Origin of the sequence: Acinetobacter sp. YH01010 (assembly GCF_013420775.1) — a bacterium.
GTDB classification, from domain to species: Bacteria; Pseudomonadota; Gammaproteobacteria; order Pseudomonadales; family Moraxellaceae; genus Acinetobacter; species Acinetobacter amyesii.
Window position 1 is genome coordinate 57672 of record NZ_VOYF01000006.1, and the last position, 56780, is coordinate 114451.

60 protein-coding genes (2 of these 60 cut by a window edge) are annotated in these 56780 nt (G+C 42.1%); 33 read left to right on the plus strand and 27 right to left on the minus strand.

Going from position 1 to position 56780, the window contains the following annotated elements; translation table 11 throughout:
- The 7 genes from FTT77_RS07065 to rplS all read left to right on the plus strand — a co-directional run.
- On the plus strand, positions 1-439 hold the end of the coding sequence (locus tag FTT77_RS07065; protein ID WP_180026093.1) for a PilC/PilY family type IV pilus protein. Its footprint begins 3503 nt before the window's first position; only the last 439 of its 3942 coding nucleotides appear in the window; its start codon lies beyond the left edge, outside the window; its stop codon occupies positions 437-439.
- Positions 417-971: a prepilin-type N-terminal cleavage/methylation domain-containing protein gene (locus tag FTT77_RS07070; RefSeq protein WP_180026092.1), complete on the plus strand. Its 555-nt coding sequence runs from the start codon at positions 417-419 to the stop codon at positions 969-971. Before FTT77_RS07065 ends, FTT77_RS07070 begins: the two co-directional genes overlap by 23 nt.
- A gap of 7 nt (positions 972-978) precedes the next feature.
- The gene (locus FTT77_RS07075; RefSeq protein WP_180026091.1) at positions 979-1389 is read left to right on the plus strand and encodes a type IV pilin protein; all 411 of its coding nucleotides are present in this window, start codon (positions 979-981) and stop codon (positions 1387-1389) included.
- 144 nt (positions 1390-1533) lie between these two features.
- Entirely contained in the window at positions 1534-1791 is a 258-nt protein-coding gene (rpsP, locus tag FTT77_RS07080) for a 30S ribosomal protein S16 (RefSeq protein ID WP_078189354.1), read from the plus strand.
- Positions 1792-1808: 17 nt separating this feature from the next.
- Positions 1809-2357, plus strand: a complete 549-nt coding sequence (gene rimM / locus FTT77_RS07085) for a ribosome maturation factor RimM (protein ID WP_180026090.1) — start codon at positions 1809-1811, stop codon at positions 2355-2357.
- 42 nt (positions 2358-2399) lie between these two features.
- Complete coding sequence (gene trmD / locus FTT77_RS07090) at positions 2400-3140, plus strand: tRNA (guanosine(37)-N1)-methyltransferase TrmD (RefSeq protein WP_180026089.1); 741 nt, start codon at positions 2400-2402, stop codon at positions 3138-3140.
- Between the two features lie 138 nt (positions 3141-3278).
- Positions 3279-3650 carry a 50S ribosomal protein L19 gene (rplS, locus tag FTT77_RS07095; protein ID WP_078189351.1) on the plus strand — a complete coding sequence of 124 codons (372 nt, stop codon included), beginning with the start codon at positions 3279-3281 and terminating at the stop codon, positions 3648-3650.
- Between the two features lie 61 nt (positions 3651-3711).
- Here the strand turns inward: rplS and FTT77_RS07100 are convergent, their stop codons facing one another.
- The 4 genes from FTT77_RS07100 to FTT77_RS07115 form a co-directional block, all read right to left on the minus strand.
- Entirely contained in the window at positions 3712-4677 is a 966-nt protein-coding gene (locus FTT77_RS07100) for a triacylglycerol lipase (RefSeq protein ID WP_180026088.1), read from the minus strand.
- A gap of 202 nt (positions 4678-4879) precedes the next feature.
- Positions 4880-5890, minus strand: a complete 1011-nt coding sequence (locus tag FTT77_RS07105) for a triacylglycerol lipase (protein ID WP_180026087.1) — start codon at positions 5888-5890, stop codon at positions 4880-4882.
- Between the two features lie 367 nt (positions 5891-6257).
- Entirely contained in the window at positions 6258-7235 is a 978-nt protein-coding gene (locus FTT77_RS07110; protein ID WP_257223986.1) for a triacylglycerol lipase, read from the minus strand.
- Between the two features lie 45 nt (positions 7236-7280).
- Positions 7281-8309, minus strand: a complete 1029-nt coding sequence (locus FTT77_RS07115; protein WP_180026085.1) for a lipase secretion chaperone — start codon at positions 8307-8309, stop codon at positions 7281-7283.
- 153 nt (positions 8310-8462) lie between these two features.
- Here FTT77_RS07115 and truB point away from each other — a divergent pair, with 153 nt between their 5' ends.
- From truB to FTT77_RS07130, 3 genes are all read left to right on the plus strand, one after another.
- Positions 8463-9371, plus strand: a complete 909-nt coding sequence (truB, locus tag FTT77_RS07120) for a tRNA pseudouridine(55) synthase TruB (RefSeq protein ID WP_180026126.1) — start codon at positions 8463-8465, stop codon at positions 9369-9371.
- Between the two features lie 24 nt (positions 9372-9395).
- Positions 9396-10169 (plus strand): TSUP family transporter, encoded by a 774-nt coding sequence (locus FTT77_RS07125; RefSeq protein WP_180026084.1) that lies wholly within the window; start codon positions 9396-9398, stop codon positions 10167-10169.
- A 135-nt stretch (positions 10170-10304) separates the two neighbouring features.
- Positions 10305-10766, plus strand: coding sequence for a hemerythrin domain-containing protein (locus tag FTT77_RS07130; RefSeq protein WP_180026083.1), 462 nt, complete (start codon positions 10305-10307; stop codon positions 10764-10766).
- Positions 10767-10894: 128 nt separating this feature from the next.
- Here FTT77_RS07130 and FTT77_RS07135 read toward each other — a convergent pair whose 3' ends face one another.
- From FTT77_RS07135 to serA, 3 genes are all read right to left on the minus strand, one after another.
- Entirely contained in the window at positions 10895-11764 is an 870-nt protein-coding gene (locus FTT77_RS07135; RefSeq protein ID WP_180026082.1) for a DMT family transporter, read from the minus strand.
- A 242-nt stretch (positions 11765-12006) separates the two neighbouring features.
- Positions 12007-12876 (minus strand): EamA family transporter, encoded by an 870-nt coding sequence (locus tag FTT77_RS07140; RefSeq protein WP_180026081.1) that lies wholly within the window; start codon positions 12874-12876, stop codon positions 12007-12009.
- 117 nt (positions 12877-12993) lie between these two features.
- Positions 12994-14226 carry a phosphoglycerate dehydrogenase gene (gene serA, locus FTT77_RS07145; protein ID WP_078192852.1) on the minus strand — a complete coding sequence of 411 codons (1233 nt, stop codon included), beginning with the start codon at positions 14224-14226 and terminating at the stop codon, positions 12994-12996.
- A 373-nt stretch (positions 14227-14599) separates the two neighbouring features.
- Here serA and FTT77_RS07150 point away from each other — a divergent pair, with 373 nt between their 5' ends.
- The 4 genes from FTT77_RS07150 to FTT77_RS07165 all read left to right on the plus strand — a co-directional run bounded on the left by FTT77_RS07150 (position 14600) and on the right by FTT77_RS07165 (position 19279).
- A complete protein-coding gene (locus FTT77_RS07150) occupies positions 14600-16009 on the plus strand; it encodes an FAD-binding oxidoreductase (protein ID WP_180026080.1) in 1410 nt (469 codons plus the stop codon).
- Positions 16010-16201: 192 nt separating this feature from the next.
- On the plus strand, positions 16202-16573 hold the full coding sequence (locus FTT77_RS07155; protein WP_078192499.1) for a hypothetical protein: 372 nt from the start codon (positions 16202-16204) through the stop codon (positions 16571-16573).
- Between the two features lie 344 nt (positions 16574-16917).
- Complete coding sequence (locus FTT77_RS07160; protein WP_180026125.1) at positions 16918-17799, plus strand: pirin family protein; 882 nt, start codon at positions 16918-16920, stop codon at positions 17797-17799.
- Between the two features lie 250 nt (positions 17800-18049).
- Entirely contained in the window at positions 18050-19279 is a 1230-nt protein-coding gene (locus FTT77_RS07165; protein ID WP_180026079.1) for an MFS transporter, read from the plus strand.
- Positions 19280-19358: 79 nt separating this feature from the next.
- On the opposite strand, the gene FTT77_RS07170 is transcribed toward FTT77_RS07165, so the two are convergent.
- The 6 genes from FTT77_RS07170 to FTT77_RS07195 form a co-directional block, all read right to left on the minus strand.
- Positions 19359-19658 carry a DUF3817 domain-containing protein gene (locus tag FTT77_RS07170; protein WP_078189335.1) on the minus strand — a complete coding sequence of 100 codons (300 nt, stop codon included), beginning with the start codon at positions 19656-19658 and terminating at the stop codon, positions 19359-19361.
- A 142-nt stretch (positions 19659-19800) separates the two neighbouring features.
- A complete protein-coding gene (locus FTT77_RS07175; RefSeq protein ID WP_180026078.1) occupies positions 19801-20370 on the minus strand; it encodes a hypothetical protein in 570 nt (189 codons plus the stop codon).
- Positions 20371-20385: 15 nt separating this feature from the next.
- Positions 20386-22536, minus strand: a complete 2151-nt coding sequence (gene yccS, locus FTT77_RS07180) for a YccS family putative transporter (protein ID WP_373685435.1) — start codon at positions 22534-22536, stop codon at positions 20386-20388.
- Between the two features lie 124 nt (positions 22537-22660).
- Positions 22661-23209, minus strand: coding sequence for a superoxide dismutase family protein (gene sodC / locus FTT77_RS07185; protein ID WP_180026077.1), 549 nt, complete (start codon positions 23207-23209; stop codon positions 22661-22663).
- Positions 23210-23325: 116 nt separating this feature from the next.
- Positions 23326-24447, minus strand: coding sequence for an AI-2E family transporter (locus FTT77_RS07190; RefSeq protein ID WP_180026123.1), 1122 nt, complete (start codon positions 24445-24447; stop codon positions 23326-23328).
- Between the two features lie 150 nt (positions 24448-24597).
- Positions 24598-25242, minus strand: a complete 645-nt coding sequence (locus FTT77_RS07195) for a ParA family protein (RefSeq protein WP_078192493.1) — start codon at positions 25240-25242, stop codon at positions 24598-24600.
- Positions 25243-25374: 132 nt separating this feature from the next.
- Between FTT77_RS07195 and FTT77_RS07200 the strand changes: the two genes are divergently transcribed.
- Together FTT77_RS07200 and FTT77_RS07205 are read left to right on the plus strand one after the other, a co-directional pair.
- Positions 25375-25845 (plus strand): Holliday junction resolvase-like protein, encoded by a 471-nt coding sequence (locus FTT77_RS07200; RefSeq protein WP_078192492.1) that lies wholly within the window; start codon positions 25375-25377, stop codon positions 25843-25845.
- 55 nt (positions 25846-25900) lie between these two features.
- Positions 25901-26494 carry a hypothetical protein gene (locus tag FTT77_RS07205; RefSeq protein WP_180010496.1) on the plus strand — a complete coding sequence of 198 codons (594 nt, stop codon included), beginning with the start codon at positions 25901-25903 and terminating at the stop codon, positions 26492-26494.
- A gap of 47 nt (positions 26495-26541) precedes the next feature.
- On the opposite strand, the gene FTT77_RS07210 is transcribed toward FTT77_RS07205, so the two are convergent.
- The gene (locus FTT77_RS07210) at positions 26542-27168 is read right to left on the minus strand and encodes a class I SAM-dependent methyltransferase (protein ID WP_180049231.1); all 627 of its coding nucleotides are present in this window, start codon (positions 27166-27168) and stop codon (positions 26542-26544) included.
- Between the two features lie 304 nt (positions 27169-27472).
- Between FTT77_RS07210 and FTT77_RS07215 the strand changes: the two genes are divergently transcribed.
- Together FTT77_RS07215 and FTT77_RS07220 are read left to right on the plus strand one after the other, a co-directional pair.
- On the plus strand, positions 27473-28033 hold the full coding sequence (locus tag FTT77_RS07215; protein ID WP_078189325.1) for a hypothetical protein: 561 nt from the start codon (positions 27473-27475) through the stop codon (positions 28031-28033).
- Positions 28034-28106: 73 nt separating this feature from the next.
- Positions 28107-28538 carry a protease inhibitor I42 family protein gene (locus tag FTT77_RS07220; RefSeq protein ID WP_257223984.1) on the plus strand — a complete coding sequence of 144 codons (432 nt, stop codon included), beginning with the start codon at positions 28107-28109 and terminating at the stop codon, positions 28536-28538.
- Positions 28539-28627: 89 nt separating this feature from the next.
- Here FTT77_RS07220 and FTT77_RS07225 read toward each other — a convergent pair whose 3' ends face one another.
- Positions 28628-28960 (minus strand): HopJ type III effector protein, encoded by a 333-nt coding sequence (locus tag FTT77_RS07225; protein WP_078189323.1) that lies wholly within the window; start codon positions 28958-28960, stop codon positions 28628-28630.
- Between the two features lie 168 nt (positions 28961-29128).
- Between FTT77_RS07225 and crcB the strand changes: the two genes are divergently transcribed.
- Positions 29129-29512 carry a fluoride efflux transporter CrcB gene (gene crcB, locus FTT77_RS07230; RefSeq protein ID WP_078189322.1) on the plus strand — a complete coding sequence of 128 codons (384 nt, stop codon included), beginning with the start codon at positions 29129-29131 and terminating at the stop codon, positions 29510-29512.
- Positions 29513-29633: 121 nt separating this feature from the next.
- On the opposite strand, the gene FTT77_RS07235 is transcribed toward crcB, so the two are convergent.
- A complete protein-coding gene (locus tag FTT77_RS07235; protein ID WP_078189321.1) occupies positions 29634-29888 on the minus strand; it encodes a type B 50S ribosomal protein L31 in 255 nt (84 codons plus the stop codon).
- A gap of 104 nt (positions 29889-29992) precedes the next feature.
- Positions 29993-31291 carry an AarF/ABC1/UbiB kinase family protein gene (locus tag FTT77_RS07240; RefSeq protein WP_111884186.1) on the minus strand — a complete coding sequence of 433 codons (1299 nt, stop codon included), beginning with the start codon at positions 31289-31291 and terminating at the stop codon, positions 29993-29995.
- Positions 31292-31492: 201 nt separating this feature from the next.
- Between FTT77_RS07240 and FTT77_RS07245 the strand changes: the two genes are divergently transcribed.
- Positions 31493-31705, plus strand: coding sequence for a DUF1737 domain-containing protein (locus FTT77_RS07245; RefSeq protein WP_078189319.1), 213 nt, complete (start codon positions 31493-31495; stop codon positions 31703-31705).
- Here FTT77_RS07245 and FTT77_RS07250 read toward each other — a convergent pair.
- The 3 genes from FTT77_RS07250 to FTT77_RS07260 form a co-directional block, all read right to left on the minus strand.
- Positions 31702-32133 carry a hypothetical protein gene (locus FTT77_RS07250; protein WP_180026075.1) on the minus strand — a complete coding sequence of 144 codons (432 nt, stop codon included), beginning with the start codon at positions 32131-32133 and terminating at the stop codon, positions 31702-31704. The two genes, FTT77_RS07245 and FTT77_RS07250, sit on opposite strands and share 4 nt — an antisense overlap.
- A 123-nt stretch (positions 32134-32256) precedes the next feature.
- Positions 32257-33615: an MATE family efflux transporter gene (locus FTT77_RS07255; protein WP_306674443.1), complete on the minus strand. Its 1359-nt coding sequence runs from the start codon at positions 33613-33615 to the stop codon at positions 32257-32259.
- A gap of 41 nt (positions 33616-33656) precedes the next feature.
- On the minus strand, positions 33657-34115 hold the full coding sequence (locus FTT77_RS07260) for a DMT family transporter (RefSeq protein ID WP_180003411.1): 459 nt from the start codon (positions 34113-34115) through the stop codon (positions 33657-33659).
- A gap of 125 nt (positions 34116-34240) precedes the next feature.
- Between FTT77_RS07260 and hemW the strand changes: the two genes are divergently transcribed.
- Both hemW and FTT77_RS07270 read left to right on the plus strand, forming a co-directional pair.
- Complete coding sequence (gene hemW / locus FTT77_RS07265) at positions 34241-35395, plus strand: radical SAM family heme chaperone HemW (RefSeq protein WP_180026074.1); 1155 nt, start codon at positions 34241-34243, stop codon at positions 35393-35395.
- A 133-nt stretch (positions 35396-35528) separates the two neighbouring features.
- Positions 35529-35936 (plus strand): hypothetical protein, encoded by a 408-nt coding sequence (locus FTT77_RS07270; protein ID WP_180026073.1) that lies wholly within the window; start codon positions 35529-35531, stop codon positions 35934-35936.
- A gap of 42 nt (positions 35937-35978) precedes the next feature.
- Here the strand turns inward: FTT77_RS07270 and FTT77_RS07275 are convergent, their stop codons facing one another.
- Both FTT77_RS07275 and FTT77_RS07280 read right to left on the minus strand, forming a co-directional pair.
- On the minus strand, positions 35979-36281 hold the full coding sequence (locus tag FTT77_RS07275; RefSeq protein ID WP_180026072.1) for a hypothetical protein: 303 nt from the start codon (positions 36279-36281) through the stop codon (positions 35979-35981).
- Between the two features lie 341 nt (positions 36282-36622).
- Positions 36623-38446, minus strand: coding sequence for an acyl-CoA dehydrogenase C-terminal domain-containing protein (locus tag FTT77_RS07280; protein ID WP_180003419.1), 1824 nt, complete (start codon positions 38444-38446; stop codon positions 36623-36625).
- A 230-nt stretch (positions 38447-38676) separates the two neighbouring features.
- On the opposite strand from FTT77_RS07280, the gene FTT77_RS07285 reads away from it, so the two are divergent.
- Positions 38677-41187 (plus strand): hypothetical protein, encoded by a 2511-nt coding sequence (locus FTT77_RS07285; RefSeq protein WP_180026071.1) that lies wholly within the window; start codon positions 38677-38679, stop codon positions 41185-41187.
- Positions 41188-41273: 86 nt separating this feature from the next.
- On the opposite strand, the gene aroE is transcribed toward FTT77_RS07285, so the two are convergent.
- The 3 genes from aroE to hemF form a co-directional block, all read right to left on the minus strand.
- A complete protein-coding gene (aroE, locus tag FTT77_RS07290; RefSeq protein WP_180026070.1) occupies positions 41274-42062 on the minus strand; it encodes a shikimate dehydrogenase in 789 nt (262 codons plus the stop codon).
- Positions 42063-42164: 102 nt separating this feature from the next.
- Positions 42165-42386: a hypothetical protein gene (locus FTT77_RS07295; RefSeq protein WP_078189308.1), complete on the minus strand. Its 222-nt coding sequence runs from the start codon at positions 42384-42386 to the stop codon at positions 42165-42167.
- A gap of 230 nt (positions 42387-42616) precedes the next feature.
- Positions 42617-43558, minus strand: a complete 942-nt coding sequence (gene hemF / locus FTT77_RS07300; RefSeq protein WP_180026069.1) for an oxygen-dependent coproporphyrinogen oxidase — start codon at positions 43556-43558, stop codon at positions 42617-42619.
- Positions 43559-43834: 276 nt separating this feature from the next.
- Between hemF and hemN the strand changes: the two genes are divergently transcribed.
- A complete protein-coding gene (gene hemN, locus FTT77_RS07305; RefSeq protein ID WP_180026068.1) occupies positions 43835-45208 on the plus strand; it encodes an oxygen-independent coproporphyrinogen III oxidase in 1374 nt (457 codons plus the stop codon).
- A 94-nt stretch (positions 45209-45302) separates the two neighbouring features.
- On the opposite strand, the gene ribA is transcribed toward hemN, so the two are convergent.
- Complete coding sequence (gene ribA, locus FTT77_RS07310; protein ID WP_180026067.1) at positions 45303-45905, minus strand: GTP cyclohydrolase II; 603 nt, start codon at positions 45903-45905, stop codon at positions 45303-45305.
- Positions 45906-46216: 311 nt separating this feature from the next.
- On the opposite strand from ribA, the gene dxs reads away from it, so the two are divergent.
- From dxs to FTT77_RS07350, 8 genes are all read left to right on the plus strand, one after another.
- Positions 46217-48127 (plus strand): 1-deoxy-D-xylulose-5-phosphate synthase, encoded by a 1911-nt coding sequence (gene dxs, locus FTT77_RS07315; protein WP_180026066.1) that lies wholly within the window; start codon positions 46217-46219, stop codon positions 48125-48127.
- Positions 48128-48239: 112 nt separating this feature from the next.
- Complete coding sequence (locus FTT77_RS07320) at positions 48240-49070, plus strand: inositol monophosphatase family protein (RefSeq protein WP_078189303.1); 831 nt, start codon at positions 48240-48242, stop codon at positions 49068-49070.
- A gap of 457 nt (positions 49071-49527) precedes the next feature.
- A complete protein-coding gene (locus FTT77_RS07325) occupies positions 49528-51339 on the plus strand; it encodes a DEAD/DEAH box helicase (RefSeq protein WP_078189302.1) in 1812 nt (603 codons plus the stop codon).
- A 407-nt stretch (positions 51340-51746) separates the two neighbouring features.
- A complete protein-coding gene (locus tag FTT77_RS07330; protein WP_218945413.1) occupies positions 51747-52565 on the plus strand; it encodes an ABC transporter ATP-binding protein in 819 nt (272 codons plus the stop codon).
- The gene (gene mlaE / locus FTT77_RS07335) at positions 52562-53341 is read left to right on the plus strand and encodes a lipid asymmetry maintenance ABC transporter permease subunit MlaE (protein WP_078189301.1); all 780 of its coding nucleotides are present in this window, start codon (positions 52562-52564) and stop codon (positions 53339-53341) included. The genes FTT77_RS07330 and mlaE overlap by 4 nt, the downstream gene beginning before the upstream one ends.
- Positions 53341-54021: an outer membrane lipid asymmetry maintenance protein MlaD gene (locus FTT77_RS07340; RefSeq protein ID WP_078189300.1), complete on the plus strand. Its 681-nt coding sequence runs from the start codon at positions 53341-53343 to the stop codon at positions 54019-54021. Before mlaE ends, FTT77_RS07340 begins: the two co-directional genes overlap by 1 nt.
- Positions 54022-54038: 17 nt before the next feature.
- Positions 54039-54674 carry a phospholipid-binding protein MlaC gene (locus FTT77_RS07345; RefSeq protein ID WP_078189299.1) on the plus strand — a complete coding sequence of 212 codons (636 nt, stop codon included), beginning with the start codon at positions 54039-54041 and terminating at the stop codon, positions 54672-54674.
- Between the two features lie 39 nt (positions 54675-54713).
- A complete protein-coding gene (locus FTT77_RS07350) occupies positions 54714-54974 on the plus strand; it encodes a lipid asymmetry maintenance protein MlaB (RefSeq protein WP_218945760.1) in 261 nt (86 codons plus the stop codon).
- 78 nt (positions 54975-55052) lie between these two features.
- Here FTT77_RS07350 and FTT77_RS07355 read toward each other — a convergent pair whose 3' ends face one another.
- Positions 55053-56066: a CorA family divalent cation transporter gene (locus FTT77_RS07355; protein ID WP_078189297.1), complete on the minus strand. Its 1014-nt coding sequence runs from the start codon at positions 56064-56066 to the stop codon at positions 55053-55055.
- Positions 56067-56221: 155 nt separating this feature from the next.
- Here FTT77_RS07355 and FTT77_RS07360 point away from each other — a divergent pair, with 155 nt between their 5' ends.
- Positions 56222-56780: the 5' portion of a TIGR00730 family Rossman fold protein gene (locus FTT77_RS07360; RefSeq protein WP_180026064.1), read on the plus strand. It continues 47 nt past the right edge of the window; only the first 559 of its 606 coding nucleotides appear in the window; its start codon is at positions 56222-56224; its stop codon lies off the right edge, out of view.

A 56780-nucleotide genomic window follows, 5' to 3' on the forward strand; every position in this document is an offset into this window, starting at 1 on the left:
TGGTGGTTTAAAAGCCTTTGAGGAAGAACCAGCTGCAATTACAGGGCGTTTAATGGTTCCAGTATATGACCCGCAAGGAACAGGTATTGTTGATAGAAGTAATCCATGTCAACCTAGGGTGGTTGGGGAAACACATGTCCAGCAATTTTGTCTACCTTATGGGGCATGCTTGAACAGCACGGGAAATGTTGATACAACCAAGGATAAAGTAACAGGTTTCCAGATGTTGAATGGTAGAAACCAAAATGTATTGGGTGCAGGTATTCGTGGAATTTCTATGGGGCCAGATAATAATGCCGATGCAGAGCCTTTAAAAGGAGCTAATTGTGGCGCTCTAACGATCTTAGGTTTACAAAGTGGTAAGGGTAGATGGGAGTGTAATAAAATTTTAAATCCAACTCGATGGTATGAAAAATATGTCGAAGCTAAAAATAACTAAGGCAAACCCAGCAGCATATTTTATATGCCGCTGGGGAGCTAACTCGGGTTTTACATTGATTGAACTTATGATTGTTGTAGTCGTAATTTCAATTATCGCAGCAATTGCTATTCCTAGTTATCAAGATCAGGTACGTAAGGGAGTTGAGTCTCAAGCACAGCAAGAAGTGCAGAAAATTGCAGAACAACTTGAACGTTATAAATCAAAAAATTTTACTTATAAATATTTTGATCCTAATAGTATTTATCGTACTGATGCTAATTCTCCCGCTTTGGTAGAAATACCTGTTCCAGTAGGGGCTACTGGGGATAAAATAAAATATAAAATACTCGTAAAAGACCTTAATAGTCCCAAGAAAAATTTGGATGATGATGCTGTATGGGGGAATGGTTGGATGATACAGGCTTTAGTACAAAATGATCCAAAGAATTATAATATTCTTATGACAAGTGAAGGACTTCGTTGCAAAACTAGAGATACACTCAGTGAAACAGATATTACTTGCCCTGGCAGCAACGTAAAAGCTTGGTAATGTTAATATGAAGAAAACTGGATTTACGTTAATTGAAATATTAATTGTTATTGCTATTTTAGGTATTTTGGTAGCTATAGCTTTTCCATTGTATACAGGCTACGTAATAAAGGCGAACCGAGTAGGCGCACAAAGTGAATTACTCAAAATTGCAAGGAATTTATCAAATTATAAATTGGTAAAATATACTTATAAAGGCGTGGCCTTAAGTAACAATACTTTAAAAGAAAGCTATCCACTTACAGGGAAAGTTTTTTATGAAATTGAATTGTCTGTAGCGGCTGATAATATGTCTTGGAAATTGACTGCAACTCCACAGGGGCAGATGTTGAATACAGGCAATTTAACGTTAGATAGTACCGGCAAACAATGTTGGGAAAAAACTTCTGGCGCTTGTGAACCATGGGACGGCAAATAACCTCAAATTCAAAATTGTGGATAAACACTTTTTGATCTTTCATTCAGGGCAAATTTCACGTAAAATATTGCCCTCTATGAAAGGGGTTTGAAATGTATCGATGGTCGGTACAGGGATAATCCGTAAAAACTATAAGGTTCTATCATGGTTGTTATTCGTCTTGCACGCGGTGGTGCTAAAAAACGTCCGTTCTATCAAATCATTGTGACTGATAGCCGTAATGCACGTGACGGTCGTTTCATCGAACGTATCGGTTTCTTCAACCCTACAGCTCAAGGTAAAGCAGAAAAACTTCGTTTAGATGCTGACCGTTTTGCTCACTGGGTTTCACAAGGTGCTCAACCTTCAGAACGTGTTGCTTCTTTAGCTGCTGAAGCTAAGAAAGCTGCAGCTACTGCTTAATTAGTAGTAGGTTACCCATGACACCAACACAGAATGTTCCCGAAGATCGTATTCAGATTGGACAGCTACGTTCAGCATATGGATTAAATGGGTGGCTCTGGGTCTATTCCAATACAGAACCTATGAGCAATATTTTTGACTACCTCCCTTGGTACATTGAGACCAAAGCAGGTTGGCAAACAGTAGATGTAAAACGTTGGAAACCACATGGCAAAGGCTTGGTTGTTTCGCTAAAAGGTGTGAGTGATCGTACCGCGGCAGATAAGTTGGTTGGCGCAAATATCTGGATTTCTAAATCGCAACTGCCTCAAGCAGGCGTGGATGAGTACTACTGGTCAGATTTGAAGGGCTTAACAGTGTTAGGTCTTGGAGAAGATGAGCAAGAAGTCAACCTCGGTCAAATCCACGAATTGTTTGAAACAGGTGCTAACGACGTGATGGTAGTTCGCGCTACTGCTGACAGCGTCGATAGCGAAGAGCGAATGATTCCATGGCATAAAGATGTGGTACAGCGTGTTGATCTCGAAGCTGGTCGTATCTACGTAAATTGGGGCGTAGATTATTAATCCTTTAAGGATTGACGCAGCAGGAAAATAGAGGAGTCTGCGATGTTTTTTGCAGTCATTACGCTTTTTCCTGAAATGTTTGAAGCGATTACAGCCTACGGTATTAGCGGGCGCGCAGCAAAACGTGAGATTGTGCAAGTTCATTGTATCAATCCACGCGAATTTGCTGAGGGCAACTACAAAAGAGTGGATGAACGTCCATTTGGTGGTGGTCCAGGTATGGTGATGATGGCTGAGCCATTAGCGAAAGCAATTCATCGTGCCAAAGAGCTTGCCCAGCAAGCGGGTGCTGTTCATGTCCCTGTGGTGTATATGTCGCCGCAAGGAAAGACCTTAAATGAACATGCGGTACAAGATTTCGTCAAATATGATGGATTGATTGTATTGTGTGGTCGTTATGAAGGTGTGGATGAGCGTTTGATCCAACAATATGTTGATCAGGAATGGTCAATAGGCGATTACGTTTTATCTGGTGGTGAACTCCCTGCGATGGTTTTATTGGATAGTGTGATTCGGAGACTTCCGGGTGCAATGTCTGATGAACAATCACATGTGCAAGACTCATTTGTGGATGGTCTTTTAGATTGCCCACAATATACCAAGCCAGACCATTTTGAAGGTTTAGATGTTCCTGAAGTATTAAAATCAGGACATCATGCCAATATTGAGAAATGGCGGTTTTTGCAGCGATATCAACGCACTTTAGAACGCCGACCTGAGTTGGTTGAAAAAGTTGAATTGACCAAGCAGCAAAAGAAATGGCTAAAAGATTCCAAGGTTTAATTTTTTAAATCTTATATTAGGCTCTTTATGCATTGAAGCGGTCAAGCATAAAGGGAAAGTCAATCGGGTCTATGCGCTTTAGCCTCTAGCCCCAGCGATGATTAGACCTCTTCTAACTCGCATAATCGGAGATACCCCATGAGCGGTAAACATCCTTTAGTACAAGCTGTTGAAAATGCACAGTTGAAACAAGACATCCCTGCTTTTGCTCCTGGTGACACAGTAGTTGTTCAAGTTAAAGTAAAAGAAGGTGAGCGTGAACGTCTTCAGGCATTTGAAGGTGTTGTAATTGCTAAGAAAAATCGTGGTTTGAACTCTGCGTTCACAGTACGTAAAATTTCTAGCGGTTTCGGTGTTGAGCGTGTATTCCAAACTCACTCACCAATCGTTGCTGGTATCGAAGTGAAACGTCGAGGTGACGTTCGTCGTGCTAAACTTTACTACCTACGTGAATTGTCTGGTAAAGCTGCACGTATTCGTGAAAAATTACCAGCTCGTAAAGCAAAATAATTTGTTTTACAACGCTGTAAAAAATGCGCCTTTTGGCGCATTTTTTATGCGAGAAAGAAAATTATAAACCTTGAGATTTTAGGCGGTTTGCATGTTGACGATAGACATCGACAGGATCTGGTGCAAATAGCGCTTTGAGACCAAGCACTTGGTTGACTTCATCTAAATGGTTCCAGTTGTAGTTGTCACGAATGGTTTTACCAAATTTGGCACTACAGCGTGATACGAGGCCATCATTGTCTTTTCCGTCATCGATCAGTAATGCGGTCACTTTTAGGGCTGAGTCTAAATCTAAAATATTGGTGATTTGGCCCACACCTGTAAATGAATAGTTATAAATACCTTTTTCCACGCTATTGCCATCAGCACAATTGGATTTAGGCAAGCCCAGAGGGAATGCGGCATTGTACTTTGCAGAACCCGCTAGCGTTAAACTTGAACCACCTGCCAATGCGTCATGAGGGTAAGTCTTTGGATCTAGACCTTGCGCCCAAACGATGGCTTTAGAGACAAAATTCACAGCTCCAACCAAGGGTGCTTCCACAGCGGTGCCTTCAGCTTTTAAAATTAAGTCTGCAACAGGGGAGCCTTGATGAGGTCCTGCAACACTGGTTAATGAAGCCACGACATCTGGGCGAACACCGGCAACATAACGAATCGTTGGTCCACCATGGCTATGTCCAATTAAATTCACTTTATCTGCACCAGTGAGTGCTCGGATTTCAAGGACTTGTTGTAGAAGCTGTTCGCCACGCACTTCGGTAGAGTTAAAAGGCGATACGCGAGTTGCCCAAACATTTGCACCATTTCGGGCAAGATCAGGAAGGATTTGATACCAATAGTCGAGTCCAAATGAGTCCGTACCAACGGTAATAAAACCACCCATACCATGGTTAAATACGATTGGATATTTGGTCTTTGCATAGCTAGAACTAGCTTTGGCGGTGACTTGGGTTGCTTGCGAGGCAGATACATTACCGATGAACGTAGCTGCAATTAAACCTGCTAAAAATGGTCCGTATTTCATGAGCGATCCTCAATGTATTATTGTTTTATGACAATACTTATTGTCACTTCTAATAAAGCAATAAAGATCACCTGTTGCAAATTGAAAAAGATTAACTGTGACGCTAAATGTAACAAAATAAAAGATCACGAATTTTCAGATTGATAAAAGCAAATAAGAGGGCCGAAGCCCCCTTATTGCATTTAAATTTCAACGATAAGAATTAAAGTCCTTGCAGTTTTAAACGGTTGGCATGTTGACGGTACAGCGCCACAGGATCTTGTGCAAATAGGCCTGTTAAGCCGAACATCATATTGGCTAAATCGGTATGGTTAAGTTTGTAACTGTCATTAATGACTTTACCGATATAAGCACTACAACGTGCAACCATACCGTCATTGTCTTTATTGCCGTAAGACAATGGTCCGAGTTGCATCAGGATCGTATCGATATCAAGTAGATTTGTGGTTTGTGCAACACCGGTCCATGAATAGTACTGAATGCCTTTGCTGTCGACTTGCTTTAAGTTTTTGCTGCAATTTTCTGAAGATGCCAAAACACCGTCAGCTACAGCAGATTTTGCAACCGTACTGTTAAATGCAGCAGAACCTGTTTGTGATAATGATTTCATAGAAGCATCGAAATCAATTTCAAGCTCAGGTTTTGCCTGACCTAAAGCAATCAGTGGGCCGACAATATAGTCACCTAAAATATTGAAGGCAGTGCGAGAAAGTGAGTTGCCTTGAATATCATCCGCTACTTTAGAGCCGTGATAGGTTCCTGCAACACCTGTAATAGACGCAATGTACTGTGGTTTTGTTTGAGCAACATACAATACAGTTGGGCCGCCATGAGAGTGACCGATTAAGTTAAGTTTTGGCTTCCCTGTAATAGCCAAAACATCTTCAACTTGTGCAATTAACTGCTCGCCACGATGTGCTGTGGTGTTTGCAGGAGATAATTGCGCCGCGAATACGGTTGAGCCATTTCGTGCCATATCTGGCAAGATTTGGTACCAATAATCTAGTCCGATGGTGTTGGTGCCGATACGTGACCAACCGAGCCAACCATGCACCATTAAAATTGGATATTTGGTTTTTGCGTAGTCAGATTTTGCCGTTTCCTTCACCTGGAGGACGCTAGGCGCAGCTTGAGTGCTTGCCGATATACTCATCGCTAAGCCTGCAACTGCAGCTACAGAGGCCATCTTGGCCGTGTTTACTAAAGATCGCATAAATGTTCCTTGATCTGATGTTGTTTTTATTACTTTTTAATAATGAAAATACTCTCTGTTTTTAAGCAACATCTTTGTGATTGGCTAGGCCATATCTTTGATTTTAGAGAGTTTGAATAGACAAAGATGCCTTGTCATTTTTTCATGCTCGGTTTGAAATTCCATGTCATTTTAGGACATGGGCTGCATTCAGATGACATGCATATTTATATACATTTGTCTTTTATTTTGATCGTTTATTTTAGTTGTTATTATTGAATAACTTATTGAATTAATTTGTTTAATACTTACAAATAAAAACATTGTAAACAAAAAAGGACGTCCAAAGACGTCCTGTTCAGTGCTTAAAGGGAACCAACTTTTGAGGTTACAGTCCCTGTAATTTTAAACGATTGGCATGTTGGCGGTAGAGCGCAACTGGGTCAGGTGAAAATAGGCTGCGTAGGCCAAAGACCATATTCACTTCATCTAAGTGGTTGTGATTGTAGTCGTCACGGATCACTTGTCCGATGTGGGTGCTACAGCGTCCAACCAAACCGTCATTGTCACGATTTCCATAGGCCAAAGGGGCAAGCCGACTAATCACTGTATCTAATACATCTAATACATTCGTGGCTTGCGCTGTACCCGTCCATGAGTAGTAATACACGCCATTGTCGACTTTGGCACCCGACTGATTGCAGTTCGCCGCTAGTGCTGCGGTTGGAAATTTTGCATTAAATTCAGCAGAACCTTTTTCACTGATTGCGGTGAGTGATGCATCGACACTATTAGGGAGACTCGAGTTGCCTTCAGCCCAAGTAATAATCGGTGCTAAAAGTTGATCGCCAAGTACACCAAAGACTGAATTAATGGTTTTGTTGGCTTGGATCTTATCTGCGACTAGAGAGCCGCGATAAGTGCCTGCAACCCCAGTTACCGAAGCTACATATTCAGGCTTGATCGCTGCAATATAACGTGTGGTTGGCCCACCATGTGAATGACCAATGAGGTTCACTTTAGGTTGTCCGGTCAGGGCAAGGACTTCTTCGACTTGAGAGAGCAATTGCTCACCGCGAACTTCTGTCGACTCTAGCGGAGAAACTTGGGCAGCAAAGGTATTGGCACCGTTGCGGGCTAAATCCGGCAAAATTTGATAAAAATAATCCATGCCAAAGCTGTCAAAGCCAATGCGAGTAAACCCGAACATGCCATGGGTAAATACAATCGGGTATTTGGTCTTAGCATAGCTTGCCGAGCTATTGGCGGTGACATGTTGAAGTCCAGCTGCAGCTTGGGACTGTGAGGTTGCGGCAGCTGCTGAGGCAGCGATGATTGCGCATAAAAGAGCTTGTGGTTTTTTCATCATTTCATCCTGAAATTGAAGTTATTTTTAAATTGTTATTTGTACTTATTCTGCAAAAGGTAATTTTCCACCTTGATCATGTACAGATTCAAAGGTATTAACGCGGAGCTGATCTTCCTTGGATTTAAAATGTTGATTACGGAGCTGCTGTACTGCTTGTTGTTTAGTACTGTCACTCATATTGCTTTTCACAATACTGTCACGCTCTGTGAGATATTGATTCACGCTAGATTTCCAAGAGCTGCGCTGGTTGTCTAGATTTTCAAGGCGCTGAGTGGCTTCTGGACCAACTAAATTTAACCGCATTTGATGGATTTCTTCGCTTGATCCACCACGGGCTTTAATGTCCGCTGTGAGTTTGCGTAAATCTTCAAGTTTATTGATTTGTTCCAGATTTTCTTTCCAATCTTCTGGGAGTTCATCAAACAGGGCTTTTAGTTTTTTTGCTTTTTCAGACTCAGACAGTTTTTTGTCATTCACCACTTCCATGCGTTTCAGCGTGTATTCGTGATAGGTATTTTCCTTGCCAAATAAACCTTCAATTTCATAATCAGAAAAGAACTGTTTTCTTAAATCCTGAGTACTGCTATAGATCGAGCGATAATATTGTGGTGATTCTTTGTCGTCACTTGGTGGCTGTAAATTACCTAATTGTTCACGATATTTCATATAGCGATCCCACAAATCATAAATTTGTGACAGCGCCGGTTCTTTATGACCTTGTGCAATGTAGGTTTTAAAATCCTTTTTGATTTGATCTATCGACTTTTCACCATATTGAGTGATGAAATATTCAAAACAATTCCGTGTTTGTTCGTTCACGATCAGACGGTTTGAACCATCCATACTGATTTGACAGTTAACTTCTGTGTCTTGTTGACTTGGACTGAGCAGTGAAGAACCGCTTGTGGCTTGTGCTGTAGCATTTTCGCCCTGAGCTAAAGGCGTATTTTGTTGTTGAATCGATTGATCTGAAGGATCATTTTGTGATGTTTTTGGTGCAAGCCAATACATGAATGCGGCTGCCGCAATAACCACAATGGCTAAAATCAGCCAGAGTTTATTTTTTTGCATATCCCAATGCACCTTTATTCCGTTTTAATTGTTTTATGAGTTCTAAATGTGAACTCAATATGACATAAAAGAATGATAAAAACATAGAAAAGTTGTAAACGCTTAGCATGGATTGATACCATGGCGCAGTTCTCTTTTTGCCCTATTTTAGTCATGAAAAAAGCTTCTCCTAAGATTCAGCGTCGTCCAGTACATGGTGTATTTTTATTAAATAAGCCTTTGGGCATTAGCTCGAATGCTGCATTACAAAAAGTGCGTTGGTTGTATCGAGCACAAAAAGCAGGACATACAGGTGCGCTAGATCCATTAGCCTCAGGTTTATTGCCGATTTGTTTGGGTGAAGCGACTAAGTTTTCACATTTCTTGCTCGACTCGACCAAGCGTTATCAAACCACGGTCTTTTTAGGACACAGCACCACGACGGGTGATGTGGAGGGTGAGGTACTGATGGAACAAGCCGTACCTGTTTTGACGGAAGCCACGATTCAGCAGGTGTTGGCACAGTTCGTGGGAGATATTCAACAAACTCCACCGATGTATTCTGCGCTGAAAAAAGAAGGTCGCCCGCTGTACGAGTTGGCGCGTAAAGGCATAGAAATTGAGCGTGAAGCACGTCCAATTTCGATTTATGCCATCGAGTTATTATCATTTAGTGAGAATAGTATTACACTCGACATCACCTGTTCCAAAGGCACATATATTCGTGTTTTAGGCGAAGATATTGCCAAAGCATTGGGTACTTTTGGACATTTGACCTATCTACACCGTACGCAAACAGGGCATTTTGATCTTAACCCAAGCTTTACCATTGAATATTTAGAGAGTCTGACCGAAGCTGAGCGTGAAGCATTATTGCTGCCGGTGTATTCGCCTGTCGATCATTTCTGCAAAGTGCAAGCGCCGGAAGGTCGAGCTGAATATTTTAGTCGTGGAATGGAAAGTAATATTGAGCATGCTGCGGAAGCGCAGGTTTTGGTATTTGATGGTGAGCGTTGTTTAGGGCTGGCTGAAATTACAGACCGTAAACGTTTGGTGCCTAAGCGTGTGTTAAATCTAGAGTAGCTGATACAGCATTGAAGACTTCTTATGGACTTTGAAATTATTTTAAGCCTCTTATTTTTTGCATTTTTTGCCGGTGCAATTGATGCAGCAGTGGGGGGCGGAGGATTAATTCAAATTCCAGCCATTATGAATGCCATGCCGCACTTATCTCCGGCGACGGTGTTTGGCACCAATAAGTTGTCTTCGATTTTTGGTACAGCGTCAGCTTCCTATTCTTTTTTACGCCAAGTCAAACTCCGTTGGAAATTACTTGCGGTCATTGCAAGCTGTGCATTTGTTGCCTCCTTTGTGGGAGCAGCCTGTGTATCAATGATTCCAAAAGAAGTCTTACGTCCTTTCGTTTTGGTCATGTTGATCGTGATTGCGATCTATACCTTTGCCAAAAAACAATTTGGTCAGGTGCATGTACGCCAAGAACTGACTCCTAAAATCCTAGGTTTTGCCGCTATTGGTAGTCTGGTGATTGGCTTTTATGATGGCATCTTTGGACCTGGCACTGGCAGTTTCTTTATTTTCTTTTTTATTCGTTATCTACAAGCAGACTTTTTACATGCCTCTGCTTTGTCAAAAGTCGCCAACTTAACCACCAACCTTGCAGCACTGAGTTTTTTTGCGCCCACTGGCCATGTGTTATTTGCGATAGGCTTGATGATGGCTATAGCAAATATTTTAGGCTCGATCGTTGGTGTACGTGCGGCGATTAAATACGGCAGTGGTTTTATTCGAATTCTATTTTTGATTTTGGTGAGTATTTTGATTATACGGTTGGGTTATCAAACCTTTACGGGACAAGCTTAAAACAAATCTTAACAGAGCGTTGCTGAATTCTGTCGCTGAAATGATTAGTATGAAAATAAGCGACTCGTTTGAGTTGTGGATAATAATTAAATTGCATAATACACAATTAGCTAAGCATCAGAGGTCATCACTACAATGAATATATTTGAAGCTTTACGCCAAAGTCATGAAAAGCAACGAGAACTTGCTGAAAAACTCATTCAAACATCAGGGGATACACCTGAGCGTCGAGATTTATTTGAGCTGCTCAAAAATGAGTTATTTGCTCATGCTGTCGGGGAAGACCGATATTTTTATATTCCTTTAATGATGACCGATTCGGGGCTAAATATTACCCGTCATGCCTTGGCTGAACATCATGAAATGGACGAACTTTTAGAGCAGTTGACTGAGACTGAATTTAGCAATCCGGGCTGGCTGGCCATTGCCAAAAAACTTTCAGAAACAGTGCATCATCATTTACAGGAAGAGGAACACGGTTTCTTTCAACAAGCCGGTAAAATATTGGATGATAAGCAAAAAGAAGCCTTGGCCAAACAATATTTAGCCGAGTATAAAAAATATAAAAAAGCGGATAAAGACAGTCTGACCGGTTAAGTCCTGTATAGAATCTAGACTTTTTCGAACCTTGTATTTAAAAGCTTAGATGTAAGAGCGCTTAGACAATTTGTTGAAAAATGGCGGCAATCCCGCCATTTTTATTTAACTATTTTGCCTTTAAAAATTTAGCTGGCTGTTTCCGATTTAGAGGAACGCATCGTCACCCCGACTGAGGCGAGCATAATGCACACCAGTGCGATCCATTGCCACATGCCGATACGTTCTCCCAATAAAACCATACCCGTAATAGCTGCCAGAGCAGGTGAGATACTCGACAATGTGCCATAACTCAGCTTGCTTAGAATCTTCAAGGCTTTGAGGTCTAGGGCATAGGGAATCGCTGTGGCTAAAATGGCAATCAATAGTGCTTTAGGCCAATATTGTGTATCCAATAAAGCTGCTGCGTTGTTATAGAGGCCGATGGGTAATAAGGTCAATGCCGATAAACTAATGGCAATGGTCAGTGCATGCATGCCAATATTTTGGTGTACCACTTTTTGCCCGAAATAAATATAAAAGGCCCAACAGAGTCCGGCAGCCAAGGCACATGCCGCACCAATCAGTGAGAAATTACCACTCTGGGCTTGTCCCCAAGGCACCATCAACGCAATCCCTAAGATCGCCAAAAACACCCAAATATAGTCACTACGATTTTTAATCGACAGCAATGCCAAACCTAGAGGCCCAATAAACTCCAGTCCTACAGCAATGCCTTGAGGGAGTTTGCCCAGTGACATATAGAACAAGACATTCATGAGGCACAGGGCTGCGCTATAGCAGAGTAAATCACGCCATTTTAAAAATGACAGCCGTTTTAAAATGTGCCAAGAGCGGAACATCAAACAAATAATAATCGAGGCAAAACACAGCCTTAAAATGGTCACGCTCAGTGGGTCTAGTACCAAAAACAGTTGTTTGGCAAAGGAAGCACTGATCTGATAGGAGATCATGGAGAGCACCATGAAAACAACAGCAAGAAGTTGTGAATTTGGCATGCGGCACACAGTTGTTGGGCGGCGTTGAGCCCTATTTTTGAATCAGTACAGTATAGCGGTTAATGCTGACAGTTGAGTGAATTTTAACATTTGATCAAATCATGATGGGTTCTAAATTTAATATTCTAAGGTTCGGCGGATGTAAGAGCAGGACTGAGCACATCATGATTCAATTTGAATTCAAAAAATTGAGTCTGAGATTCATGCAGTTCATCCATTGTCAGTGGGAACATATTTTGAATTTAAATGACTTTGGCTTTTTGCGTGGTATAGGTACACCCAATCGAGGCACAGATGATGACAGCAAGGGCTAACCACTGGGTCCAAAGTAATTGTTCATTTAAGAAAACAAAACCAGAGAGTGCTGCAATTGCAGGTTCTAGGCTCATAAGCGTTCCGAAACTGAGTGCCGTTAAATTGCGGAGCGCAATCATTTCTAAGCTAAAGGGGATGGCACTGGCTAAGGTGGCTAAAGCAAGAAAATAAAAGAGGCTCATCGGTTCAAAGGCATGTGCAGGAATCCCTACAAATAATGCAATTGGCATGAGCATACACATGCCGACAAACATACCTAAACAAACCGTATGGTTGCCTGAAACGCCAGAGGGTTTCTGACCTGCCACAATATAGAGTGCCCAACAGGCACCTGCGCCAAGGGCGAGGGCAATGCCAACAGGATCAAGTCGTTGTGCAGCTTGGTCAAAAGGAAAAAGTAGGATAAGGCCTAAAATAGCCAGTCCGACCCAAATAAAGTCAAATTTTCGGCGTGCAGCAAATAGTGCGACACTGAGCGGGCCCATAAATTCAAAAGAGACGGCAATGCCGAGCGGGAGACGATCAATCGACAAGTAAAATAATACATTCATCCCTGCTAAGGCACAGCCATAGCTCAGAATAGACGACCATTTCACTTGTTTAAAATTGATCTGCCAAACTTTAAAAATAATCGCCAAGATCAAAGCGCCCAGCATTAAACGCATGGCCGAAACGGTCAGTATGGGAAATTGACCGAAAAGATATTTGGCAAAGGAACCGCTGCTTTGCATGCTGATCATGGCAATAAGCAAGATCAGCGGTGCTTGGACAGCCGGTGCAACTTTAAAATTTGGCATAGACTAAATTTGTTTCGATGACTCGAATAGCGGGAGATTGGCAAAAGCCAGATTTTAAAAGTCTACTACAATAAAAAAACCACAGCCCGAAGGCTGTGGCTTCAGTGTCTAATTAATTTAGAACAATACGCGAACGCGGATGGTACCTTCCACTTCGTGAAGAGTATCCAAAGCTTCTTTAGATGCAGTTGCATCAACGTCCATCACAAGATAGCCCACATCGCCTTTAGTCATTAATGACTGACCAGAGATGTTGATACCGTGTTCAGCAAACAAGTTGTTGATTTTTGAAAGAACGCCTGGCACGTTTTTGTGGATATGAAGTAAACGGTGTTTGCCTTCAGTCAACGGTAACGCGATTTCTGGGAAGTTCACTGCAGATAAAGTCATACCTTTATCAGAGTAAGCAACGAATTTTTCAGCAACTTCAAGACCGATGTTCGCTTGCGCTTCCATCGTAGAACCACCAACGTGAGGGGTTAAAATCACGTTGTCTAGGCCACGAAGTGGAGAAACGAATTCTTCACCGTTTGCTTTAGGTTCTTTAGGGAATACGTCTACAGCCGCACCAGCAATATGACCAGATTTGATTGCATCAGCAAGATCTTCAATGATGACACATGTACCACGTGCAGCATTGAGGAAGATTGCGCCTTCTTTCATTTGAGCAAATTGGTCTTTGCCGAAGAAGTTGCGAGTTGATGGAACGTCTGGAACGTGTAGAGATACGACATCTGCATTGGCAAGAAGTTCACCCATAGAACCGACTTGACGTGCATTACCCATTGGAAGCTTAGTCACGGCATCGTAATAAATTACGTGCATACCTAAACTTTCAGCAAGTACAGAAAGTTGCGAGCCAATCGAACCGTAACCAACAATACCTAAAGTTTTACCACGAGTTTCAAATGAACCAACTGCAGACTTGTTCCAACCACCACGGTGAGTTGAAGCAGATTTTGCAGGAACACCACGAAGTAATAGAATCGCTTCAGCAAGTACTAGTTCAGCAACTGAACGCGTATTTGAGTATGGTGCGTTAAATACTGGAATACCGCGAATCATTGCAGCATTTAAGTTCACTTGGTTTGTACCGATACAGAAACAACCCACAGCAATCAGTTTGTTCGCCGCTTCAAAAACTTCTTCAGTTAATTGAGTACGTGAACGAATACCAATGAAGTGAGCATCTTTAACCGCTTCTTTCAACGCTTCACCCTCAAGCGCAGTTTTACGGTAGTCAATGTTGGTGTATCCAGCAGCATTTAGAGTGTCGATTGCGTTTTGGTGAACGCCTTCTAACAACAAGAAACGAATTTTATCTTTAGGTAAAGAAAGATGTTGGCTCATTACGGCTCCGCTACAAAGGCCAAATTTAGTGCGCATATAATAGCATAGGAAGTCGCCTGATATACATTTCCTTTATGACCGACGTCATGGCTATTTTGGCGAATGATGAGTCAATATTTTTTAGATTTGGTCTAATTAACTTGGCCATATTCCTCGTGACATTTTGAAATCACGTTTTTCTTTGGGTTTTGTCAAAAAAAGCCCAGTTATAGCTTATAATGGAGCCGCTCAAAATCATCATGACCAATTCCCTGACATTTTGATGCGCTCTGTTTCAGGCTTTTTCCCTTGAAATATGCGTTACCGCAGTTTTGACTGAATGAAGTCTGGACCTTTAAAAAAACTTGTTTACTTCTTGCAAGGTCTGAAAACGATGAATGCTCCAGTCGCTTTAACCCCAGAGTTATTGACCCAATTGACCGCTATTGTTGGCGAAAGCCGAATTAAAACCGATGCGGATAGTCTCCAAAATTGGGGTCGTGACCATACTAAGCACTTCGATCCAAACCCGTCGGTCGTCGTTTTCCCTTCAAGCACAGAACAAGTTCAACAGATTGTAAAACTTGCCAACCAATTTAATGTAGCGATCACACCAAGTGGCGGTCGTACAGGTTTATCTGCGGGTGCTGTGGCTGCCAACGGTGAAATCGTGGTAAGCATGGACAAGATGAACCAAATCTTGGAATTCTTCCCAGCTGACCGTATGGTTCGCGTACAAGCAGGTGTAGTGACTGAACAACTTCAGAACTATGCTGAAGAACAAGGCATGTACTACCCAGTTGATTTTGCATCTTCAGGTTCATCTCAAATTGGCGGTAACATTGGTACCAATGCCGGTGGTATTAAAGTCATCAAATACGGTATGACACGTAACTGGGTGTTGGGCATGACTGTGGTCACAGGTAAAGGTGACGTCCTGCGCTTGAACAAAGGCATGATCAAAAACGCGACTGGTTATGCACTTCAACACTTATTTATTGGTGGTGAAGGTACACTAGGTTTAGTGACTGAAGCTGAAATCAAACTTGAACGTCAACCCCATGACTTACAAGTGTTGGTTCTCGGTGTGCCTGATTTTGATGCGATTATGCCTGTTCTACATGCCTTCCAAAAGAAAATCGACCTGACTGCATTTGAGTTCTTTGGTGAGCTTGCGATGCAAAAAGTATTGGACAATGGTCATGTGCAACGTCCGTTTGAAACACCATGTCCGTTCTATGTATTACTTGAGTTTGAAGCACCATTTGAACCGATCATGGATGCGGCAATGGAAATTTTTGAACATTGCATGGAACAAGGTTGGGTACTGGATGGCGTGATGAGCCAAAGCTTAGACCAAGTACATAGCTTATGGCGTTTACGCGAAGACATTTCAGAGTCAATCGCACCGTTCACACCATACAAAAATGACATCTCAGTTCTGATTACACATGTGCCTGCATTTATTAAAGAAATTGATGCAATTGTGGAAGCGAATTACCCAGACTTTGAAATTTGCTGGTTCGGTCATATTGGTGACGGTAACTTGCACTTAAATATTTTGAAACCTGCGGATTTAAGTAAAGATGAATTCTTTGCAAAATGCCAAGTGGTAAATAAATACGTATTTGAAACTGTGAAAAAATATGACGGTTCAATTTCAGCAGAACATGGCGTGGGTATGACCAAAAAGCCTTACCTCGATTACACACGTTCAGCAGAAGAAATCGAATATATGAAAGCATTGAAAAAAGTATTCGATCCAAATGCGATTATGAACCCAGGTAAATTGTTCGATCTTTAATTTTTTAAAGACGTACTAGAACGCATCTTCAGATGCGTTTTTTTATGGTTATAGCACGACTTTGTAGCCGCCTATGGATGAGAAACAGCACATTGATTTTGTGGAATGGACTACTTCTTTTACATTGCTTAAATAGTGTTTTGGACAAATGTTCGGCATGATAGGTCTGAATAATAAATTTGAGTTGCTTCTATGTATCGTTTAATTGCTGTGTCTGCATTGTGTGTGGGGATGTTGGCGGGTTGTGCGACAACGCAGAAAATTGTGTCTAAAGTCGGTTCTTCTGCTACACCACTCGATCAGGTATTAAAAGAACGTCCTGATTTGCGTAAAGAGTTGTCGACTGTGGAAATTCGTCAGTACTTTAACCGTGTTGAGTCGCCAAATGCGGGGCAGGTGAAAGTGACTGAAACGGGTTTAATGGATGATTCGGTGAAATCAATTCGTACTATTTATAGTTTTAGATTGGTGGATGGTGACTGGCAGCGTGTAAATACGCAAAAGGAATATCAGTGCCAACGTGGTAAAAATACCAAGACTTTCCAATCGGCGAAGTGTCCTTAAATTATAAAAAGTTAAGGTCTAAATTTCTTATTAAATATTCAGCATGACGGGGTCCTTTCATTTTAAATTCGATGATTGGAGCTCGTATCTACTTTTGTTTCGGCAAAAGTAGCAAAACCATCTTTCATCCGCAAAACTCGTCAAATACCATCTTCAATTGTGTAGGTCGCAGAAACTTTACATATTGAATGTGTCCTGACTCGGACAGTTGCGGATGAGTTTCCGCGTATCTTAATTTTCATCCTAAACATAGAATATTCAATCCTAAAAATTTTCTCGTGAGTTCGTATAGTTTTTAATAATATTGAACCGAATTCAAATCATGATCAGATTTCAATTGTATGATGAAAACCCTCGCTTTTATTCACGTCAATGATTCAGGCACACCTGTCGGTGACTTTGCTCCAGTGACTTCAGTTTTTTCCCATTATGAATTGGGCAATACTGTTTCGCCATTTTTATTACTCGACCATTTAGGGCCTGGGGTGCTGAAACCAACCCAACTGAAAAAAGGTGTGCTGGAACACCCACATCGAGGCTTTGAAACCGTCACCTTGGTGTTTAAAGGTGAACTTGAACATCATGATACGACTGGCGGCGGTGGCGTCATTGGTGAGGGCGATGTGCAGTGGATGACTGCTGCTTCAGGAATACAACACGAAGAAGTTTTTAGCCAAGCCTTTGCACAGCGGGGCGGAGCATTTGAAATCTTGCAACTTTGGGTCAATCTGCCTGCCAAAGATAAAATGAATCCTGCACGCTATCAGAGCTTAGCCAAAGCCAGTATTCCTGTAGTGGATTTAGCAGATAATGCAGGTTATGTACGGGTGATTGCCGGGCAATATTTAACAGCCCACGGCCCTGCAGAAACACATACACCTATGCAAGTATTTGATGTCTTTGTCAGAGCAAATCAAAGCATCACACTGCCTGCACAAGAAGGGGATACCACGCTGGTATATTTACGCTCGGGCAAGCTGAAATTTACTGAAACAGATGAACCGTTAAATGCACAGCATATGGCAGTTATGTCGAGCCAAGGTGAAAATGTAGAATTGACGGCAGTCGAAGATAGCCACATGTTGTATTTATCGGCGCAGCCTTTAAATGAGCCCATTTATGGGCGAGGTTATTTTGTGATGAATCATTTTGCAGAAGTCATGCAAGCCTATGAGGACCTAAAACAAGGTCGCTTTATCCAAAAAGCAGACAATGAAAAACCATAAAAGCGGTAGTTTAAAAAGACCAATACAACGCCAGCAAACACTGTTAAAATAGTCGGACTCAAACCGACAGATCGGTTCGTTGAAGTTCATTTTATCTCTATCTAGCGTCTTGTGAATACGACGCACATATGGCGGATACGCCGCAAATTCATTTTTAAAATTAATATTACAGTGCTCGTCATTGGGCTGAAGAGTCTCTCCCTATTTGTCAATTCAAGCTCGACAGCACACATTTGATATGTAGATAACAATGCAAAACGTACAAACCACAAAATTAAGTCGTGCCACCTTAATGTTTCCCTTGGCACTGGTTTTATTTGAATTTTCTGTCTATATCGGCAACGACTTAGTCCAACCCGCCATGCTTGCGATTACCCAAGAGTTTGGCGTGAGTAGTGCATGGGCACCCTCGTCGATGTCATTTTACTTATTGGGAGGTGCCTGTGTCGCTGCGATATTAGGACCCTTGTCAGACCGATTAGGCCGTAAAAAAGTCCTGTTGGGTGGTGTAGCGTTCTTTAGCTTATGCTGTTTAGCGATATTGCTCACACATAATATCGAAAGCTTTTTAACTTTGCGTTTTTTACAAGGTTTTGGCTTGTCGGTTATTTCAGCCGTGGGCTATGCCGCTGTTCAGGAAACTTTTGAAGAGCGAGATGCCATCAAAGTCATGGCGATCATGGCCAATATTTCACTACTGGCGCCACTGATCGGACCCGTCCTCGGTGCCTTTATGATTGATCACGTGTCATGGCATTGGGGTTTTATAGGAATCGCATTTCTATCTTTTCTGAGTTGGTTTGGTTTAAAAGCCAAGATGCCGGCTCAGCACATCAGCATCCCAAAGCAACCGGTGGGTTATATTATCGATGACTTTAAACAGGTGTTAAAAAACAAACGCTTTTTGGCACTGACACTGGGCCTACCAATGGTGGCAATGCCTCTGATGCTGTGGATTGCGCTATCTCCGGTCATATTGGTGGAGCAGCTTGGGCTGAGTAGCATGCAATACGGCATGGCGCAGTTTCCTGTTTTGGGCGGTCTGATCCTCGGTAATATTGTCCTGATTAAAATCATCGACAAATTGCCTCTAGGTCAGTCTGTGATGATCGGGCTACCTTTGATGTTACTCGGAACGAGCCTCGTGGTGATTGGGACGATGACTGAAAGTTATTTTCTGACATTGCTCATTCTTGGTATGACTTTAGTCAGTTTTGGTGAAGGGATTAGCTTTTCTGTGCTCTATCGATTTGCCTTAATGTCGTCTGAAATGTCGAAGGGCACTGTGGCTGCGGCAGTGTCTGTGATCATGATGCTGACGTTCTTTGCCGTGATTGAAATCGTGCGCGTGCTGTATGAAAACTTTGGCCTTTGGGCCTATAGTTTGGCAGGATTTACCCTCATTATCTTGTGGTTCAGCCTACCACGCTTGGTGGTGCGAGATATTATGCGACAACGTAAATTGACGGGTGAGTTTTAAATTCGAGTTCATGCCATTATAGAAAAAGCCCAATGCTGTGTAGAACAACATTGGGCTTTTTTATTTGTTGTATACCGTCTTAATTTGATGTTGCAGGTTGTTCTGCATTTTTTAATTTACGATCGAAAATAAACGGGCCAAAAGGCAAAATTGATGCAATTAAGCCCATTAGAAATACGCTAAGCGACCATTTTTGCTTTTCACAGACCACAAATAGCACCACCAAGAAGGCAATAAACAAGACGCCATGTCCCATACCGACGTATTTGACCAATATTGGATTATCCATCAGGTACTTCATTGGCATAGCAATGAACAATAATAATAAAAAGGAGATGCCTTCGAGTAGGCCCACAAAGCGTAAGGTCTTGATATTCATGCGAAGTCTAAATTCAAAGTGATTTCAGTCTTGAGTGTACCTGAAAGCACAGCAGGAACGAAGCGTTCCTGTTGAAATAATTGATCCGTATATTGAGTCTAAGTAATTGTTTTTAAAGTTAATTCTGAGTCATCTGCTCGGATTAATCTTCTAGATCCGTTAAGGCATCTTCAATTGAACCCTGATCAAATTCATAGTTACAGCCGAATAAAATCATTGGGCTTTTTCCGGTCATTTCAGACAGGCTTAGTTTTTGATTGATTGCATGCAGATCATCCGTTTCAGCTTCCGTACGTAGGATTTTTTCACCACGGAAAAACGGCAAATTGGCAAACATCCGATGCTGCTCAATACCATATTTTTGGGCAAGTTTTTTCACATCGGCTTGGCGATAGATTGCGAATACTGCATTGGAAGACAGGCCAATTTCTTGGGTCGGCATGCCAAAAAACTCTACAGCCTGCTTATTTTTATAGATATAAATAAACGGCTGATGTGGGTCATCATGGCGTTTCCAACCCAATTGGCCCAGAGCCTTTTCATAGTCGAGTAAAGTGTCATGGTAGGTGTCGTAATCGGCCTGACATTCCAAAATACGTTTTAAATCTTGTGTTGTCGGTGCTGCAAAAACAGAAGACGCAGCTAAACATGAGGTCGCCACAATCATAGGCAATATGAGGCGTTTAAAACCTAAACTAAGCATTTTCATCATGAGTCTCAAATGATTTTATTTAATTTCCGCCTGAATCAGCTGTGTTCGAAGCTGAATCAGTTCGGCTAATGTTTCTAATAATAAACTGATTTGCTTGAGCACCAGTTGTAGGTGATTAGACCGCATTTCTTCAGTGCTGAGTGTTTGAATTTCGAAAAGTTTTTGCTGAATTTTCTCAGGGTTGAGCGGTTTTTGCTGAATTAAGACGTCGTCTAGGGTGCTTTGACACCATTGCAGCAGTTCAAGGACTTGTTGGTCTTGTACTTGTTCACGGTGGCTCCCCAGTGCCGAAATATAACTGAGCTGACTATGGCTATACACCAAATAGCGAAAGGCGTGTTGTATCAAGTTCTGGTCGGGTTCAGGCTCGGTACTTAAACTTGAAATCATGCTCGACAATTCAGTTTGAGCATTATGGGCTGAACGACGGGCACGCCGATAATCAATGCTATTAGTTTTCCCATGGAGATATTGCTCAACTACGGCATCAAAATAATGCAAGGTCGCAGCAGAGCTTTTTTGAATGGTCTTGGAAATATTGCGAAAGTCCCAATCTGGCCAGATGACATTCACTGCGAACCATGCAATAAAACAGCCGAGTAGGGTATCAACGATACGCGGTAAAATAACTGCATAACCAGCGCCTTTTAAATTAAAAATCAGCAAGACCATTAAGGTTGCCATGAGGGTCGCCATGGCATATTTTTTGGCACTCAGATAGAAAAAGCACACGCCAAAAATAATCGTCAGTAGTAATTGACCTTCGACACTAGGCACAAAATACAAAATAGGAATGCCAAGTAAGACCCCTAATATGGTTCCCAATGTCCGCATTTTTAAACGACTTTTGGTCGCAAAATAACGCATCTGACAGACAAATAAACTGGTCAATAATATCCAGTAGCCATTTTTAGCAAAGGGCAATAGCGAAATGGCATAGCCCATCGCAAAGACAAAAGCGATGCGAACGGCATGGCGAAATAAGGCAGATTCGGGACTCAAATGCTGTTTCAGTTTGAGCCATAAATCATGCCAGCCATGAATATCGTCATCAAGTAAATTGAGGTTATCAATATGCTGCTGATAAGCCTGTTGCTGTGAATGATCTAAATCCTGCACATGCGAAAAACGTTCTTGCACACTGTCCAAATTACTCAAGATCAGCTGTAGGTTTTTCACTTCTATGTTTTGCGGATTATTGGCCATCCACTCCTGCAAAGAGGCATGCAAATGTGCCAGTGCTTGTGCGGTAATGGGATCAGGCTGATAGGGCTGTCGATGCAAAATACAGTAGGCCAACTGTTGGCAAGCCTGCGCTTGTAATCGAATATTTTTTTGAAAACGGAAAATTAAATCAGTACGGCTAAAATTTTGATGAATTTGTTCGTAGTGTAAATAATTCGCACTGGCCTGTTCGTGAATATCTTGTGCCAAGAAATATAAATTCAGCCAGTAGATGGTGTTTTTATTGGCTCTTGATGCTTTTAAACGGGTGAGTAAAGAAGCTTTGGTCGTGTTTAAACTCGGGATGACATCACTGTTTTTGAGTGATAATTCATACAGTAAGTGTTCCACATTGTCGACATTATCTGGGTCAAATAAGCGTGCTTTTGCATTCAGTACTTCGGCGATTTGTAAAAAACAACGCGAGAGATTGTCCTGTACGGGTAGGGTGGGTTTAATCAGGTAAAAAAGAATTGAGGTGAAGCCATACCATAAAGCCCCTAGAACAAAGCAACTGGGTTGAAAATACCAGGTCTCATATTCGCCCAAGCCGAACATGGTATAAATCGATAGTAAAATCGTGCCAAAAGATATCGTGGCATAGCGTTGCCCCAAAGCCCCCAATAAAATAAATCCTGCACTGGAAAGTGAAAGATACAAGATAAACAGCAGCTTATAGGGATAGAGAAAATCTAAAATACTACTGACACTAAAGAAGAGTACGCAGACATAGAGCAAATTACGCAGTCGGATGCTGAGTCGGTCATCAAAGTCGGTGAGTGCAGTGGCAATCGCACCTAAGGTGACGGGCACAATAAAACTATGAAAACCGAGAAAATATAATCCGAGCGTGGTGCCACTCAAAACAATACAAATTTGCAGGCAATACATAATGATTGCACTGGATTGAAACTGTTGAAACCAAGAGAGTCGCGTGTTCACAGAGTTATGAAGTATTTAAATGATTTTGTAAATTAGACTGAGCTTTTTTCTGTGAACTGTCAATTTTTATTCAATAGAAAAGCGGACTTAAAGTCCGCTTATTCAAATCTATGTGCAAGGTCGATTATTGAATCACACCACAGGCAATACGGTCACCGCCACCGCCTAGAGGTTTAGGGTCATCTGAGTAATTATCACCACCAGCATGGACCATGATGGCTAAGCCTTGTACATCCGCCAATTTCAAACGCGGTGCAATTAAATTCACTTTTGCTGTTCCGTCCGTTTGAACTTGAAGGATCGGTAAGTCACCCATGTGACCGGTTAACGGTGTACCGTGGTGAGGTGCCGCTTTAGGGTTAAAGTGCCCACCCGCAGCGAGTGCAGCACCCGCTTTTCCATCTTTTTCAGCTGGGGCACAAGAGCCTTTTTCATGAATATGGAAACCGTGTGGACCCGGAGGAAGCTGGGTTAAATTGGTATGAATAACCAAGCCAGCAGGGCTATCAACCAAGTTAATTTGACCGATGCTTTGACCAATACCTTGAGCAGTCACGGCATTGACCGTCACGGTTTTTGCATTCAGACCTGTTGAAGTCGAGGTACTCGCACAGCCTGTAAACATCAGGGCACTGACCGCAGCAAGCGCACCGAATTTAAATAGTGAAGACATGTTTGGCATCCTGTCTGTTTTTATGGAGTCTCAACCATTGAAACAGATGCGAATACAGGATGACAGATAATTTAAGTATTTGATTGTAATATTTGTTTAATGAATTCAAGCCTGAATTAAGGTTGTTCAGGCTTATCATCTATATTGTCTAAGTTATGTGCCAACGTTGCTTTGGGCATCATGACGGCTTCAATTTGGGTTTCATGCAACCATTCACGCCAAATGGCTAACAATACAGCCAAGATCACTGGCCCGATAAATAAACCAACAAGACCGAAACTGGCGATACCACCTAAAACACCGAACATGATTAATAAGAATGGAATCTGCGTTGCCCCTGAAATTACTAAAGGACGAATCACGTTATCGGCCGTACTCACCACACAAACACCCCAAGCCATGACGCCAATGGCTTCGATGGTTTGACCTTGTGAAAATAACCACAACGACACAGCGGTATATGAAATCGGTGGGCCAAAAGGAATCAGTGCCAACATGAAGGTAATGATGGTTAATAACATTGGGTTAGGCACATCGGCGACAAAATAGCTAACACCGGCAAGTAAAGCTTGGGCAATGGCGGTGAGACCGATGCCATACACGACGGCACGTGTAGTATCCGAAATAGTGGCAAGATAATGATGAATACGTGGCCCAATGACCATTTCGAGGGCTTTACTGACCTGACTTAAAATGGTTTGACCATCACGATAGAAGAAAAATAAAGACATCACGGCAAAACACAGCTTAAAGATATTTTTACTGACTTCGCCGACCAAAACTTTACCGTAGTTCAAATGCCCCTGAATCCAAATTTGTACCGATTGAATAATACTGTTTGGGTCATTGTTTAGCTCATGCAGGGTACGACTGACTTCTTTACCAATAAACGGCAGTTGGCGAATAAAATCAGGCACATTGACATGACCAGAGAAAACTTGCTTTTGTAATTCAAAATACAAGTTACGGCCTTCATGTTGTAACAAGAAGATTGCAAAAATCACTGGCAGACCTACCACGAGCACCACCAGTAAGATCATCAGCGCCGCACTTAGATTTGCACGATTGCCACAAAAACGATGTACCGATTGATACAGCGGCCAAGTCATATAAGCAATAATCGCTGCCCAAACAACGGGCACAATAAAGTATTTGAGTACGCTAAAGCTCAAAAAAATCAGGATAAAAAATAATCCGAACAATAAGACTTTTTGTAATGTAGGTGCGAACGTTGGCAATGCGTGCTCTGATTTTTTCATCATGTTGTGTTCAATCTTAACCGAAAAAAAAGCTCCCGAAAACGAGAGCTTGTTAACTTATGGTGAATATCTTTCAGGCTAGATCCTTGCAAGATTGGCCTTTATATCAACAAAATGTGGAATGATGGGTTAAAACCACTCGGCTTCGTCTTCAATAATGGCATTGAGCACAGGTTGCCATTGTTGTTGCATACCGAGGTACAATTTTTGCGTTTTGTCAAAAACCGAAAGACCTTGCATGGCAAGTTGACCATAAGCGGTACGTTCAGAAATCCAAGCAACGGGCTGTTGTTCAACTTTATTGAAAAAATCTTGAATTTCTTTGGAATGAGCAGAATTGGGTTTGACGCGATTAGCCAGCAATAGGATTTGGACTTTACCTTTACGAATTCGTTTAATTTCTTGCAAATGCTTTAAAAAACGACGGGTCGAGTCGATGTCGAAGAAAGATGGTTGCAGTGGGGTAATGATGGCATGGGCTTCACTCACCAACTGATCTGCATGTTCACCCGATAACGCACCCGGTGCATCGATAATCAGATATTCAATCCCTTTCGGCACATCACCAATCGACTTTTCATGACGCCAATCTAGGCTCTGAATTGGGGCGGCAGTCTCTGGGCGCTGTTTGAGCCATTGACGTGCAGACTTTTGATTGTCAGCATCTGCCAAGGCCACTTTATAACCTTTTTGCGCAAGTGCAGAGGCTAAACTGATTGCTGTGATGGTTTTGCCACAACCACCTTTTTGATTGGCAATTAATATCGTTTTCATCGACCTAAATAGATTTTATTCTGCTCATCCCTAGCATATCATTGTTTAATGCGGGGAATATGACAAAGAACCAAAGTCTAAGTTTTTTCTATACGTTTCGCTGTAATATCTTAAAAAGATTAGGAATTTTAAATGTCTGTCTGGATGGCCATGCTCATTGGCGCGTGTATTGGGATTGTACTGACCACCTTAATTTTAAGTGGCAGTCGCAATGGAAGGATTAAGGCAGAATACGAGCAATATATTGCAGAACTAGAATTGGAACATCAGCAGGCCTTGGCCCATGCACAAAAACGCAGTGTAAATACCAGTCGTGCTGTTTTAAAAGGCAAAATGGCCGAACAAATGGCGCCGATCATGCCTGAATTTCAGTATTTACCTAGCGATGCAAAGTTTCTCGGTGACCCGATCGATTATGTGGTTTTTGATGGCTATACCGACTTTCGTGATGGCGATGGCCTCGCTGAAGACATCGAAGTGGTGCTGATTGATATTAAAAGTGGTGGCGCACGTTTGACCAAAGGGCAACAAGCGATTGCTCAAGCCATTGCCGAAGGGCGAGTGCGTTTTGAAACCATCCGAATTGATTTTGAGCATATTTAAGCTCGCGTGATTCAGGCTCAGAACCGTCGAAAAGTAATAAGGACAGAATATTCACATGGAAAAACTCTTAGCGACTGCAGCCGTTTTTGCGCTCATGCTGTGGATATGGTCTGAATATTTTCGTGCCATTCCACATTTAGAGCAGACTGGTGTGCTGAAAAATTTTCAGGTCACAGCGACTCAGGCATTTTCCGGTGAATATTTGCTGTTGGATAAACGCTACTACAGTGCCAGTAGTCGTACATTACATCCGGCAGCACCGACCGTGGTGGGTGGCTTTCAAGACTTGGCCTATGTTAGCAATATTGATCTGCTACTGAGTTCAGGCGCAAATGATTTCCAGTCTTTAAAATATCATCTTGAATGGTCGCAGCAGAACCGCTGTTTTAACGTACAAGCGAAAGACGTGCCCTCGACACAAATTGAACAGCTCAAGTCCGAATTGCAAAATGTCAGTGTGATTGCTCAATCCGAAGACGTCGCAAATCGTATTCGCCGTTTAAAATCAGGGGATCGTGTGGAGATTTTGGGTGAATGGGTGGATGTGCATTCCACCAAAACAGGGAAGTCGTATAGCACCTTTAATGTGTTGAATAAAAAGCCCTGTCATATCCTAAAAATTAATGCCATTCGACTAATCAAAGACTAGGTACTTTTAACTAGATTTGATTGTGCTTAAACATGGCCTTGGAAGCTTTAACTCAACTTCTGTGCGCGGGCGAGCAACATGCGCTGTCCAATTTTTGGAATGCCTTCAGCATCAAAATACTGCGTTTCAAAACATTCAAACTGGGCATCTTCAAGCAACTTTTGCATATGACGATCCAGATGACAGCCATCCGCGACTTTCTTTTGAATGGGCGTCAATAAGTGTTGTAACTGCTTAATTTTCCCATTTTCATTGTGTTGTACATGCTCAACCAAATGAAATGTTCCTGTTGGTTTAAGGACACGGTAGATTTCTTCAAGCGCAGTTTCAATATCGGCAATGCTGCATAAGGTCCATGTACTCACGACATGATCTAGACTTTCATCTGCAAAGGGTAATTTTTCAGCACCGGCTAAAATATGCTGTACCTCAAAGGGTGCCGCATGTACACGTTCAGCAGCTAAATGAAAAATATCAGGATTGGGCTCAAGGGCAAAAACCGTATCGACATTTTGATAAAAGGCTAAATTCAAACCTGTACCAAAGCCAATTTCGAGTACTTCACCAGACACGGCTAACAGGAGTTCGCGTCGTTTATCCATCAGGCTCGGTACTTGCATGACTTGATTTAAAAGGTGCGGAAAAATGTGTTGTTGATAAAATTTATAAATCATAGCGAGTATTTTTGTTGGCTTTTTTTAAAGTGTAAATCATGTCTTTTTAATTTTAAATCATGTGATAGGGCGTGGATATGGGCCAATTGACTGAATAACAGCATTTTGTTACCAAGTTCATAAGGTTTATGCAGACTGTGTGCGTAATATAGAGTTACAACTAGTGAAAACGACATTCATCAGGCTCAACCAACGCGATTTTAAGCTCATGTTCAGGTTGGGGCATTATGAATAGATGAAGTCGGCTCAATTGCAGAATTAAAATTGAGTATTGTGAAGTATTACAGGGTAAGAGGATAACGCGATGATCAAGCGAATTGCATTAAGTACTGTGCTTGCAGGCTTTTTATTGAATGTCGGTGTCCAAGCATCTTCAGATTATAATATTGCCAAAGGCTTAGCACCTGCTGCCAAAGGCCAGTCGATTTCTACCTTGAAAGAATTTAAAGGTGATTTCCGAATTTTAGGTTCAAAAACCTATCAAACAGATGAACAAGCAAAATTTTCTCCGATCGATTATGCGGTCAGTTGGGGCTTATTTGCAGAGCCAGAAATTGCTCGTACGATTTCAGTCAATCAATATGACCGTTTCTTAAATTGGAAAATGGATCGTGTTCCTGTACCGCAAAAGCAAGCCATGATGATGGTGTCGAATATGCACATCATTCCTGCAAACCCGCAAATTGCTAAACAAATTACTCAAGTAAAACGTGGCGATCTTGTGCGTTTAAAAGGGGATTTGGTTGAGGTGAAAGACAAAGATTTGGTTTGGACTTCATCTTTGACCCCAACAGATACGGGTGATGGGGCTTGTGAAGTTTTTCGTGTCAGTTCTATTCAGTGGATTGAAAAAGTTAAAGGCTAAACTTCGATTGCATCGAGATCGTATTTGAAATCGGTGTGCATTAGATTCAAGGTAAAATAATTTGATGATGAAAATGACGATAAAGAAAAAGTTTATTTTGAGTCTAATGTTGGCGAGTGGTTTAGCGCTTGGTGGATGTACCAGTATGAGTTCAACTGTAGATGGGAAAACCCATGTATTTACTGAACAGCAAAGTTGTCCGACCTTGCTTGAGATGGATCGTGGACAAACTTTAGAAGTACTGTTAAACGAAAATCCAAGTACCGGATATGTATGGTCTTTGGCTGAGCAACCGAAACTTTTTAAAGTTGAAGAAGTGTTTCAATCAGCTCAACAACAACAAGCTGCTGCTGCAGATGCGACACCAGTGCTTGGTGCAGGCGGTCAAAAAACTTATCGTTTTACCGCAACGACTGCAGGTGAAGAATTACTACATTTGAAGCATGCACGAGCTTGGGAAAAAACCGCGATGGCTGAATGGACTTGTAGAGTACGAGTGTCCTGATTTGAACTGATGATGAACGATAAAAAAAGCCAGTATTTGTACTGGCTTTTTTATTGCAGACGAACTGATTTAGAACGTCCATCTAAGCATTATTTCGCGCTGAGCGCTTGACCGTCAAATTGAATACCTTCCCAACCATTTTGCATAAATTGGCGAATGTTTTGGTGGTCAGTTGCGTCTGGTGTTGCCAATACAGCAGCATAATGTTCAGCAAAAAGACTTAATGTTTCAGCTTGGTTTAGACCATTCAATTGGGCAAAAGAAAACACTTTGGCACTGCCTTGGTTTTCAGTTGCTGCATTGGCTTGTTTGCCATTGGTAAAAGCGGTTGCTGTATGGTTATAACGCGCTTCAATAAATGCAATCACATCTGAAAATTTCGCAGTCCCTGCTTGAAGTTGATCTAATAATTCCTGAGCCATAATGTCCTCTTTCAATAAAAAATACCGCAAAGTGTTGCAGACTATAGCAAGCTTTGGCCCAAACATTTAACACTATTTGCGTAAATTAAATGCGTGTATATTGAAGGGCGACCTTAGGCAGTCTGTTGCCTAAATTGTAGATACCAATGATGTTGAAGTAGGACAATTATGAACTGGCTTTTGGTCGCATGTGGCGGCGCAATTGGGGCAACACTTCGCTATGCAGCAGGACTGTTATTGGCCAAGCCAACCGTGCTCTTTCCGTGGGCAACATGGTGGGTGAATATTTTAGGTTGCTTTTGTGCAGGTGTGTTCTTTGCATTTAGCCAAAAATATCCCGTTCTACAAAATGAAGCACGCTTATTGCTTATGGTCGGGATCTTAGGTGGCTTTACCACATTTTCCAGTTTCGGCTTAGAAACCTTTCAACTGCTCAGACAAGGGCAAAGTGGGCTGGCATTTAGTTATGCCATTTCTAGTGTGGTGATTGGTGTCATCGTATTGGGGCTGGGATATTACTTATTTCAGTCGATTTTAAAAATAGATGTTTAAAACAACGCTTGAAAACCACAAAATTTCAGACATAAAAAAAAGAAGCTCAGGCTGGAGGAGGGGAACCCTGAACTTCTTCAATGCTTTAATTTTAAAAGCAAAAACTTAATCGAAACTGAACTTATTGTGAGCGTTTGAAACGTGCAAAGCGTTTATTAAAGTTCGCAATACGTCCTTCATTATTTACTTGACGTTGTTCACCTGTATAAAAAGGATGTGATGCACTTGAGATATCGAGCGTCACATATGGATAAGTTTTGCCTTCAAACTCTTTGGTTTGATTGGTGCTTAAGGTACTGCCAATGACAAAAAAGGCATTTGCATTGGTGTCATGAAAGAGCACTTCACGGTATTCGGGATGGATGTTGGCACGCATTCTTCTGTTCCTTAAATTTATTGATTAAAGAAACGTTATAACATAACAATTAAAAATGCAAATATTGCCCGAAATTCGTCAGGCAATCAGCGCTTCATGTTCCCTTAAGCGCTAGGTGGGACCAACTCATCAAAAAGATCATTGAGATTGTCATTCACTTTCAAATGAATCAAATTCCAATAATGTCCTGAAACAGTCCGGTTCACCATCAAGGTATCCGGTGACGGTTTAAACACATCCCAGTATTTAAGAGATGGCTTAATTAATTCTACCCCGTCATGGTGCGCTGAATTTTCAGCAAAGTCGTATTGTGTGGTTAGCGGACGCATCAGCACTTCCAGCCATTGTTCATACAACTCCGCAGGGAATTTACCGAGTTCATTGAGTGAATGTAAGGCATCGAGTTGCTGTTCCATCAGCGGAATATCGTGCTTGCGTGCAGCATTGATCAATTGCTTAAAGTGCGACACGATTTCAGGAGACAGGGTTTTCACACCGCCGTAGTCATATACGATGACTGAACCATCTTCACGAAAGGCGAAGTTGCCCGGATGTGGGTCACAGTGGAAACGTTTAAGGAAGAAAATTTCACGGCCAATGGCACGGAATAACCGTCTTCCCAAGGCATTTCGTGTTTCTTGTGACCATGTGCTGGCAGTTTCTATACTGTCGCCAAGCTCTAGACTTAGAGTCAAAATATGACGTGAAGAATAATCTTTATAGACCTGTGGAATGATGATTTTGTCATCCAGCGCACTATGAAACGCACGGGCCACATCTAAGTTTTGCGCTTCAATTTCGTAGTTCAGTTCGTTGTCCAAACTGTCCTGAATTTCACGAAATAGCTTGTCTTGTAACTTCCGATCAATTTTCAATACGCCCATCAGACGAAGGGCAAGCCGAACTTGTTTTAAATCACTTTCACAGGCTTCTTCGACACCCGGATATTGCACTTTCACCACCACCTGCTGACCATTAGGTAACACGGCTTTATGCACCTGCCCAATGGATGCAGCGGCAAAAGGTTGTTCTTCAAAACTTTTAAAAATTTGCGCGAGGGGTTTGCCGAGTTCTTGTTCTACTTGAGCCTTAATTTCAGCAAAAGGCATGGCTGGCGCTTGGCGTTGTAATTTACTGATCGCTTTTGCGACTTCAGGTGGAAAAATGTCTTTGTACTGCGAGGCAATTTGTCCGACTTTCATCACCGCACCTTTCATTTCACCCAAAGTATCTGCAATTTGCAGACCGATGTCCTGAAAAAGTTTACTGCGAGATGCATTTTTCTGTTCTTCATCGGCAGTGATATTGCGGATGGAATTGGAAACGGTTTTAGTAGCAATGCTTGCCGTCATACTGGCAAGTTTCATAAAGCGACGACCCGGTGTGCTAGCCGTTTTTGCCATGTGATGTTCCTCAAGATCATCATTTATTATCTATTACCGATCATAGGCGACAAAACACAAACTGCCTACTTTAAATTGTTAAGACTTTATTTCTATTGATAAAATGATGGGCAAAAATGTAAATACTGAAAATAATTCAGGCAAATTTAAGCCACACGCTGAATGGTTTAAAATATCGCGTCGCTAGAAGAGAACTGAACGATGAAAGTGTATCGCTATTTAACTGGTAAAGATGATGTCAATTTCTGTGCCCGTGTGACCAAAGCTTTAAATGAAGGCTATGAATTGTATGGCTCGCCAACCATGAGTTTTAATGGGACAGATGTGATCGTCGGGCAGGCGATCGTGAAAGACGTAGAAGATGACAGCCAAGTGCCACAAGGTTTAAAAAATGCCATCGAGGCGCTTAATTAGTTGGCTTTTGCTGCTTCGCTAGATTCAGTTTTTTCCAGTTCTAAATGTGGACCGAGATATTTACTGCATTGGTTATGGTGTAAATTTTCATTCAATGTGATGAGGTTTTGCGTCACGATAAAATCCTGATCGTCCGCAGAGGCAAACTTTTGATTGGCCTTAATGAAGTCCTGATAGGTATACGCCATACCAGACTGCTGACAACTTAATTTTAAACGTGCGGTATATGAGTCCGCCTGTTGTTCATGATAAAAGCGAAAGGCTGTCCAAAGTGCTTGATTGATGTAATCAAATTCGGGTTGTGATTGGACTTTGATGGGTGCGTGATATAAAGGAAATTCATGTCGGTTGATCGTTTGTTCAGCTTGTAGTGACATGGAAAAGCCTAAGCTCAGACAGAGACTGATCGAGCGAAATACATGGGACATGTTTATTTTCCTCTTCTTCGTGCTTTTTATTTATGGCATTGCTATGCAGGGTGTTAATTTGCATTAATCTTCTGCATAGCGTAGCCGTATTTTTAAGTAACTTTTTAGATGATTTTTTAGGGCTTATCCCGCATGTGCTAAACGTTTATTCATCATAAATAAACGTGTAAGTAGCAGTATACATGCGACAGTCAGACCCACAATCAGGCCAATCCAAACGCCTGCAGCACCAGTCGTAGTGAAGCGTGCAAGATAGATCCCGACAGGGAAGGCAATGATCCAATACGCGATCATAGTGATCCACATCGGTCCTTTGGTGTCTTGCATACCGCGTAAGCACCCTGCGGCACTGACTTGCCATGCATCCATTAATTGATAGGCAATAGCGAACAAGACCAAGTACACGGCAAGCTGAGTCACATCATAGTCATTGGTATAGAGTGACACAATTTCATTACGTAAAAGCCAAAGCAGCAGCATGGTAATTAGGGCAAATACCGTCCCTGTCAACATACCGACTTTCTGGACTTTTCGCATAGCTAGCCAGTTTTTTTCCCCATAATAGGTACCGACCCGAATGGTCAGCGCAATCGCTAGTGACATTGGAATCATAAACAATTGCGAGGTAATCGAAATGGCGACTTGATGCGCGGCAATGGTAACTTCGCCTAAGGGACTCAACACAATAGCGGCTGTACTAAAAATACTGACTTCAAAGAAAATAGCTAAGCCAATGGGAAAGCCGAGTTTTAAAATACGTTTGATCCATTCACTGTTCATTTTTTCAAAAGCAGCGAAAGGTTGGGTTTTTTGATAGGCTGATCCTTTGAAAACGTACATCGCCAAAGCAAAGAACATCAACCATTGCAAAATCGCGGTGGCAAAACCACATCCTGCAGAACCTAATTCAGGGACTGGGCCTAAACCATACATAAAAATAAAGTTCAGTGGAATTAACACCAATAAGGCCAGCAGACTCAGCACAGTGACTGGACGTGGATGCCCCAATGCTTCTGAGTAACCACGTAAAGCTGCGTACATGGTGACAGCAGGCATACCTAAACTAATGGCGTGTAAGAATAAGCTCGCCTTCGGAAGTAATACTTCAGGGACACCCAATAACGGTAAAAGCAGCGGCATAGCTTGTAAGACTAATGCGGCAATGATCCCTAAAAATAATGCGACCCACACAGACTGACGGGCGATGGTGGCAATTTTTTCAGGCGTGCGAGCACCATTGGCTTCTGCCACTAATGGGGTGGTTGCAATCATAATGCCGCTGAACAGCAGCATGACCGGTATCCATAAACCGACCCCGACCGCAATGGCTGCAAGGTCATTGGCGGACATGTGTCCAGCCATGATGGTATCAATGAGACCAAATCCCGCTTGCGCAAACTGCGTGATCAATATCGGGATCATTAAATGAAACAGTTGTTTTAATTCATACTTGCTGCTTGTTACAGCCGTGACAGTAGACACAGAATGTACTCATTTCTTGTGAGGTGCTTAGGAATGAGGTCTTAGCGTTGGAAAGTGAGAAGCACACCAATAAAAATCACCACGCCACCCAATAAGCGTTGCCAGTTAATCGGGGTTTTTTCAGTGCCGAGCAAGCCAAAATGGTCAAATACCATCGACATTAAGATCTGTCCAAAAATAATCAGACCGGAGAGGGATAAAAAACCCAGTTTCGGTGCGGTATAAATACTGATACTGATGGCATAAACACCCAAACATCCCCCCAGCCATAAATACCAAGGGATTTGAGCAAAACTTGCAAAGTCCGGTTTTTCGGCCGATTGAAAAAACACCATAAAGGCGAGGACTATTGTACCAACCAAAAAAGAAAAAAGGGCAGCTTGCAGCGGTGAATATAAATATTCACGCAATTGGCTGTTGATCGCTGTTTGAATGGTCATAGCGATACCAACACCCATCGCGAGCGGCAGTAAGTACAATAAATGGCTGCTTATTTTCATCTTCTAATCATCTAATTCTTCTTTAATTTTATTAGTCTACTGTATTGTGGATGAGTTTTCATAAGCGCTCTGATGCAGTCATGTTAAAATGCGCTTACTTCTTTTGTTCCTTTTGAGCATTTTCCTTGGCTGAATTAAATCCTGCAGTTGTTCCGTTATCTTTATACATTCACATGCCGTGGTGTGTGCGCAAATGTCCATACTGTGACTTTAATTCGCATGCGGTGCCGAATGGTGAATTGTCTTTGGACTTAGAACAAGAATATTTACAGGCGTTGGTTGAAGACTTTAAAACCCAAGTCGATTTTGCTCAGGGTCGCCTGATCCATAGTGTATTTATTGGTGGTGGGACACCATCTTTGATTTCTGCCCAAGGCTATCAATGGTTATTTGCTCAGCTCAAAGCGTTGCTACCGTTTGAAGCAGGTTGTGAAATCACCTTGGAAGCCAATCCCGGTACGGTTGAGCACGATCCTTTTTCCGGTTATTTAGATGCAGGGATCAATCGTCTATCTATCGGTGTGCAAAGTTTTAATACCGACCAGCTGAAAAAGCTGGGGAGGATTCATTCGAATGATGATGCGATTTCTGCCATTCAGCATGCAAAAGAGGTGGGTTTTGAACGAGTAAATGTCGACTTGATGCATGGCCTGCCTGAACAAACCATTGAGCAAGCGCTTTTGGATTTAAAACTTGCTGTGGAAAATGGGGCAACCCATGTGTCGTGGTATCAATTGACCATTGAACCCAATACAGTTTTTTTCCGCACAAAACCAATTTTACCTGTCGATGATGTGCTTGAAGATATTCAAGAACAGGGCGAAGCCTATTTAACAGCGCAAGGCTTTATCAATTATGAAGTATCGGCATGGCGTAAAGAAAAGCCGTCGGCACATAATTTAAATTATTGGCAGTTTGGCGATTATTTGGCGATTGGCGCAGGCGCACATGGTAAAGTGACCATGCCAGACGGGGTGTATCGTTTCCAAAAAACCCGATTGCCGAAAGACTATTTAGCCAAAGTACCTGCTGAACATCTTCAGTTTAAGCGCATCGAAGCAGCCGATATGCCTTTTGAATTTATGATGAATGCACTTCGTTTAAATCATGGGGTGGAAGCCAAGCTATATAGTGAGCGTACAGGGGAAAGTTTAGAGCCAATTGCCGAGTTATTGAACTCATTACGTGAACGTAAATTGATGGTCAGTGATCCAACACTTTTGTCTTGTACCGAGCAGGGACATATCTTTTTAAATTCAGTATTGGAAGAATTCCTGTAATGAAAGCTATGTCAAACTTGTTTTAAAATTTGAGCGACAAGTAATTTTTCATATTTCGAATGTAATTTGCAGAATGTGTATGAAATTATTCAGTTGATAATTGAATTTACATGGCATAAAGGAACTTCAGAAAATGAAATATATTTTAACTACGACGTTATTAACTATAGCTTTGGTGGGTTGCACCGATAAAAAAGCACCATCAGAACAAAATGTTGCAACAGAGGCAACGATCGCAACTACACAAACAAACGATGTTGCAGTAGCTCAAGATGAGCAAGTGATTCACTTTACAGGGCCACAAGATCTAAGCCTTGAGTTAAAAACCAAAGATAATTTTGAAACCGCACAATTGACTGATAATTCTGATCGTGTGTATGAATTGAAACGAGCAGTTTCAGGAAGTGGTGTACGACTTGCCAACGACCAAGGTGTTTCAATTCACTTTAAGAACTTTAATGGTGTGAATGAAGGGACAGTTGAGTTGGTAAAAGATAAACCCATAGAGATTAAAGAATTTATTGCTGATAAAGCAAAGTAAATATTAAAAAAGACCGCATGAGCGGTCTTTTTTGAATTCAGCTTAACGATGTTTCGGTGGCATAGGCGGTAACTTATGATGCGGAACAGGCTTGGGTTGACTAGCTTTAAAAGCTACTGCTTTATGATTTTGTTTGGCAAATTTTGCATGAACTTTTTGATGCTCTTTTTTCACCATGTGGGGCCCAGCAGATTTGTGATGTATTGCTTTAGGCGGTACAGGTTTTTTATCAAAGTGTGGAGCAGGTGGTGGATTTTTATGATCGAATGCAGGCGCTGCCATTGCAGACATTGTCGCAGTTGTTGCAATCAGACCAATCATTAATGAAGACATCAATTTTTTCATGGTTACGCTCTTTATGAATCAATGAAGTCATCATAGGGGGAGGCTATGGAGAAGATATGAAGTTGTATGAGATACAAATGTAAAGCTAAAATTATGGAGTTAAATTTACTTTAAGTATTTAATATTTATTAAATAAAATTATGTTTAGCGATAAGGTGTTCTATTTTTGTTGAAAAATACAACAATATTTCTCCATATAAAGTTCATCTTTATACATTGTTATTACCTCATGAAGAAATTAAGAATACTACTCGTAATTCCTATAGATCAAAATTAAAAGAGAAGACAAAAAAGACCGCCGAAGCGGTCTTTTTATAGAGTCATTTAACTCGGTTTAAAGCTTAGTAGTCAAAGCTAAAGTGTTCAGGAGCCAAAGAAGTCATGGTCTTCGATGGGTTAACCATTGCTTCAGCGTGACCTTGTGAGCGTGGTAATAGACGTTCAAAGTAGAAGTCAGCCACTTTGATTTTTGCTTTATAGAACTCAGGAACTTCTGCACCATTGCCTTCTGCTAATTTTTCAGAAGCTACGGCAGCTTGTTGTGCCCAGAAATAAGCCATCATCACGTAGCCAGAGAACATTAAGAAATCGACAGAAGCAGAAGATACGATGTCACGGTCTTTACGTGCTGCAAGCATGATACGAACCGTTAATGCATTCCACTGTGCGCAAAGCTTCGTTAAGTCCCACGCAAAACGACGCATGTATTTGTTACGTGCATGTTGACCACAGAACTTCAAGATTTCAGCTGTGTAGTCACGAATCACTTTACCTTTAGAGGTCAACAGAACTTTACGACCAATCAAGTCTAGTGCTTGAACGCCTGTTGTGCCTTCGTAGAGAGTAGAGATACGTGAGTCACGAACAATTTGTTCCATGCCCCATTCTTTAATATAACCATGACCGCCGTATACTTGCATACCATGGTTTGCAGCTTCATAACCCATTTCGGTTAAGAAACCTTTGAGAATCGGGGTGTAGAAGCCTAAGTGGTCATCATGTGCTTCAAACGCTGCTGTATCACCGCGGGTTAAAGCATCAGTCATTTTGTCCGCAATTTGAGCTGCATAGTAAATCATTGAACGGCCGCCTTCAGCGATCGCTTTTTGAGTTAAAAGCATACGACGTACGTCTGCATGGTGAATAATCGCATCGGCTACTTTTTCAGGATCTTTTTTACCTGAAAGTGCGCGCATAGACATACGTTCTTTGGCGTATGGAAGTGCGCCTTGGAATGCCAATTCAGCATGTGCAATACCTTGAATTGCTGTACCAATACGTGCAGTGTTCATAAAGGTGAACATTGCATGTAGGCCTTTGTGTTTTTCACCGATCAAGTAACCAATGGCATTGTCAAAGTTCAGCACAGCTGTTGCTGAAGCACGGATCCCCATTTTGTGTTCAATCGAACCACACGTTACAGGATTGCGTTCGCCCACAGTACCATCTGCATTCACAAGGAATTTTGGAACGATGAATAATGAAATGCCTTTTGTACCTGCAGGTGCATCTGGAAGACGTGCAAGAACGATATGTACGATGTTCTCTGTTAAATCATGCTCACCCGCAGAGATGAAGATTTTTGTACCAGAAATTGCATAGCTACCATCAGCTTGAGGTTCCGCTTTGGTTTTTACCTGACCTAAGTCGGTACCGCATTGAGGTTCAGTTAAGCACATGGTGCCTGACCAAGTTCCAGCAACAAGGTTCGGTAAATATTGGTTTTTCTGTTCTTCTGAACCAAATTGTAGAATGGTGTTGATACAACCTACGCTGAGACCCGGATACATTTGGAATGACCAGTTTGCTGTACCCATCATTTCAGATTTGATGAGATTCAACGACTGTGGCAAGTTTTGACCGCCAAATTCTTCAGGGAAAGACAGACCTTGCCAGCCACCCTGTACAAATTGGTCATAGGCTTCTTTAAACCCTTTTGGTGTTTTCACATCACCATTTTCAAAATGACAGCCTTCTTCATCACCCGTTTGGTTCAAAGGCGAAAGGATATTTTCACAAAAATCTGCTGCACCTTCTAAAATCATGTCGACAGTGTCTGCATCAGCAGCTTCACCATTAGACAAAGTTTTGTAATGTGCTGGGTAATCGAGCACTTCATTCATTAAGAAACGAATATCGTGTAAAGGCGCTTTATATGCAGGCATAGTCTTAATCCTAATATCTAAATTTTTTTGGATTATCTGTATTGATGCTTTGATTATTCATAATTTCATCAAAAAAACATTGATGAATACGCCCTTAAAAAATGTCAGAAAGGCGAATTGTAATATTTAACCAACATGTGAAAAATAAACTTCTGATAGACTTGATGTTGATCTTTTGATCATTTTTTTCTTTTAATAAATCATAAAGAACTTAGGTCTTTCGTACAATTATGCGATTAAAATATATAACACTTTGTTTACTGGGTTTGAGTATTACTGGGTGTGCTCAACATGTCATAAAAACCAATTCAACGGATCAGTCTCTCGGGCAACAAGCCACTCAAGGCTTAAACGCAATGTTTGAAAATGCCAGTTATGACATGAAAGGGCAATTTTCAATTCAAACCGATATTCAGTTCGATGAAAAAAAGCTTAAAACCAAGTCAAAACCTGCAACTAGTACACAGCCAGAGCTGGATCCTAAACTTAAAAAACAACTTGATCAGTTGATTAAAACCCAAAATATTCCGTTTAGCCAAAAAGAAAAGAAACAGCTCTATCAAGCCATTGCCAATGAATCGATCCCACCATCAGCGCGTTATAGCGATGAAGAGGATGGCGTTTCTCCGCAATCTAAAATTGCTCAATCACTGCTGAATGTGTTGAATGATTTACAGTTTAGCTATAGCGGTTCAGTACATTTTAGAGAAAAACTTGCTGCCTTAACCTTGCAATTGAGTTATCAAAAACCGACTTTGCAGGTGAATGCACAGTTGCCGATGATCATTGATTTTAATCAACATAAATTTTATACCAACTACTTTGCGTTCATGCCGTTTATGGTAAATCGTGAAAGCCAAAGCAGCTTGGCTTATGTGGATTTTTCAAAACATAAAGAGACGATTGCTCAGTACGATTTGAAAAAATTTGCTGACTATTTAAAACAAATGAATGCTTTGCCCTATGTCTTGGCAGAGCCAAATCAAGTGCAAAATATTGCTTTAACACGTGATGAAAAAAATGCAGGGCTGACTAAAAAAATCCGCTATGTGGGTGATCTCGATGCGCTTTACACCCAGCTTGAACTTTTTGATTTTGTGAACGCCAACTATTACACCACGCAAATCAAAGGTCAGCGCAATAGTGACGCTGAGCAAGATGAATCTGTGGACGCTGCTGCGCATCTCAGTGCTTCCGAAGAGGCGATGGCTGCGGCTGAAGCGGCGGGAGGGACTGCAGTAGCGGCAGCAGCTGAGGATGAAGACTATGATGCGGCTTATGCATCTGTAGAACGTGTGAATGAGCTGCTCAATGCGAAAATGCATGGCCTGATGTATCACCAACATGAAACGGAAGAAGAACAAACGTCTTCTGCAGCTGAATCTGCTGAATACGCGATCGATACTGCAAGTGCATATGCGGAGGCGACCGCGGGTGATGATGAAGAAGCCTATAGTTCGGATACTGAAGTAACCGAAGCTTATGCGGCTTCCGAAGAAGATGACGAAACAGCGAACTTATCTGAGGAAGTCTGTCAGGCCTTGATGAACACCAAACAGGTGCCGATTGGTAAAGTCACGCTTTGTCAGGATTATCAAGATGTTCGGGTGATACCGCTGCAAGCAGATTCTGTACCATCGGCCTCTGCTGCTGACGCATCCAATACAGATTCAGAGATTTCGGATGCTGTTGAGCAATTAAAACCAGTATTCCAGCAATATCAAAGTGAACAACTTGTCGATGTAAAACAATTCCAGCAATTATGGCAAAAGCATCAAGCTGAAATTGCGCAGGTGCTGAATGCACAGGATAAATCATCTTCGAATGTCGTAATGGATGTAGGCTTAGATCATAAAGGCCGAGTCCAAGTAATGGACTATCAATTGGCCTTTAATGAGCCACGTTTAGGTCAATTAAAGCTGAAAAGTAGCAACCAAATTTTGAATTATGGCAATGCGACTAAAATTGATCGTCAAGCCATGAAACAGGCAAAATCCATTGAGGAAGTCAGTAAAGATTCACTCTTTGAAAATATGTTGAAAGGCCTGCTTGCGCCGATCACAGGAAATGATCCTCTGCTTGCTGAAGCAGAAACTGCATCGGTTGATGATGTCCGTGCTGCAAATGAAGAAATCGAACTTCCTGAATATCTCAGTACTGTGGCATTGCAAAGTTATAAACGTCATCAATCTGAAGTGAAAGCCTATCAAGCGGCATTTGTCGTGGCATTTGCTAACTATCGCGCTCAGTATGTGCGTTATTACTCAGCCAATGATTTGAATGAAATTGCAGAAGTTTATGCATATCGATTTGTTGATGGCTTAAAAGAGCCAACAGGCAATGCGCTGAAACGTTTAAATCAATTACGTGATAAGCATGCTTTGCATCGCTATCAAGACTTTGATGACTTAGGTTCTTCAGTCAATCATTATGTGCAGTCGGGGATTGGTGAGTACAAAGCTCAGGTTGAGTGGAAACAATTGCAAAAAACCTATAAGACTGATCAGGCGATTTTTGCACATTTATATCAACAAAACTTTTTAGCCAGCTATGAACTGGAAGGAACTGAAAAAGCGCATTTGGTGAAAGCATCAAAAATCTATGCGCAAGCCTTTGCTGATGATATCAAAGGAAAATTATCAGAAGCGTCATTGCAAGGCCTAGCAGCAGAACACGAAGAGTTGTTCAGCCAATCGGCTTATTATGAGACTTATAAGGCGATACAAAAACATAAGAAGTAAGTTGGATCAAAAAAAGAACCTCAATTGAGGTTCTTTTTTTAGGTGTTTAGCCTGCTCAGAAAGTGAATTGAGCAAATCATTTTGAATTATAGAAAGTCTTTTAGATCAGGTTTAATGCCATTCCAAATGGAAAAAGATTCGATTGCTTGACCAACCAACATGCCAAAACCTTCTGAGGTTGGAACATTGCGTGCTTTGGCTTGATCCAAAAATGTCGATGGTTTGCCATAGGCCATTTCATAGGCGTGGGTGAATTGTAAAGCTTCAGGCAAAATTAGAGCATCACCCGTTAAGCTTGCCGATGTGGCATTAATCACCAGATCAAATTGACCTGCTAAGTCGGCGAGGGCAATGGCTGCAAGTTCGGCATTGGGGACAGCAGTTTTTAAGTCAGCAACCAATTGTTCAGCACGCGCTAAAGTCCGGTTGGCAATCACGATTTTTTTGGCCCCAGCTTGTACCAGTGGGTAAATCACGCCACGTGTCGCACCGCCTGCACCAATAATTAAAATATCCGTTTGTTCTAAATTCCAATCTAAGGCACGGATGGCATCGACTAGGCCTTGTCCATCGGTATTATCGCCATGGAGTGTGCCATCTTGCATCCATAGTGTATTGACCGCACCTGCAATTTTGGCACGTTCAGTAAGGACGGCACATTGTGCATAGGCTTGTTCTTTAAACGGAACAGTGACATTCATACCGATGCCACCTTCGGCAAAGAAGGATTCGACACTGTGCTGAAAACCATCGAGTGGCGCAAGTCGTTTGCTGTACTGAATGTCGAGGCCTGTTTTTTCAGCGAAGGCATGATGAAGTTCAGGTGAGCGTGATTGTTCAATCGGGTTGCCAATCACGGCAAATTGTTTGCTCATTGCACAGCGTCCATGTAGATGTGAAAGAGCAGACAATATACGCCAAAACCGAGGATGGCTAAAGTTCGGGCAGTCTTAAAATCGTGAAATAAAGGCGGAAAATTAAGGATTACAAATATCTAGGACGCTTTGAATCAAGATGCTCGCTGCACTGATGACTAAACCAATCAAGGCAACCACCATGAAGCCAATAGCCAAATTATCATTCAAAGACGTTTCGGAAAAAATATTGGTACTGATAGCGCTAATCAGCACAACAGCAAAGCTCCAAAACACCAATGCAGTAAGACTGACTGCTTTTTTATTGAGTGTTTGATGTGTCATGTGCGTTGTACTCCGTACAAGAAAATTACAGCCATAAGTTTATTGACACATTGTGCAATGACATAGCTTAAAGCTGTTTAAAAGATGTGTCATTGTTGAGCAATCTGATTACAAAGTAAATGCTTAAAAAATTTATTTATGCATCAAGATATTACATACAAATGAATACTCTAATCATCAGGCAATAAAAAGCCCCTGACGGACAGGGGGTGAATACATGTTTATCCGTTTTATTTCAGCGTATTAAGCCAATCTTGCGGTTTTAAATAAAAGTCGGTGAGCTTTTTCTCGGCAGAATGTTCTTCCCATTCAGGACGATATGACCAGCCCGCCAAAGGTGGCATACTCACTAAAATCGACTCAATACGTCCACCAGTTTGCAAGCCAAATAAGGTGCCGCGGTCATAGACAAGGTTATATTCAACGTAACGACCACGACGGTAAAGTTGGAAGTCTCGTTGTGCTTCGGTATAGGCTTTGTCTTGGTTTCTTTGGAAGATCGGTAAAATCGCCTCTAAATAACCATTACCCACGGCCTGCATATATTTGAAACAGGTTTCAAAGTCCCATTGGTTGAGGTCGTCAAAGAATAAACCACCCACACCACGTTGTTCATCACGGTGTTTTAGATAGAAATAGTCATCACACCATTTTTTATGTTCATCATAGAGCGTATCGCTAAATGGGGCACAGAGATCATGGGCAGTTTGATGCCAAGACAAGACATCTTCATCATTTGGATAAAATGGAGTGAGGTCAAAACCACCGCCAAACCACCAAATCGGATCTTGGCCTTCTTTTTCGGCAACAAATAAACGCACATTGGCATGTGAGGTTGGGACGTTGGGGTTTTTCGGGTGAATTACCAATGACACGCCCATGGCTTGCGCTTTTGCACCTGCAATAGCGGGATGGCGTTCAGTCGCTGAGGCAGGTAATTTTGAAATGTTGATGTGCGAGAACATCACACCACCTTTTTCAATCACCGTCCCATTTTGTAGAACACGTGAGCGACCACCACCACCTTCAGGGCGCTCCCAGTCATCGATCGCAAATTCGGCACTTCCGCCACCAGCACGTTCTTGCTGTTCCAATGCGGCACAAATCCGTGCCTGTAAATCGCGAAGGAATTCATCTACACGTTGAATATCGGCTGAAGTTGGATTCTGCATGGTGACCTTTATTAAAATAATTTAAAGATAAGTGTCATCAAAGCATAAATTACGTGAAAACTTAAGGCATTTTTCCCGATACTCAGCATCGGCTCTTTGCTTTAAATCTAGAAATCTAGTGATTAAACCAAAAGTTCCTGCGTAGTGAGCAGAAGTACTCAGGCCAAAATTGGGGCTATTCCGACAAATTTGCTAGGTTGAATTCACTTCTGAAGCTCAGCACAATAATCATAAGGTAGATTTAAATTGAATCTCATTGATTGAAATGGTGCATCGATGTCTCAGCAGGCGAGTTCTTTAATTCAAAAATATAATGTACCAGGTCCACGCTATACCAGTTATCCAACCGTGCCGTATTGGGAGGAAGCTGAGTTTTCATTGCAACAGTGGACACAGGGCTTGAAGCGTTCATTTGATGAGAGCAATCACCTCGAAGGCATCAGTCTGTACATTCATCTGCCATTTTGTGAAAGCTTATGTACGTTTTGTGGCTGCCATAAAAAAGTCACGAAAAAACATGAGATGGAGCTGCCTTATATTCAGGCGGTGCTGAAAGAATGGGGCTTATATTGTCAGCTCTTGGTCGATCGGCCAATAATTAAAGAAATTCATTTGGGCGGGGGAACACCTACTTTCTTTTCTCCTGAGCATCTCACCCAGTTGATTCAAGGCATTCTAGCGCAGGCGGATATTGCCGATACCCATGAATTTAGCTTTGAAGGGCATCCGAACAATACCACACGTGAGCATTTACAAGCCTTGTACGATGTTGGATTTCGGCGCGTGAGCTATGGAGTGCAGGATTATAATGAAAAGGTGCAAAAAGCCATCCACCGTATTCAACCCTTTGCACATGTTGAACAAGTAACACAGTGGGCACGTGATATTGGCTATACCTCTATTTCGCATGACTTGGTTTTTGGTCTGCCATTTCAGGATTTAAACGATGTGTTGCATACCATTGAACAGACCACTCGTTTGATGCCAGATCGTCTAGCCTTTTATAGCTATGCACATGTACCATGGATTAAGGGCAATGGTCAGCGTGGTTTTAAAGATGCCGATGTCCCGAAAGATGATTTAAAGCGTCAATGCTATGAAGAAGGTAAAAAACAGCTACTAGCGCAGGGCTATCATGAAATTGGGATGGATCATTTTGCATTAACCCAAGATCCAATGTATCAAGCTTTTCAGCAGGGCAGTTTGCACCGTAATTTTATGGGCTATACCGCATCGAAAACCCAAGTAATGATTGGACTCGGCTTATCCTCGATCAGTGATAGTTGGTACAGCTTTGCGCAAAATGAAAAGAAAATTGAAGACTATTATGCACGTTTAGAAGCGAATGAAATTCCAGTCTATCGGGGGCATGTGCTGACAAATGAGGACTTAATCATCCGTAAGCATATTCTCAATTTGATGTGTACCTTCCAAACTTCTTGGGCAGGTCCAGAAATGCAATTTCCTGAGCTTGATGACGTATTAGCGCAATTGGCTGAAATGCAAGAAGATGGCTTGCTCGAAATTTTTGATCAGTACATTCAGGTGAGTGATGCAGGCAAGCCTTTTGTTCGCAATATCTGCATGGCGTTTGATTTACGATTAAAACGTCGTGTTCCTGAAAATCGTATTTTTTCGATGACGATTTGAATTTTCCCTAACTCCTCTTTAATAAAGAGGGGGAAGCCTCCCTTTTGTAAAGAGAGGTTTGGAGGGATTAATTTATGGAGAATTTAAAGGATTTTTAAAAATCATCCTTTTGATACATATGCGACATACGATCATGTTTGGTTTTTAAATATTGTTCGTTGAATGGATTTAGACCCACAGTCAGCGGAACACGATCAACGACATTCACGCCTTGTTCTTGTAGCGCTTCAATTTTTAACGGGTTATTGGTAATGAGACGCACTGCAGTAATGTTGAGATGATTCAATATGATAGGACACATATCATAACGACGTGCATCGGCAGGAAGATCCAATAATAAATTGGCATCCACTGTGTCATGACCTTGGTCTTGTAGGGCATAGGCACGGATTTTATTGGTTAAACCAATACCGCGACCTTCTTGGCGTAAATATAAAATCACCCCTTGACCCGCTTCATTAATTAATTTTTGGGTGGCTTGAAGTTGTGGGCCGCAGTCACATTTGAGTGAAGCAAAGGCATCACCAGTCAGGCATTCGGAGTGGATACGTACTAAAACAGGTTCAGTGGGAGCTTGTTCTAGTCCTTTAGAGAGTGCGACATGTTCTTCACCGGTTTCAGGATCCTGAAAAACCGTAATATTGAATTCACCAAAAGCGGTCGGTAATCTTGACGTTGCGACAAATTCTATAGGCACTGCTTAACCCGTTTATTCGATTATAAATTGGCTAAAGTATAGCGTAATGCTTGGACATTGGTAGAATTGCAACGACGAATTTATGCAGAACATTTTCTTTTTTGTATAAAGCGAACGATAATAGTTGATAAATAGGAAGATTATTCAGGATAATCTGACTCATTCAAAATCTCCCCAACGAGATCATTGCTAAAAATTACATCGCTACAAGTTTGGCTGATTGTAAGGTGATACAATTCGACGATATGATCGAGTTACCCATTTAGACCGAGCTTAGGAATTTGCCAGGCTTTAGAAGGCTTTGCCACATTATGCTGTATAAAGAAATACCATTTCAACGCCCTGTAACACCGTTGCTGGATACGATTAACCATCCTCAACAACTTCGTTTACTCGAGCGCAGCCAATTAGAGCAAGTGGCGGATGAGTTACGTCAATTTATTTTGTATGCGGCCGGACAAAGTGGTGGGCATTTTGGTGCCAATCTTGGGGTGATCGAATTAACCGTGGCATTACATTATTGTTTTGAAACGCCACGTGATCGTCTGATTTGGGATGTGGGTCATCAAGCCTATCCGCATAAAGCCTTAACTGGTCGTCGTGAACAATTAGTGACGATTCGTGCCAAAGATGGTTTGGCTGCGTTTCCTGCCCGTGAAGAATCTGAATTTGACACCTTTGGTGTAGGCCATTCATCAACAGCGATTTCTGCTGGTCTTGGGATGTCATTGGCACGTCGCTTCAAGCAAGATCCCTGTCATGTGGTTGCAATCGTGGGTGATGGCGCGATGACAGCGGGCATGGCTTTTGAAGCCATGAACGATGCGGTGGCACACAATGCTGACCTCATGGTGGTATTGAACGACAATGATATGTCGATCTCATGCAGTACCGGTGGTTTTGCCAAACATTTGGCTGCGATTTGGGAAAGTGGTCAATCGGTTAATATTTCTGAAAATGGCGAAGCCTATATTCAACCGCATCCTGAATGGGCGTATAACTCACGCCTACATTGTGCTGCGACCGATGCTGCAGATAACTTATTTAAAGCCATTGGCTTTAACTACTTTGGTCCTTTTGATGGGCACGATGTTGAACAATTAACACATGTGTTTGAAGCCTTAAAAAAACGCACAGGCCCACGTTTAGTGCATGTCTATACCAAAAAAGGTAAAGGCTTTGCACCTGCCGAAGCAGATCAAATCAAATACCATGCCATCAGTAAAGTGAATGCACCCGTTGCAGTGGCAACTGCACCGAAATATTCAGATGTTTTTGGTCAGTGGTTATGTGATGAAGCTGCACAGGATGATCGTTTATTGGCGATTACTCCAGCGATGTGTGAAGGCTCAGGCATGGTGCAATTTGCCAAGCAGTTCCCTGAGCGTTTCTTTGATGTTGCCATTGCAGAACAACATGCGGTGACTTTGGCTGCGGGTATGGCCTGTGAAGGGGTAAAACCGGTTGTTGCAATCTATTCAACCTTCTTACAACGTGGTTATGACCAGCTGATTCATGACGTCGCTTTGCAAAATCTTGATGTGACATTTGGTATCGACCGTGCAGGTTTGGTTGGTGAAGATGGCCCAACGCATGCCGGTGCATATGATTATGCCTTTATGCGTACCGTGCCAAACATGGTGATCATGGCGCCGAAAGACGAAAATGAATGTCGTCAAATGTTGCATACGGCTTATTTGTATAAAGGCCCAGCGGCGGTACGTTACCCACGTGGTAATGGACTGGGTGTTGAGATTCAGCAAGAGATGATTGAGCTTGAAATTGGCCGTGGTGAAATTGTTGCAAACTTCAATGATCAGCAAGATGACACCATTTCTATACTGGCTTTTGGTAGTCGTGTTCAAGCGGCACTAGAGGCAGGGCAGGCTTTAGCGACAAAGCTAGATGTGGCTGTACGTGTGATTAATATGCGCTTCGTGAAGCCATTAGATACACAGTTGATCGATCAAATCGCAGCAAGTACGCAACTATTTGTGACAGTTGAAGAGCATGCAGTCATGGCGGGTGCGGGCAGTGCAGTAAATGAATATTTAGCCCAAGCAGGCGTGGTTAAGCCTGTGCTGAATTTAGGTTTGGCTGACGAGTTCATGCATCAAGCAACACATGCTCAAATGTTGCATCAGGCTGGACTGGATGCTGAAGGCATTGGCGCTTCAGTGACACAGAGCTGGCTAAAACATAAGCAAACAGTGGTTTGTTGAATTTCTAATTTTTAGAAACATTTTTTCCCTAAAAGCCCTTATATTTGATAAGATATAAGGGCTTTTATGCATTATTCTTTATCAGTATCTTCAAATTTGTAGTGGGTGTTCAATGGAACCTATGGTGGTTATGGCTGCGCGTGCGGCTCAATTAGTTGGTCAAGAGCTTTTAAAAGCGCATCAAAATCGTCATAAACTCGATCTACAAGTCGAAGAAAAAGGAATTGATGGTCCAGTAACGCGTGTAGACCGTTATTTGGAACAATTGACTATCGATACCCTACGTAAAAGCTATAAAAATCACAGTTTCCTAGGCGAAGAGTTTGGTCTTCAAGAAGGCAAAGGTCACGACGCTGATTGGTGTTGGATCATCGACCCACTTGATGGCACATTAAACTTCGTTAATGGTGTTCCACATTTCTGTATCTCTATTGCAGTTCAACATAAAGGTGTAACTCAACACGGTGTTATTTATGACCCTGTGAAAGATGAGTTGTTCTCTGCAAGCCGTGGTCGCGGTGCGATGATGAATCAACGTCGTATTCGTGTAAATGTAAAAGACAGCTTAGAAAACACTTTCCTTTCAGTGGGTCATGCGTATCGTAAAATTCGTAATGGCGAAGTGGTTTCTTATGCGAAAAACCATTTCAACTCATTGTTAAATGTGACTGAAGCCGGTGCTCAATACCGTCGTTCAGGTTCTGCTGCTCTTGATCTAGCATATGTTGCTGCCGGTCGTTTCGATGGTTATTTCGAACTTGGTTTGAAACCTTGGGACATCGCTGCGGGTGAACTTATTGTGAAAGAAGCGGGTGGTACTGTGGTTGATGCTCGTGGTGGTAACGACTCAATGGACAATGGTCAAGTACTTGCATGTTCTATGAAAATGCTTAAACCGCTTATGCAAGCTGTTGTTCCAGCTTGGGGTGAAGCTGCTAAATAATAGAACGCTTAGTTCGAGTTTATTGACAGAATAATGAAATAAAGCCCTCTTTATGAGGGCTTTATTTTTGTCTAATCGGTCAAAAATAATGGCTTAAACACCTATAATTTAAAGCTTCTTACAAAAAATATTCTGAAGTTGACTAAAACAGGTGACATTTAAAAACTTTCTGCTATAATCCCCGCACGCACTAAATTTCGTTCATTACCTGAACATTCTCTTCTATCATTGTGTATGCGCGTTCCGGTCCAAAGAGAGGACGATATTTCGCGCCCCACCCAATCGCTAAGCGATTCCTTCAGGTTGCGGCTGTAATCATGTGTGCGTTATACGCATCGTCGTTCTCGGATCGCCGCTGATTCTATATTTTCAGCGTCTTTTGCTGTGCCGCTTTTTGCCGATGTCCATCTGAATTTATATTTTTAATGGAGCACCCATTTTTGGGGTGAAATACTCTATGAGCAAAACTTTTGCTGATTTTCCTTTACATGAGTCGTTACAACTAGCATTACAAGGTCTAGGTTTTACTACTCCGACTCCAGTGCAAGAACAATCAATTCCAGCTGCATTAGAAGGTAAAGACCTTCTTGTATCAAGCCAAACTGGTTCTGGTAAAACTGCTGCATTCTTACTCCCAACTGTGAATGCTTTGGCTGGTCAAGACACATTGATGTCTTTTAAAGAGCGCATGAAAGCGGTAACTGCACCGTCTATTCTTGTACTTTGCCCTACACGTGAATTGGCTCAACAGGTTAGCCAAGACGCAATTGCTTTAGTACGTCACATGAAAGGTGTTCGTATTGCTGCAATCATGGGTGGTATGCCTTTCGGTAAACAAATCCAACAGCTTAAAGGTGCACAAGTTGTCGTAGCGACTCCAGGTCGTTTACTTGACTTGGTGAACCGTCGTCAAATTAAATTAGACAACGTTGATGCGTTAATCGTTGACGAAGCTGACCGTATGCTTGACTTAGGTTTCTCTGAAGACCTAGAAGCGATCAGCGACTTGGCTGCTAACCGTAAACAAACATTAATGTTCTCTGCAACATTTGCGCCGCGTATCATTACACTTGCAGAACGCATGATGAATGATCCACAGCGTATTGCGATTGAAACTGGTCACTCTACAAATACTGACATTACTCAGACTCTTCATTGGACTGACGGTTTCGAACACAAGAAAAAACTTTTGACTCACTGGTTATCTGATGAGTCTGTAGATCAAGCAGTTGTATTCGCATCTACTCAAGAAGATACAGATATGTTGGCTGAAGAACTTGCAGAAGCAGGTCACTCAGTTGTCGCTCTTCACGGTGCAATGCCACAAACTGTACGTAACCGTCGTTTACGTAGCATTCGTGAAGGTCGTGCAAAAATCTTAGTTGCGACTGACGTTGCTGCACGTGGTCTAGACGTACCAACTATTTCTCACGTAATTAACTTCGGTCTTCCAATGAAGAACGAAGACTATGTACACCGTATTGGTCGTACAGGTCGTGCGGGCCGTACTGGTAACGCGATTACTTTAGCGACTTACCGTGAACGCGGTAAAATTCGTGCTTTAGAAGACTTCTTAGATGCACGTTTAAATGTATCTGAAATTGAAGGTCTTGAGCCATCTCCACCTCCTGCACGTGGTAGCCGTGATGGCGGTCGTGGTCGTCGTGATGGCGGTCGCGGTGGTCGTGGTGGTTTCGGTGGCGGTCGTCGTTTTGAAGGTGAGTCAAACTTCAAACGTCGTGAAGGCAACCGTGATGGCGAACGTCGTTCATTCGGTGGCGAAGATCGTCCACGTCGCGAATACAACAACGATCGTCCACGTCGTGAAGGCGGTTTCGAAGATCGTCCACGTCGCGAATTTAACAACGATCGTCCACGTCGTGAAGGCGGTTTCGAAGATCGTCCACGTCGCGAATTTAACAACGATCGTCCACGTCGTGAAGGCGGTTTTGAAGATCGTCCACGTCGCGAATTTAACAGCGATCGTCCACGTCGTGAAGGTGGTTTTGACCGTCGTTCTAACGATGACAACCGTGGTAACCGTGTAGATTACAAACCAGCTCGTGAAGGTTATGGCGATCGTCCAAAACGTTCATTTGGTGAAGATCGTCCACGTCGTGAATTCAACGGTGACCGTCCTCAACGTTCATTTGGTGAAGATCGTCCAAAACGTTTCGGCGATGACCGTCCAAAACGTTTCGGTGATGATAAACCACGTGGCGAACGCACTTTCGGTGAAGACCGTCCACGTCGTAAATTCAATGACTAATTGAATTTCGAAAGAAATATCGAAAAAACCGGTGGAAACACCGGTTTTTTTTATGGATTTAAATTAGCTTTTTAATCAGAAAAATGTATACTTGATCAAACTTTATGTGTTTAATGATAATTAATATGAACGGAAACGCGTTGGCAAATATGCGTACAGTGATGATCGAGGTACTTATGCCTTATATCGGTTTGACACTCTTATTGTGTAATATCGTTTACTATATATACAATTATTTTAACTAAATTCTTCTATTGGGTTGAAAACACCCTCTATAAAATCGCATTAATAATAAAAAACAATTTACCTGATGGAATGCAGGGATATGCGCTCATGCAATGGTAACATTTTAAACTTCAATCCTTTATAGTATGCATGCTGAAAAAAATGCAGGAAAATCCTCAGCTATGAATAATCAAACGTCTTCTCAGACTCAGGCACTGATCGAAGTGAAAAACCTGAGTTTTAAGCGAGGAGAGCGCGTCATTTATGACAATGTCAGTTTAAAAATTCGTCGTGGTCAGATCACTGCAATTATGGGTCCATCTGGTACAGGTAAAACGACTTTACTCCGTTTAATTGGTGGTCAATTGACTCCCGATAATGGAGAAGTGTTGCTTGATGGGCAGGACATTGCACAGATGTCACGTCAGGAACTCTTCGCTGCGCGTGCGCGTATGGGGATGCTGTTTCAGAGCGGCGCATTATTTACCGATATGTCGGTATATGAAAACGTAGCCTTTCCCATTCGTGCGCATACCAAGTTGCCAAAGCATTTGATCGCTGAAATTGTTGCGTTGAAATTAGAGTCTGTTGGTTTACGTGGTGCAGAAAAAATGATGCCCTCTGAACTTTCAGGTGGTATGAATCGTCGTGTGGCTTTGGCCCGTGCAATTGCACTCGATCCTGAGCTGATCATGTATGACGAACCCTTTGCAGGGCAAGACCCGATTGTGATGGGGGTTTTAACTCGCTTGATTCGTTCGCTACGTGAAGCTTTAGATCTAACCACGATTATTGTTTCGCATGATGTGGCTGAAACATTATCAATTGCAGATTACATCTATGTTGTGGCTGAAGGGAAAGTGCAGGGCGAGGGAACACCTGAGCAGTTAAAAGCACATGCTTCGCCTTTTGTGAAGCAGTTCTTGACGGGTTCGGTAGAAGGTCCGGTCGATTATCAATTCAGTCATCAGCCCTATTTAAATCATGAGGTTCGTTCATGAATGCTATTGCCGCATTAGGTAGACGCGTCATTGAACGTGTTCGAGGAATCGGCGTAGCAACCATTATGTTGCTGCAGATTCTTTTTTCCATGCCGACTTTACTTGGCGTGAAATTGTTTATTTATCAGATGTACCGTGTTGGTGTGCTTTCATTACTGATTATTGTGGTATCTGGCTTATTTATTGGCTCGGTACTGGGTTTGCAGATGTATAGCATTCTGTCGACCTTTGGTAGTGAAGCGATGCTCGGCACAGCCGTTGCACTGACTTTACTGCGTGAACTTGCACCTGTGGTTGCGGCTTTACTCTTTGCAGGTCGTGCAGGTTCTGCTTTGACGGCTGAAATTGGTTTGATGAAAGCCACTGAGCAGTTGTCGAGTATGGAAATGATCGGGGTCGATCCATTAAAACGAGTGATCTCGCCTCGACTTTGGGCTGGTATTTTTAGCTTGCCAATGTTGTCGGTGATTTTCGCTGCGGTCGGCATCATGGGCGGTAAATTGGTGGGTGTTGATTTTCTGGGTGCAGATGAAGGCTCTTATTGGAGTGGCATCGAGAACAGTGTGCAATTCTTTAAAGACGTCTTTAATGGCACCATCATCAAAAGTTTTGTTTTTGCATTAATTTGTACATGGATTGCGGTCTATCAGGGTTATGCCTGTGTCCCAACTTCAGAAGGTATTGCAACGTCGACCACACGTACAGTCGTGTATTCTTCGTTGTGTGTTTTAGGATCAGATTTCGTGTTGACTGCGGTCATGTTCGGAGGTATTTAATGAAATCACGTACGAGTGAACTGGCCGTCGGTTTTTTTGTCATTCTTTTTGCTATCGCTATTTTCTTCTTGGCGATGCGTGTGAGTGGTTTGGTCGGCAATAACATCGAAGACAGTTATGAATTGACCGCGACATTTGAAAATGTAAACGGGATTAAACCCCGTGCCAAAGTCACCTTAAGCGGTGTCAAAGTCGGTCAAGTGGAGTCGTTGAAACTCGATCCTGTGACGCGCTTAGTGACAGCACATCTGATTATGGATGGCTCATTAACCTCTTATAACGCAGAACAATTAAAAGAAGTGCAAAAGAATGCACTCGAAGAACTGCGTTACACATCAGATTATGAAGCAGCAACACCTGCGAAACAAAAAGAAATGGAACAGCAACTGATTGCTAACATGAAATCCATCACCAATATCGATGAAGATGCTTACATTATGGTGGCAACCAATGGTTTATTGGGCGAGAAATATTTGAAAATTGTACCGGGTGGTGGTGTCAACTTCTTAAAACGTGGTGACCAAATTGGTAATACCCAAGGTACGATGGAAATCGAAGATTTGGTGTCTAAATTTGTGACCGGTGGTGCAGGGAACAAATCTGACAGCACAGCAGAAGCTGAACAAAAAACAGAAGCTGCTGACACAACAACGGCAGAAGAACCTGCATTTGTTGAATAATTTTTAGGAGAAATTAAGTGAACACATTGTTAAAACATACGCTTACAGCAAGTATCTTATCAACTATGATGGCAGGTACAGCTTTTGCTGCTCCAAGCGAAGCACCACCTGCATTTGTAAAAAAAGTGGCTGATGGCCTCATTACACGTTTAAAAGCAGATCACGCAAAACTACAAAATAACCCTGCGGCTGTGAAAACGATTGTTCGTCAAAACTTAGACCCGTATATCGATTCACAAGCGTTCACACGTATCGTGATGGGTACGTATGCCACTAATCAATATAGCTCAGCGGCTCAACGTGCACAGTTTGAACGTAACTTCCGTGCAACGCTGATCGAAAATTATGGTTCAGCTTTTGCCAAGTTTAGTAACCAAACGTATAGCATGCGTCCATATAAAGCGTCGAACAGTAAGAACCCTGTTGTAACGATTGATTTCCATAACAACGGTGAAAAAATTCCAGTCTCTTTCCAGTTGGCGGATAAAGGTTCACAATGGAAAATCCGTAATATCAACGTTTCGGGTATCGACCTAGGCTTACAATTCCGTAATCAGTTTGCGGCAACTGTAAAACGTAATGGCGGTAACATTGATAAAGCAATTGCGAACTTCAAACCTGATGCTGACGCAGCATTGGACAAGAAAAAATAAGATAGGTGATGTGTGATTAAACTTCATCAACAAGAATTGATGGTTTCAGGCAAAATCGATTACAACAATGCCGAATTGTATTATCAAGACGGCTTGAAGTTGATTCAACAACAGCAAGCTTTTCCCTTAGTGGTCAATCTTGCTGAGCTTGAGCATGGCAGTACTTTGGCTTTAGCTGTTTTGGTCCGTTGGTTACGTCAAACGCCAAAAGCGCAAGGTTTGCAGTTTAAAGCAGTCCCTGAAAAAATGATGAAGATTATTCAAGCCTGTCATCTTGAGCATGACTTGCAATTGATCTAAATAAAAAAAGCACCGTAAGGTGCTTTTTTTATTGCAGTGCGATAAGAAGTTCTCGCAAGTCTACGCAATAGGAACGGATTAAATCCATTTCTTCCAGCGGAAGTACATCAATGGGCCAATAAAGAATGCCACGATGATTAAGCTGACCACGATAAAACTGGTTGTACCATGTGCGAAGGGCAGTACATCGGTGTTCATCCCATAGACGCTAGCCACTAACATCGGTGGCGCAAGCATACTTGGTAAAATCGAGAATCGACGAATCGTATCATTCTGTTCGGTGTTAATGAACCCAGAGGTGGTATCCAGTAAGAATCGAACCTTTTGGAACAAGAAAGCATCATGCTCAACAAGAGAGCGCACGTCTTCACTGAGTTCTCGGATGTCGGCATCATAAATATGACTGCCCAAGGCCCGAGGACGTGACAGGAAGGTGAGAACACGACGTAAGTCGATCAGACACAGCTGAGCTTTCCCGAGCATATCTTCTAAATGCGCAAGTCGGGTAATCATGTCATCTAAGTCTAAAATCATCTCACGATGACGGTTATTCAGCACTTCTGTGGAATACTTTTCTAAGTCCTTGTGGATATCTTCCAAGATATCCGCAAGCTCATCGAGTTTGGCTTCTAAAAGACCCAATAAAATCCAAGTTGGATCTTTATAGTCAATTTCATAGTCATTACGACGCGCACGGGCACGAAAGGCACGGAAAGCCACCAGCTTTTCACCCCGTAAAGTGAATAAGCGCTCTTTATGCAAAATAAAGGCAACTGTCTGCACGGTAGCTAAGGTGCTGGCATTTTCTTCGGGTTCGCCATCGACCTGAAAATTTTTATTTTTCGTTAAAAAATAGGTGCTGATGTGCAAAATACCATCGTCATCACGGTAGAATCGTGCACTCGACGAAATATCTTCTAATGATTTTAATGTAGGTAAATTCTGATCATAGGCATCCATAATCCATTGCTGCTCTTCCTGAGACGGGGCAATGAGATCGAGCCAGACTAAATCCTGATGTAAATCGAAGTCACCATTGATGGTGACATCTTCCAGGCTACCGCGCTCTGTGGCGTAAAAGGCTTCAAGCATGTTGTCTTTTCCCCTTACGCAGTAAGTTAAAAATGAATGGGTGTATTTTAGACAAGGATTTGCTGAAAAACACTGTTCTAATGCTTATTTTATGAAAAAATCTGTTTAAAGTTGATTTTTCCAGCATAGCGTTCCTGATCTGATGGTGATTATAAATGAAATCTATCGCAATTTTCTGTGGTTCCGCCCTTGGTAACAATCCTGCCTATTTACAGGTGGCTGAAAATGTCGGTCGTCATTTGGCGGCACAAGGCATCACACTGGTCTATGGTGGTGGTCGTTCAGGTTTGATGGGGGTTGTGGCAGATAGTGCTTTGCGTGCAGGCGGGCAAGTCATTGGGGTGATTCCAAAAGTCCTGGTCGATAAAGAATTGGCACATCCAGATTTAACCGAATTGCATGTGGTAGAAAATATGCAACAACGGAAAACCAAAATGTCTGAACTCTCGGATGGATTTGTAGCGATTCCAGGTGGAGCAGGGACTTTAGAGGAAATTTTTGAGCAGTGGACGTGGGCTCAATTGGGCATTCATTTAAAGCCATGTGCCTTTCTCAATGTAGATGGTTTTTATGACGATTTATTGAATTTTCTAAAAACAACTGCAGAAAAAGGCTTTACCCATCCGCGTTTTATCGAAGGCTTAATTGCAGAAGATAATATTGAAACGATTGTTGAGAAATTTCAACATTTCACTGCGCCAGAGCCGAAATGGG

Bases quoted from the DNA above. Each gene is read 5' to 3' on its own strand.
- FTT77_RS07070 (WP_180026092.1), top strand. From the start codon at position 417: ATGTCGAAGCTAAAAATAACTAAGGCAAACCCAGCAGCATATTTTATA.
- FTT77_RS07075 (WP_180026091.1), top strand. From the start codon at position 979: ATGAAGAAAACTGGATTTACGTTAATTGAAATATTAATTGTTATTGCT.
- rpsP (WP_078189354.1), top strand. From the start codon at position 1,534: ATGGTTGTTATTCGTCTTGCACGCGGTGGTGCTAAAAAACGTCCGTTC.
- rimM (WP_180026090.1), top strand. From the start codon at position 1,809: ATGACACCAACACAGAATGTTCCCGAAGATCGTATTCAGATTGGACAG.
- trmD (WP_180026089.1), top strand. From the start codon at position 2,400: ATGTTTTTTGCAGTCATTACGCTTTTTCCTGAAATGTTTGAAGCGATT.
- rplS (WP_078189351.1), top strand. From the start codon at position 3,279: ATGAGCGGTAAACATCCTTTAGTACAAGCTGTTGAAAATGCACAGTTG.
- FTT77_RS07100 (WP_180026088.1), bottom strand. From the start codon at position 4,677: ATGAAATACGGACCATTTTTAGCAGGTTTAATTGCAGCTACGTTCATC.
- FTT77_RS07105 (WP_180026087.1), bottom strand. From the start codon at position 5,890: ATGCGATCTTTAGTAAACACGGCCAAGATGGCCTCTGTAGCTGCAGTT.
- FTT77_RS07110 (WP_257223986.1), bottom strand. From the start codon at position 7,235: ATGAAAAAACCACAAGCTCTTTTATGCGCAATCATCGCTGCCTCAGCA.
- FTT77_RS07115 (WP_180026085.1), bottom strand. From the start codon at position 8,309: ATGCAAAAAAATAAACTCTGGCTGATTTTAGCCATTGTGGTTATTGCG.
- truB (WP_180026126.1), top strand. From the start codon at position 8,463: ATGAAAAAAGCTTCTCCTAAGATTCAGCGTCGTCCAGTACATGGTGTA.
- FTT77_RS07125 (WP_180026084.1), top strand. From the start codon at position 9,396: ATGGACTTTGAAATTATTTTAAGCCTCTTATTTTTTGCATTTTTTGCC.
- FTT77_RS07130 (WP_180026083.1), top strand. From the start codon at position 10,305: ATGAATATATTTGAAGCTTTACGCCAAAGTCATGAAAAGCAACGAGAA.
- FTT77_RS07135 (WP_180026082.1), bottom strand. From the start codon at position 11,764: ATGCCAAATTCACAACTTCTTGCTGTTGTTTTCATGGTGCTCTCCATG.
- FTT77_RS07140 (WP_180026081.1), bottom strand. From the start codon at position 12,876: ATGCCAAATTTTAAAGTTGCACCGGCTGTCCAAGCACCGCTGATCTTG.
- serA (WP_078192852.1), bottom strand. From the start codon at position 14,226: ATGAGCCAACATCTTTCTTTACCTAAAGATAAAATTCGTTTCTTGTTG.
- FTT77_RS07150 (WP_180026080.1), top strand. From the start codon at position 14,600: ATGAATGCTCCAGTCGCTTTAACCCCAGAGTTATTGACCCAATTGACC.
- FTT77_RS07155 (WP_078192499.1), top strand. From the start codon at position 16,202: ATGTATCGTTTAATTGCTGTGTCTGCATTGTGTGTGGGGATGTTGGCG.
- FTT77_RS07160 (WP_180026125.1), top strand. From the start codon at position 16,918: ATGAAAACCCTCGCTTTTATTCACGTCAATGATTCAGGCACACCTGTC.
- FTT77_RS07165 (WP_180026079.1), top strand. From the start codon at position 18,050: ATGCAAAACGTACAAACCACAAAATTAAGTCGTGCCACCTTAATGTTT.
- FTT77_RS07170 (WP_078189335.1), bottom strand. From the start codon at position 19,658: ATGAATATCAAGACCTTACGCTTTGTGGGCCTACTCGAAGGCATCTCC.
- FTT77_RS07175 (WP_180026078.1), bottom strand. From the start codon at position 20,370: ATGATGAAAATGCTTAGTTTAGGTTTTAAACGCCTCATATTGCCTATG.
- sodC (WP_180026077.1), bottom strand. From the start codon at position 23,209: ATGTCTTCACTATTTAAATTCGGTGCGCTTGCTGCGGTCAGTGCCCTG.
- FTT77_RS07195 (WP_078192493.1), bottom strand. From the start codon at position 25,242: ATGAAAACGATATTAATTGCCAATCAAAAAGGTGGTTGTGGCAAAACC.
- FTT77_RS07200 (WP_078192492.1), top strand. From the start codon at position 25,375: ATGTCTGTCTGGATGGCCATGCTCATTGGCGCGTGTATTGGGATTGTA.
- FTT77_RS07205 (WP_180010496.1), top strand. From the start codon at position 25,901: ATGGAAAAACTCTTAGCGACTGCAGCCGTTTTTGCGCTCATGCTGTGG.
- FTT77_RS07210 (WP_180049231.1), bottom strand. From the start codon at position 27,168: ATGATTTATAAATTTTATCAACAACACATTTTTCCGCACCTTTTAAAT.
- FTT77_RS07215 (WP_078189325.1), top strand. From the start codon at position 27,473: ATGATCAAGCGAATTGCATTAAGTACTGTGCTTGCAGGCTTTTTATTG.
- FTT77_RS07220 (WP_257223984.1), top strand. From the start codon at position 28,107: ATGACGATAAAGAAAAAGTTTATTTTGAGTCTAATGTTGGCGAGTGGT.
- FTT77_RS07225 (WP_078189323.1), bottom strand. From the start codon at position 28,960: ATGGCTCAGGAATTATTAGATCAACTTCAAGCAGGGACTGCGAAATTT.
- crcB (WP_078189322.1), top strand. From the start codon at position 29,129: ATGAACTGGCTTTTGGTCGCATGTGGCGGCGCAATTGGGGCAACACTT.
- FTT77_RS07235 (WP_078189321.1), bottom strand. From the start codon at position 29,888: ATGCGTGCCAACATCCATCCCGAATACCGTGAAGTGCTCTTTCATGAC.
- FTT77_RS07240 (WP_111884186.1), bottom strand. From the start codon at position 31,291: ATGGCAAAAACGGCTAGCACACCGGGTCGTCGCTTTATGAAACTTGCC.
- FTT77_RS07245 (WP_078189319.1), top strand. From the start codon at position 31,493: ATGAAAGTGTATCGCTATTTAACTGGTAAAGATGATGTCAATTTCTGT.
- FTT77_RS07250 (WP_180026075.1), bottom strand. From the start codon at position 32,133: ATGTCCCATGTATTTCGCTCGATCAGTCTCTGTCTGAGCTTAGGCTTT.
- FTT77_RS07260 (WP_180003411.1), bottom strand. From the start codon at position 34,115: ATGAAAATAAGCAGCCATTTATTGTACTTACTGCCGCTCGCGATGGGT.
- FTT77_RS07270 (WP_180026073.1), top strand. From the start codon at position 35,529: ATGAAATATATTTTAACTACGACGTTATTAACTATAGCTTTGGTGGGT.
- FTT77_RS07275 (WP_180026072.1), bottom strand. From the start codon at position 36,281: ATGAAAAAATTGATGTCTTCATTAATGATTGGTCTGATTGCAACAACT.
- FTT77_RS07280 (WP_180003419.1), bottom strand. From the start codon at position 38,446: ATGCCTGCATATAAAGCGCCTTTACACGATATTCGTTTCTTAATGAAT.
- FTT77_RS07285 (WP_180026071.1), top strand. From the start codon at position 38,677: ATGCGATTAAAATATATAACACTTTGTTTACTGGGTTTGAGTATTACT.
- aroE (WP_180026070.1), bottom strand. From the start codon at position 42,062: ATGAGCAAACAATTTGCCGTGATTGGCAACCCGATTGAACAATCACGC.
- FTT77_RS07295 (WP_078189308.1), bottom strand. From the start codon at position 42,386: ATGACACATCAAACACTCAATAAAAAAGCAGTCAGTCTTACTGCATTG.
- hemF (WP_180026069.1), bottom strand. From the start codon at position 43,558: ATGCAGAATCCAACTTCAGCCGATATTCAACGTGTAGATGAATTCCTT.
- hemN (WP_180026068.1), top strand. From the start codon at position 43,835: ATGTCTCAGCAGGCGAGTTCTTTAATTCAAAAATATAATGTACCAGGT.
- dxs (WP_180026066.1), top strand. From the start codon at position 46,217: ATGCTGTATAAAGAAATACCATTTCAACGCCCTGTAACACCGTTGCTG.
- FTT77_RS07320 (WP_078189303.1), top strand. From the start codon at position 48,240: ATGGAACCTATGGTGGTTATGGCTGCGCGTGCGGCTCAATTAGTTGGT.
- FTT77_RS07325 (WP_078189302.1), top strand. From the start codon at position 49,528: ATGAGCAAAACTTTTGCTGATTTTCCTTTACATGAGTCGTTACAACTA.
- FTT77_RS07330 (WP_218945413.1), top strand. From the start codon at position 51,747: ATGAATAATCAAACGTCTTCTCAGACTCAGGCACTGATCGAAGTGAAA.
- mlaE (WP_078189301.1), top strand. From the start codon at position 52,562: ATGAATGCTATTGCCGCATTAGGTAGACGCGTCATTGAACGTGTTCGA.
- FTT77_RS07340 (WP_078189300.1), top strand. From the start codon at position 53,341: ATGAAATCACGTACGAGTGAACTGGCCGTCGGTTTTTTTGTCATTCTT.
- FTT77_RS07350 (WP_218945760.1), top strand. From the start codon at position 54,714: ATGGTTTCAGGCAAAATCGATTACAACAATGCCGAATTGTATTATCAA.
- FTT77_RS07355 (WP_078189297.1), bottom strand. From the start codon at position 56,066: ATGCTTGAAGCCTTTTACGCCACAGAGCGCGGTAGCCTGGAAGATGTC.